The organism is Pseudobutyrivibrio sp. YE44 (assembly GCF_900104335.1).
In the GTDB taxonomy this organism is placed as follows: Bacteria; Bacillota; Clostridia; order Lachnospirales; family Lachnospiraceae; genus Pseudobutyrivibrio.
In genome coordinates this window covers 56,395-98,783 of record NZ_FMXT01000008.1, presented here as the reverse complement: position 1 = coordinate 98,783, position 42,389 = coordinate 56,395, and the positions used below count along the sequence as shown (strand labels likewise).

The 42,389-nt window shown below is 38.6% G+C and carries 39 protein-coding genes (1 of these 39 running past the window's edge); 8 read left to right on the top strand and 31 right to left on the bottom strand.

The window, feature by feature from the left end:
- From BLR54_RS11420 to BLR54_RS11405, 3 genes are all read right to left on the bottom strand, one after another.
- Window positions 1-116 (bottom strand): transposase (locus BLR54_RS11420; protein ID WP_176761934.1); only part of this gene is annotated, 116 nt, incomplete at its 3' end.
- Between the two features lie 411 nt (window positions 117-527).
- A complete protein-coding gene (locus tag BLR54_RS11410; RefSeq protein ID WP_090421180.1) occupies window positions 528-1,172 on the bottom strand; it encodes a hypothetical protein in 645 nt (214 codons plus the stop codon).
- Window positions 1,117-2,445, bottom strand: coding sequence for a protein kinase domain-containing protein (locus BLR54_RS11405; protein ID WP_090421178.1), 1,329 nt, complete (start codon window positions 2,443-2,445; stop codon window positions 1,117-1,119). The genes BLR54_RS11410 and BLR54_RS11405 overlap by 56 nt, the downstream gene beginning before the upstream one ends.
- Window positions 2,446-2,683: 238 nt before the next feature.
- On the opposite strand from BLR54_RS11405, the gene BLR54_RS11400 reads away from it, so the two are divergent.
- Window positions 2,684-3,433 (top strand): adaptor protein MecA, encoded by a 750-nt coding sequence (locus BLR54_RS11400; RefSeq protein WP_090421176.1) that lies wholly within the window; start codon window positions 2,684-2,686, stop codon window positions 3,431-3,433.
- Between the two features lie 52 nt (window positions 3,434-3,485).
- Here BLR54_RS11400 and BLR54_RS11395 read toward each other — a convergent pair whose 3' ends face one another.
- The gene (locus BLR54_RS11395) at window positions 3,486-3,656 is read right to left on the bottom strand and encodes a DUF362 domain-containing protein (protein WP_090421175.1); all 171 of its coding nucleotides are present in this window, start codon (window positions 3,654-3,656) and stop codon (window positions 3,486-3,488) included.
- Window positions 3,657-3,851: 195 nt separating this feature from the next.
- On the opposite strand from BLR54_RS11395, the gene BLR54_RS11390 reads away from it, so the two are divergent.
- Window positions 3,852-4,058, top strand: a complete 207-nt coding sequence (locus BLR54_RS11390) for a DUF1858 domain-containing protein (RefSeq protein WP_090421173.1) — start codon at window positions 3,852-3,854, stop codon at window positions 4,056-4,058.
- Between the two features lie 137 nt (window positions 4,059-4,195).
- Here BLR54_RS11390 and BLR54_RS14860 read toward each other — a convergent pair whose 3' ends face one another.
- From BLR54_RS14860 to BLR54_RS11370, 4 genes are all read right to left on the bottom strand, one after another.
- Entirely contained in the window at window positions 4,196-5,542 is a 1,347-nt protein-coding gene (locus BLR54_RS14860; protein ID WP_143008437.1) for an alpha/beta hydrolase-fold protein, read from the bottom strand.
- Window positions 5,543-5,751: 209 nt separating this feature from the next.
- A complete protein-coding gene (dnaB, locus tag BLR54_RS11380) occupies window positions 5,752-7,101 on the bottom strand; it encodes a replicative DNA helicase (protein WP_330388199.1) in 1,350 nt (449 codons plus the stop codon).
- A gap of 6 nt (window positions 7,102-7,107) precedes the next feature.
- A complete protein-coding gene (gene rplI, locus BLR54_RS11375; protein WP_090421168.1) occupies window positions 7,108-7,557 on the bottom strand; it encodes a 50S ribosomal protein L9 in 450 nt (149 codons plus the stop codon).
- A complete protein-coding gene (locus BLR54_RS11370; RefSeq protein WP_090421165.1) occupies window positions 7,554-9,611 on the bottom strand; it encodes a GGDEF domain-containing protein in 2,058 nt (685 codons plus the stop codon). The genes rplI and BLR54_RS11370 overlap by 4 nt, the downstream gene beginning before the upstream one ends.
- Before the next feature lie 320 nt (window positions 9,612-9,931).
- Between BLR54_RS11370 and BLR54_RS11365 the strand changes: the two genes are divergently transcribed.
- The gene (locus BLR54_RS11365) at window positions 9,932-11,038 is read left to right on the top strand and encodes an ABC transporter ATP-binding protein (protein ID WP_090421163.1); all 1,107 of its coding nucleotides are present in this window, start codon (window positions 9,932-9,934) and stop codon (window positions 11,036-11,038) included.
- Window positions 11,039-11,090: 52 nt separating this feature from the next.
- Window positions 11,091-11,984, top strand: coding sequence for a PucR family transcriptional regulator (locus tag BLR54_RS11360; protein WP_143008436.1), 894 nt, complete (start codon window positions 11,091-11,093; stop codon window positions 11,982-11,984).
- Window positions 11,985-12,077: 93 nt separating this feature from the next.
- Here BLR54_RS11360 and BLR54_RS11355 read toward each other — a convergent pair whose 3' ends face one another.
- From BLR54_RS11355 to BLR54_RS11300, 12 genes are all read right to left on the bottom strand, one after another.
- Entirely contained in the window at window positions 12,078-13,247 is a 1,170-nt protein-coding gene (locus BLR54_RS11355) for a galactokinase (protein ID WP_090421156.1), read from the bottom strand.
- Window positions 13,248-13,250: 3 nt separating this feature from the next.
- On the bottom strand, window positions 13,251-13,781 hold the full coding sequence (locus BLR54_RS11350; protein ID WP_090421153.1) for a DUF6106 family protein: 531 nt from the start codon (window positions 13,779-13,781) through the stop codon (window positions 13,251-13,253).
- Between the two features lie 75 nt (window positions 13,782-13,856).
- Window positions 13,857-16,874 (bottom strand): beta-galactosidase, LacZ type, encoded by a 3,018-nt coding sequence (locus tag BLR54_RS11345; RefSeq protein ID WP_090421151.1) that lies wholly within the window; start codon window positions 16,872-16,874, stop codon window positions 13,857-13,859.
- Between the two features lies 1 nt (window position 16,875).
- Window positions 16,876-17,688: a carbohydrate ABC transporter permease gene (locus BLR54_RS11340; protein ID WP_090421189.1), complete on the bottom strand. Its 813-nt coding sequence runs from the start codon at window positions 17,686-17,688 to the stop codon at window positions 16,876-16,878.
- Window positions 17,689-17,704: 16 nt separating this feature from the next.
- Window positions 17,705-18,586: a carbohydrate ABC transporter permease gene (locus BLR54_RS11335; RefSeq protein WP_176761935.1), complete on the bottom strand. Its 882-nt coding sequence runs from the start codon at window positions 18,584-18,586 to the stop codon at window positions 17,705-17,707.
- Window positions 18,587-18,684: 98 nt separating this feature from the next.
- Window positions 18,685-20,040 carry an ABC transporter substrate-binding protein gene (locus BLR54_RS11330; RefSeq protein ID WP_090421145.1) on the bottom strand — a complete coding sequence of 452 codons (1,356 nt, stop codon included), beginning with the start codon at window positions 20,038-20,040 and terminating at the stop codon, window positions 18,685-18,687.
- Between the two features lie 247 nt (window positions 20,041-20,287).
- On the bottom strand, window positions 20,288-21,223 hold the full coding sequence (locus tag BLR54_RS11325; RefSeq protein WP_090421142.1) for a helix-turn-helix domain-containing protein: 936 nt from the start codon (window positions 21,221-21,223) through the stop codon (window positions 20,288-20,290).
- A 16-nt stretch (window positions 21,224-21,239) separates the two neighbouring features.
- Window positions 21,240-22,430 (bottom strand): pyridoxal phosphate-dependent aminotransferase, encoded by a 1,191-nt coding sequence (locus BLR54_RS11320; protein WP_090421139.1) that lies wholly within the window; start codon window positions 22,428-22,430, stop codon window positions 21,240-21,242.
- Between the two features lie 112 nt (window positions 22,431-22,542).
- A complete protein-coding gene (locus tag BLR54_RS11315) occupies window positions 22,543-23,934 on the bottom strand; it encodes a sensor domain-containing diguanylate cyclase (protein WP_090421137.1) in 1,392 nt (463 codons plus the stop codon).
- A gap of 138 nt (window positions 23,935-24,072) precedes the next feature.
- Complete coding sequence (locus BLR54_RS11310; RefSeq protein ID WP_090421134.1) at window positions 24,073-25,773, bottom strand: methyl-accepting chemotaxis protein; 1,701 nt, start codon at window positions 25,771-25,773, stop codon at window positions 24,073-24,075.
- A 154-nt stretch (window positions 25,774-25,927) separates the two neighbouring features.
- Window positions 25,928-26,107, bottom strand: a complete 180-nt coding sequence (locus BLR54_RS11305; RefSeq protein ID WP_090421131.1) for a hypothetical protein — start codon at window positions 26,105-26,107, stop codon at window positions 25,928-25,930.
- Window positions 26,108-26,212: 105 nt separating this feature from the next.
- Entirely contained in the window at window positions 26,213-27,145 is a 933-nt protein-coding gene (locus BLR54_RS11300; RefSeq protein ID WP_090421128.1) for a D-2-hydroxyacid dehydrogenase, read from the bottom strand.
- 108 nt (window positions 27,146-27,253) lie between these two features.
- Here BLR54_RS11300 and BLR54_RS11295 point away from each other — a divergent pair, with 108 nt between their 5' ends.
- Complete coding sequence (locus BLR54_RS11295; protein WP_090421125.1) at window positions 27,254-29,149, top strand: EAL domain-containing protein; 1,896 nt, start codon at window positions 27,254-27,256, stop codon at window positions 29,147-29,149.
- 27 nt (window positions 29,150-29,176) lie between these two features.
- Here the strand turns inward: BLR54_RS11295 and BLR54_RS11290 are convergent, their stop codons facing one another.
- The 7 genes from BLR54_RS11290 to BLR54_RS11260 form a co-directional block, all read right to left on the bottom strand.
- Window positions 29,177-31,108 carry an ATP-dependent helicase gene (locus tag BLR54_RS11290; protein WP_090421122.1) on the bottom strand — a complete coding sequence of 644 codons (1,932 nt, stop codon included), beginning with the start codon at window positions 31,106-31,108 and terminating at the stop codon, window positions 29,177-29,179.
- Between the two features lie 53 nt (window positions 31,109-31,161).
- Window positions 31,162-31,428 carry a DUF1294 domain-containing protein gene (locus tag BLR54_RS11285; RefSeq protein ID WP_176761933.1) on the bottom strand — a complete coding sequence of 89 codons (267 nt, stop codon included), beginning with the start codon at window positions 31,426-31,428 and terminating at the stop codon, window positions 31,162-31,164.
- An 83-nt stretch (window positions 31,429-31,511) separates the two neighbouring features.
- Window positions 31,512-31,913: a (deoxy)nucleoside triphosphate pyrophosphohydrolase gene (locus BLR54_RS11280; RefSeq protein ID WP_090421119.1), complete on the bottom strand. Its 402-nt coding sequence runs from the start codon at window positions 31,911-31,913 to the stop codon at window positions 31,512-31,514.
- A gap of 39 nt (window positions 31,914-31,952) precedes the next feature.
- The gene (locus tag BLR54_RS11275; RefSeq protein WP_090421117.1) at window positions 31,953-34,919 is read right to left on the bottom strand and encodes a DEAD/DEAH box helicase; all 2,967 of its coding nucleotides are present in this window, start codon (window positions 34,917-34,919) and stop codon (window positions 31,953-31,955) included.
- Window positions 34,920-35,302: 383 nt separating this feature from the next.
- The gene (locus BLR54_RS11270; protein ID WP_090421115.1) at window positions 35,303-36,439 is read right to left on the bottom strand and encodes a CapA family protein; all 1,137 of its coding nucleotides are present in this window, start codon (window positions 36,437-36,439) and stop codon (window positions 35,303-35,305) included.
- A 69-nt stretch (window positions 36,440-36,508) separates the two neighbouring features.
- A complete protein-coding gene (locus BLR54_RS11265) occupies window positions 36,509-36,973 on the bottom strand; it encodes a DUF2798 domain-containing protein (RefSeq protein WP_090421112.1) in 465 nt (154 codons plus the stop codon).
- A 163-nt stretch (window positions 36,974-37,136) separates the two neighbouring features.
- Window positions 37,137-37,727 carry an NUDIX hydrolase gene (locus BLR54_RS11260; RefSeq protein ID WP_090421109.1) on the bottom strand — a complete coding sequence of 197 codons (591 nt, stop codon included), beginning with the start codon at window positions 37,725-37,727 and terminating at the stop codon, window positions 37,137-37,139.
- 128 nt (window positions 37,728-37,855) lie between these two features.
- Between BLR54_RS11260 and BLR54_RS11255 the strand changes: the two genes are divergently transcribed.
- The gene (locus tag BLR54_RS11255) at window positions 37,856-38,461 is read left to right on the top strand and encodes an HAD family hydrolase (protein WP_090421106.1); all 606 of its coding nucleotides are present in this window, start codon (window positions 37,856-37,858) and stop codon (window positions 38,459-38,461) included.
- A gap of 63 nt (window positions 38,462-38,524) precedes the next feature.
- On the opposite strand, the gene BLR54_RS11250 is transcribed toward BLR54_RS11255, so the two are convergent.
- The 4 genes from BLR54_RS11250 to BLR54_RS15170 all read right to left on the bottom strand — a co-directional run bounded on the left by BLR54_RS11250 (window position 38,525) and on the right by BLR54_RS15170 (window position 41,646).
- Window positions 38,525-39,448: a hypothetical protein gene (locus BLR54_RS11250; RefSeq protein WP_090421103.1), complete on the bottom strand. Its 924-nt coding sequence runs from the start codon at window positions 39,446-39,448 to the stop codon at window positions 38,525-38,527.
- A gap of 156 nt (window positions 39,449-39,604) precedes the next feature.
- On the bottom strand, window positions 39,605-40,327 hold the full coding sequence (locus BLR54_RS11245) for an LppM family (lipo)protein (protein ID WP_090421100.1): 723 nt from the start codon (window positions 40,325-40,327) through the stop codon (window positions 39,605-39,607).
- A gap of 155 nt (window positions 40,328-40,482) precedes the next feature.
- Window positions 40,483-41,433 (bottom strand): hypothetical protein, encoded by a 951-nt coding sequence (locus tag BLR54_RS11240; RefSeq protein ID WP_090421097.1) that lies wholly within the window; start codon window positions 41,431-41,433, stop codon window positions 40,483-40,485.
- A gap of 90 nt (window positions 41,434-41,523) precedes the next feature.
- On the bottom strand, window positions 41,524-41,646 hold the full coding sequence (locus BLR54_RS15170) for a hypothetical protein (protein ID WP_255396699.1): 123 nt from the start codon (window positions 41,644-41,646) through the stop codon (window positions 41,524-41,526).
- Window positions 41,647-41,791: 145 nt separating this feature from the next.
- On the opposite strand from BLR54_RS15170, the gene BLR54_RS11235 reads away from it, so the two are divergent.
- Both BLR54_RS11235 and BLR54_RS11230 read left to right on the top strand, forming a co-directional pair.
- Window positions 41,792-42,250: a helix-turn-helix domain-containing protein gene (locus BLR54_RS11235; protein ID WP_090421095.1), complete on the top strand. Its 459-nt coding sequence runs from the start codon at window positions 41,792-41,794 to the stop codon at window positions 42,248-42,250.
- 84 nt (window positions 42,251-42,334) lie between these two features.
- Window positions 42,335-42,389, top strand: the 5' end (the start) of a protein-coding gene (locus tag BLR54_RS11230) for a hypothetical protein (protein ID WP_090421094.1). Its footprint extends 476 nt past the window's final position; only the first 55 of its 531 coding nucleotides appear in the window; the start codon lies at window positions 42,335-42,337; the stop codon falls past the right edge of the window.

Sequence of the window (42,389 nt, the reverse complement as noted above, 5' to 3'; positions counted from 1 at the left end):
ATACTTGCTATATCAGCCTTTAGTTGACCATAAGCAACCTTCCTTCTATACTTAGGTGCAAAAACTATATGATACTTACACTCCCACTTAGTGTGTGATAAACTATTCATGTCCATCGGGGACTACCTCCTTTGTTATTTTACTTGGCTGACGAACCATAGTAATTCTAGCATTGGAGGTATTTTTCTGTAAGCTGAAGCATTTTCCCACCACCCGCAAAGCAGGTGGTTTTATTCTTTTTTCAAAATCTTTAATCTCATTAAATGACCAACTTAACAATTTGAAAAAAGAGGGCCTTGCCCTACAATCAAAAGGAGAGCGAATCTCGCTCTCCTTTTTAATATATAATTCCACTTTCACATTCTTTTATAAATACTCAAAAATAAATCCTTATTCTTTAAAACTTCTGTTACCTCCATAACAAGAAGAGTTTTTCTGTCTTTTTAAAAAATGCGTGATTGTTTAGATACTGCAATCTTTCCAAGCAGAATATATTCATATTATCTTATGGCGCCTCCCTTCCGCAGCTACTGTACTAATTTCATATAAATATCAAAATTACATTCCTTTAATGAAAATGGATCTTCTATATATGGAACTTCAGAAATATCGCATCCAAGAACTCTTTTAAATTGGACTAAATTTGTTTTTTTAATTTTACTATTGTTTAAAAATGATATTTTACTTACGTCAATCTTTAAATCATTGACACATGTTTCGATGAATTCGTAATACTCATTCTGGTTCCATGGATTTAGATAACCCATTACGATTTTATTATCAACATTGGTAAAAATAGTCTTTGTCTCCTGGTTCAGCTTTTCCATATCTACTATTATCCACGCCTTTTCATTGCTTATTACCTTCAAAACATCATCAGGATTGTTAGTAAGAAAATAGATGACTCCTTTGTATTCATAAGCCACAAATTCTCCAAGTCTTATCTGCTTCATTCCAACAACCGGTAACAAGCTGCTATTCTCTCTCAGCTCTATGTAAATTACTTTTTTTCGCAGAACTGAACATACAAAATTTGCTATTGATAATGCCAGATGTGTTACGCCTGACTTTTGTGAGACGCCAACTATAGCGGTCGTTTTTTGTTTTTTATTGTTTCTATTTGATTTTTTTAATATATGTTTTTTGTTGTTTAATAATAAAATCCTTTTCATTCTTTAAAATCGCCGAAAAAACCTTTTCTTCCTCCTTGGAGCATCCAAAGATATTGGTTTTTGGATACATATATACCTTTTTATTTAGCTCCTTAGCCAACAAACAGCAGGAAATTCTATCAGAAAAATTGTTTATTATATAAACTCCATTTTGATTTATCCAATTTGGATATTCCTCTGGTTGTTGCCAGGCCATTCCACTTGTAACATATAAAACTATGTCTGTGTCAAAAGGTAGCTCTGTATTTGTTCCACAATCCATAATATACAAGCCCATAGGAGGTATTTGTTGCTCCACAGCCTCACCATATTCCATGATTGCCATAAAGTCTTCGTGGTATAAAACTCCATTTTTTAGGTTTGTATTCTTCAGATTTCTCCATAGTCTCACGACTGTATCTTTTTCAATATCCCTGTAATAGCAATCAATACCTCTTTTATTGAAATATTGGCACAAGGATATGGCTACGCGGGTCGTACCTACTCCAGAAGTACCGCCTACAACCGCGATTTTCTTTTCGAGATGCTGTTTTCCCTTACTTTTAAATACATAATCATTTTGTAGTTTCTCCAACCTTTCCCTCAGGTCAATAACCGACCTGATTCTTTTATCTTTATCAGGATTTGTTGATAAATCCACTAAATGTTTAATCTTAAAGTCATCTTTTCCATAACTCCCTTTTTGCATAAACTCAATTACTTTTCCAATGCCAAATACATCCACCTGTTCATCTAGATTTCCTCCAGATAATTGTTCAGGTGCCGCCCACTCCTTTGTTCCAAGTGGTTTGGCATTTCTTCCTTCCGATTTCAATATAGATATACCAAAATCAATAAGTCTGACTGTATCACCTTGCATAAAAACATGTTCAGGCTTCATATCCCTGTATAGCACAGGCTCACTCCCTGCTGTATGCAACTGCTCCACAATTTTACAAAGCTCAATAGATATATAAATAAGCTTATTTTTGGATAATTTAGTTTTCTGCAAATACTCCCGTAGAGATATTCCCTCTACAAATTCTTCGACTAAATAATACATATCACCTGTATCATCTACGTCATATAGTGTGGGTAAATGGGATGATTTAAATCCCTGTAAAAGATGTGCTTCGGACAGGATGCTGTGTGCATTAGGATCGGCTTTGTGAATCGCCTTGAGAATCCTTAATGCTCCTATCTTTTTGTAATTAACAAGTAGGACTGCTGTAGCTGCTGACTCCTGCAGTACTCGAATTACTTCGTACTTGTCATCAATACCTGTTGGTATCATATTACATCGCTCCTTCCTTTCGGAAAAAGCATCTCGCGGATAATTTTATACCACATAGAAAATTATATTGCAACCCTAAATTTGAAAATTTTTAATTTTCTATAATTTTTCTTTATAAAAATTTTATATTTTTTCCTTGAAAAATAGCAGAAGTTTCCTTTACTTTCCGATATAATATATATATAATAATGCGAACAAGATATGAAATAGCATCTTATTAGATTCGGGAGGTGATTTTATGAAAATTGAAAAAATCAACGAGAACCAGATCAGATGCACTCTTTCTAGAGAAGACTTAATTAGCCGACACATAAAGCTTTCAGAGCTGGCTTATGGCAGCACTAAGGCTAGAGAGCTTTTCAGAGAACTTATGGAACAGGCTTCTTACCAATATGGTTTTGAAGCAGAAGACATTCCACTTATGATAGAAGCTATCCCACTTTCTTCAGAATCAATCGTACTACTAGTTACAAAGGTAGATAGCCCAGATGAACTTGACACACGTTTTTCTCGATTCTCTGAAAGCGACGATGACGACTTCGATGACAACACAGAGATGAACGATGCCCCTGCGAAGCCATTTAATGAGGCAGCTGCAGACGACATACTAAACATATTTAACAGTTTAATTGAGAAAGCTCAGAAAGCAATTGCAGCTTCTCCAGAAAAGGCAGCAGCCAACGGCATACCAGTAGACATCACAAAGATGTTCGTCTTCGATGATTTAGAAGATGTGATTAAGCTTTCAGGCATTTTAGCTACCTTCTATACTGGCAAGAATTCTCTTTACAAGAGTCCATTTGACAACAAATACTATCTTGTAGTTAGCAAGTCAACTGATACTGCAGAGACCTACAACAAGGTTTGCAACATCTTATCAGAATACTCTGATCAGCAGAATTTCGTGGTTGGTACTGATCAATACATGTCAGAGCACTATGAAATAATGGTTCAGGGTGATGCAATTCAGAAGCTTGCACTTATTTAATAAACAAACAAAAAAGAGCTAGCATTAAGCTAGCTCTTTTAATTTGCATTTATTAGCCCTGAGCGATTGCACCTGTTGGGCAAACACCTGCACATGTACCACACTCTACACAAGCGTCAGCGTCGATCTGGAACTGTGAATCTCCCTGAGAGATAGCACCTACTGGACACTCTGGCTCGCATGTACCACATGAAACGCATGAATCAGAAATTACGTATGCCATTGTTATTATCCTCCTTAAAGTCTTATTGATATTATTTTATCAATATCATTTATACGTCAACATCTTACACCCTATTGTCGTCTAAAGCAAGAAAGAAATTGCATTAAATCCCCTACATCTCAAGGATTTTCATTGATAAAATTTTTCAACCGTGGTATTATCTGAAAAGAATTTAAGAAAGGATGGAAATGAAAAATGGCAAGAGTTACAAAGTCAACAATGATTGGCGAGCTTCTTCAGATTGATGCTGATGTTGCTCCTATTTTACTTAATATCGGTATGCACTGCCTTGGATGCCCATCATCACAGATGGAGACAATCGAGGAGGCAGCTATGGTACACGGTATCGATGCTGATGATCTCATCGAAGAGATTAACACATTCCTTGATTCTAAGGCTTAATTAGGAAATATAAAAGAGCTAGCCTAGTGCTCAATGTCATTAAGTTAAGATGACAAAAAAGAAAAGAAGTTGTCGTTATCACCATTGCATGGTGTAGCTCCAACTTCTTTTTTTACTCTGAAAGAACTTTTTAATAATTATTTAAAAGTTATCTGTGCAAAATTGTAGAAACCAAGGTACCAGATATCGAAATCATGACCACCATTAAGCTCCTGCCATTTGAAGTTCTGTCCATTTACAAACTGATTGCATACTGAAGGTAAATTCTTTGCTGCAGCTGATGCACTTGAATAAGCAGTTCCATCCTGAAGACCACAAATGTTGTAGAAGTAGTGGATTGGATATCTATTATTCTTTAACTTAGATGCAATAGTTGATGCTGTGTTACTTGTAGGTGCAGCTGAGAATGCTCCAAAGTAGCCAAACAAATCAACACATTCGCAAAGACCAATATTGATTGTCTGCATACCGCCCATAGAAAGACCAGCGATTGCGCGATGATCTCTATCTGTGTATGTGCTGTAGTGAGAATCAATATATGGAATCAGATCATTTCTAAGCTCTGTACCAAAATCATAGAATGAATTAACTGATCCACTTGCAGAAGCTTTACCGTTTGGAGTTACAACGATAAATCCATCAATATCTCCATAGTATGAGAGGTTATCCATGATAGCCTTAACCTTAGAAGAATTTCCTGTCATACCCCACTCATTTTCATTTCCGCCGATTCCGTGAAGAAGATAAAGAACTCTGTACTTCTTATCTGTACTGTAGTTTGCTGGTAAATATACATTAGCTTTCTTCGTATATATTCTACCAGTCTCTGAATCATGAGCTGTGTAAGAAATGTTCTTGATTGTTCCAGAACCTTCATCACTTCTTACTGTAGAATACTTTGATGGAATGCTGTTTGCGATAGTAGCTGTTGGGTTGTAATGTGGATTCTGTGATGGATCTGGTGTAGGTGTAGGTGATGGAGTTGGTGTTGGAGCTGGTGTTGGAGTTGGTGTAGGCTGTACTGTCTCTTCTCCCTCAAACTCATAATCAAAGCTGTTACCAATTGAACCTGTGCCCAGTGAACCAAATTCTACGCTTGCGCCATTAGCAATTGTCTTGTTCCATTCAACAGGAGTAATCACATAGTAGTTTTCGCTTGTCTTAACATTTACATTCCAGCTTGAACCAATGTTAACCTGATTCTTATTTACCTTAAGAGTCCAACCATCTACTGTGCTACCTGTCTTGTTAGTAATCTTATAGCTAATCTGATAGCCTGAACCCCAATTGTTAATTTTATAAGTAAGTTCAAGACCCTTTGTAGTAGCTGGTGTCTGTGTAGGCTGTGCAGTTGACTGAACTCCCTCGATTCGAGCTGTATCGCCCTCACTTGCAGCCAAAACATCTGTCTTTGCAGTCATACCAATTGTGGTAACTGAAAGAACAAGAATCATGGCCTTTGCTAAAAACCTCTTGTTTCTCATTTAACATCTTCTCCTTTTCTTTTTAATATTTTAGGCTTATGCATTTTCCGCACTGCAAAAACCCTTGAGAAGATAATAACAAGAAACTTTTTGTTTTGCAACATATTATTAACAATTGCGTAATATTTCTCATTTGTTGCTATAAGGTTATGTGATTAGGTGTGAAAAATGGTGGCAAACAAAAAGACTAGTCATGCTAGTCTTTTCGTTTACTCATCATGATTAGCGTACTGACTTCTATCTCTATTAGCGAATCTTGTGTATTCTGGAAGCCAAGTAAGCTCTATAGTTCCAATAGGACCGTTACGTTGCTTAGCAACAATAATTTCTGATACGTTCTTAAGCTCTGTATCGTGGTTATAATAATCATCACGGTAGATAAACATAACCACGTCCGCATCCTGCTCGATGGCACCAGACTCACGCAAATCGGACATCATAGGTCTGTGATCTGGTCGCTGCTCAACTGCACGGGAAAGCTGTGAAAGCGCTATAACCGGCACGTTAAGCTCACGGGCAAGGCCCTTTAGGGAACGAGAAATTTCTGAAATTTCCTGCTGTCTACTTTCTGATTTTCCATTACCTGACATCAACTGTAAGTAGTCAATGATGATAATAGAAAGGCCAAATTCCATTTTGAACTTTCTACATTTACTACGAAGCTCACCAATGGAAATACCTGGTGTATCGTCGATAATAAGCTTTGAATTACCAATCTTTCCGGCACCTTCAATAAGGTTTTCCCAATCTGCCTCCTGAAGATTACCAGTACGGAGCTTCTGAGCGTCAACTCGCGACTCTAGGGCGAAAAGACGGTTTACCAGCTGCTCCTTTGACATTTCCAAAGAGAATATAGCTGCACATAAGTGCTCGTGGATTGTAATGTGCTGAGCCAAGTTCAATACGAAAGCAGTCTTACCCATTGAAGGACGGGCTGCAATAAGGATAAGATCTGAAGGCTGTAAACCAGCAGTCTGTCTATCCAAATCTATGAAACCTGTAGGAATACCAGTAACCACGCCCTTCTGCTTTGAAGCCTGCTCAATCTTAGCAATGGCATTCATTACAACCTGTCGAATTGGCACATAGTCTGTGTTTCCTCTATTTTGAACCAATGAGAAGATATCCCTCTCAGTCTGATTCAAAATAACATCAACCTCTTCTGTGCCTTCAAAGCACATGTTCTCAATGTTCTGGCTAACCTTGATAACATTTCTAAGAACTGCTTTGTCTTTTACAATCTGGGCATAGCTTTTAGCATTTACTGTGGTTGGAACACCAAGTACCAACTCTTGAATATATTCAAGGGATGCCACCTCAGGGGACACGCCCTTTTCCTTTAGCTTGTTTTGAAGTGTTACCTCATCAACAGGCTCATTTGCATTGTAAAGCTCTACAATTGATTCAAATAGAATGCCGTATTGTTGGTGATAAAAATCGTCCTTGATTAGCATCTCAGAACATTCAACGATAGTGTCTCTATCCACAATCATTGAACCAATAACTGATTGTTCTGCTTCAAGGGAGTTGGGCATCTGTCTGCGAATTACGTCATCCATAATTAATTATTTCCCTTCACTAACGTGAACTCTAAGTGTTGCTGTAACCTTTGGGTGAAGCTTAACCTTAACCTCATAAGTTCCAAGAGCTCTGATTGGGTCCTCAAGTACAATCTTTTTCTTATCAATTTCCTTGCCGTACTGCTTCTTTGCAGCCTCAGCGATTTCCTTTGTAGAAACAGAACCAAAGGTTCTTCCGCCTTCACCAGTCTTGATTGAAGTCTCGACCTTCCACTCTTCCATTTCTTTAGCGAATGCCTGAGCAGCTTCAAGATTTTCCTGAGCCACCTTTTCATCATGCTTATTCTGAAGCTTAAGATCGTTAAGTGCTGCGTTTGTAGCCTCAACACCTAACTTCTTTTTGAAAAGCATATTTCTTGCATATCCTTCGCTTACTTCAACTACCTCTCCCTTTTTACCAAGGGACTTTACATCCTGAAGTAGTATTACTTTCATAGTTTGATTTCTCCTTCTTCTAGCATAGTTTTTATAGTCTCTTCAAGGTCCCTACGAACCTCTTCTAAGGTGCGGTTTTGAATTTGCGCACCAGCGATATTTACATGGCCACCGCCACCAAGGCGTGTCATGATACTCTGAACATCAATTTCATCGATTGAACGTGAACTGATGTAAATCTTGTCCATAAACTTTGTAAGTACAAAGGATGCCTTTATACCAACAATATTTAGAAGCTCGTTTGCTGCCTGGGCACCAATAACTGTAGGTGATTCCAACTGTCCGTCAGGCTCACACTCTGCAATTGCAAAGGCTCCCATATAAGTTGTAGCATTGCGGACCACCTCGGCACGTGCCTTGTAAGTATCCATATTTTCACGAAGCATCTTGCGTACACGAGTAACCTCGGCACCATTTCTTCTAAGGAAAGCTGCTGCTTCAAAGGTTCTAACACCAGTCTTTGTCATAAAGTTGTTGGTATCAATAAGGATACCAGCGTAAATACAATCCGCTTCTGTAGGATTGATAACTATTTTCTCTGCAAAATATTGAAGCACCTCTGAAATCATCTCACTTGCCGATGATGCATAAGGCTCAATATAAGAAAGAATAGGATTCTCGATAATCTCTTCTACCTGACGATGATGGTCAATAACCACAACGTTCTTGTTTTTATAAAGAAGGGCTGGACACTCAACATAACTTGGTCTGTTGGTATCTACAACCATAATCAATGTCTTGTCATTGCAAAGGTTTAAAGCCTGCTCACTGGTGATGAACATATCATCTGGATATTCTTCCTTCTCAGTAAAGCTTTCAACCACTGGTCTCATAGAGCTTGTAATGGTATCAATAACGATGTTTACTGGCTTGTCAATTTCACGACCGGCACAGAAAACACCCACAGATGCTCCAAGACAATCTGCATCGGAAAGATTGTGGCCCATAACGATAATTCTGTCTCTAGTCTCCATAATCTCTCTGAGAGCCTGTGCTTTAACCCTTGCCTTAACTCGAGTTGTACGCTCAACCTCTTTACCATGAGTTCCATAATAAGAAACATTCTGGCCATTCTTTACAACAGCCTGACAACCACCTCTTGCAAGAGCAAGGTCGATGGCCATATGTGCATACTCAGCCTTCTGAGTGTAGTTGTCACTTCCAAGGCCAATACCAATACTTACAGTAATATCTCTGTCATTTCCCATTTTTATAGTAGTAATATCTTCTACTAATGAGAATTTGTCCTCTTCAAAAGCCTCTAAATACTTGTGCTGGAAGGCGATAAAGTACTTATCCTTTTCAAGACGACGTACAATGGCATCTCCTTCGCCAAAGTACTTGTTGATTTTTCTATCCAGTAACGCAAGCAACATTGAGCGCTTTGCATTTTCTACCTGTTCAAAGACTTCGTCATAGTTATCAATATAAAGAAGCCCCATAACCATTGCCTGGTCATTAATCTTTGCTTTTGTTGCCTGTACGTCAGTCTCATCAAACAAGATGATAGCCACCAAACCGTCTGATGACTCATCAAGACTTGCTATCATGCTGTTTCCTGAAAGAGGCTCTGACATATTAAGTCGCTGAAGACATGCCAAATACTTTCTCTCATTATATTCAAGATGAATATCAAAGTTGTCGTCCTTAGCATGCTCAATTCCCTCTCTAGTAATCTCTGGGAAAATAGTAGTAATGGACTTGTTATAGCCCTTTGTCTTTTCCACCAGATGAGAGAACTCCTCATTCATCCACATAATACGGCCTGTGGAATCCAAAAGAACATATGGAAGTCTGAAATTCTTTATCAGCTCCTTTTGGACAGTACCGTAATGTACGGCATATTCAATTATTGTGTTTCTGAATGATTTGAGATTTGCCTTGTAATAGATGAAAGCAATTATTCCATATATAAGTACAAATACAGATATAATGCCTGCAAATGTTTTATTTATGAAGGCAACAGCGATACAGCCTATTAAAAATAAAATAAGCATGTACAGTGGAAATCTCAGATATCGCTTCAATCGATTTCTATATTTTATTGTTCCCATATTTCTAATTCTCCCAAATACTCCATAATTGACCCGCGACTATTCAAAGTCACAATAAGCCTATTATCGAATTATCAACCTTTGGAAGATATTATATCATAAGAATTGCGAATTTATGATAAAAGTTCTTGAAGTATAGGATAAATGTTCAAAAAACTTTATACCAATTTGTATAAGTTTACTAAGGGGTTGGTAAAATAACGAAAGGTTTTTGTATTTTTTGGTTATTCTAACATTGTTCACAATTTCTTCATTTTCTATAATCGTTATTAGTTAAAGGGGTAACCCAAATTTCAGAAATAAAGAGAGGATATTTTATTATGGCAGACATCGTATTAAAAGACATTAACAAGAAATACCCAAACGGTTTCCATGCTGTTAAGGATTTCAATCTTGACATTAAGGATAAGGAGTTCATCATCTTCGTAGGACCTTCAGGTTGTGGTAAGTCTACAACACTTCGTATGATCGCTGGTCTTGAGGAAATCTCTTCTGGAGAGCTTCTCATCGACGGAAAGCTTATGAATGACGTAGAGCCTAAGGACAGAGATATCGCAATGGTATTCCAGAACTACGCTCTTTACCCACATATGACAGTTTATGATAACATGGCATTTGGTCTTAAGCTTAGAAAAGTACCAAAGGACGAAATCGATAAGAAGGTTCGTGAGGCAGCTAGAATCCTTGACCTTGAGAAGCTCCTTGACAGAAAGCCAAAGGCTCTTTCAGGTGGTCAGAGACAGCGTGTAGCTATGGGTCGTGCAATCGTTCGTAATCCTAAGGTATTCCTTATGGATGAGCCTCTTTCAAACCTTGATGCTAAGCTTCGTGTTCAGATGAGAACTGAGATTTCTAAGCTTCATGATTCACTTGGAGCAACAATGATCTACGTTACACACGATCAGACAGAGGCTATGACACTTGGTACAAGAATCGTTGTTATGAAGGACGGTATTGTTCAGCAGATCGATACACCTGCTAACCTTTACCAGAAGCCATGCAACCTCTTCGTTGCTGGATTCATCGGTTCTCCACAGATGAACTTCCTTGAGGGAACACTTAACGCTGATTGTACACAGATCCAGGTTAACGGTTCAAGCCTTCAGGTTCCACCAGCAAAGACAAAGACTCTTGCAGATGCTGGTTATGCTAACAAGGCAGTTATCCTTGGTATCCGTCCAGAGGATATTCACGATTCTCAGATCTTCGTTGATACACAGGCAGCTTCAGTTATCGAAGCAAAGATTTCTGTATACGAGCTTCTTGGTGCAGAGGTTTACTTATACTTCGATTATGCTGGAACTCAGGTTACAGCTAGAGTTGACCCACGTACAACAGCTAGAGGTGGCGACACAGTTAAGTTCGCTCTTGATATGGAGAAGGCTCACTTCTTCGATAAGGATACAGAGCTTACAATTGCCAACTAATCCTATAGAGATTATAATTAGAGGTATCTTTTTGAAAGGTACCTCTTTTTTTATGGATTTTAATAGCAAAAAAGAAAAACTTTTAGAACAACTTAATAGAGCTACTGGTATTAGCTTTGAAATATCAGATTCTGATTTATCCGATGAAGAAACTCTTAATAAACTGAAGGAAATGGTTGTGCACTTCAATGTCATCGATTCTAAGACTGGTCTTTATAGACTTTATCTTACAGGTGACTTGGCCTATTCAGACGCCATATCATCCCTTCATAGGTTCCATATAGACGAGAACACACCACGACAAGTCTTCTTCTTGGAAAGCCACCACGACTACACAAAGGAAGCCGTTTCATTGCTTAAGAGCATGCTTCCAGAGTCTCAGGACGTGGTTATAGAGTTAGATTCCAAGCATCTTGTTGTTATTCTAAACTTTGAAACTGCTCCTGATGAGGAAGAAGTTGTACAGAATGCAAATCAGTTCTTAGATATGCTTGAGGCTGAGGCCTTCAGCTCCTTTAAGCTTAGCTACAGCGATGCTGTAGACAACTTTAAAGACATGCCAAAGGCATATAAATCAGCCATGGTTGCCATGCATATAGGAAATACCTTCCTTCACACAGGTAGGATATATTCTTACGAATCCTTAGGCTTAGGACGTCTTCTTTACAATGTTCCTAAATCTGAGGTTGAAGCTTATCTTGATAGACATATTAAGCTTGAAACCTTATCTCGTATTGATGAGGAAACCTTGAATTTGCTTGAAGCTTTCTTTGACAATGACTTATCACTGGCTGAAACTAGCCGAAAGATGTTTATTCATAGAAATACACTTATCTATAGATTGGATAAGTTCGCTGATTTAACTGGATATGATGTGAGAAAGTTTTCAGATGCTATAACTGTGAAAATATCTTTAATGCTTTACAACTATATGAAATCTAAATAAAATGAGCCAGCAACTCTAATGTTACATGCTCCCGCAGGCCTACTTAGTGAATTGCTGGCTTCTATTTTTCTATATCATATTTTCTATGCAATACTACGCAAGACGACGGGCACCGTCTCCGATGTCTACTACATAGAACTCTGCATCTAAATCGAATTTTTCCTTGTAAGCCTTTCCTACAACTTCTTTGAAGTTTTCAACAGCATCGTTTTCTACGATGGCTACTGTGCAGCCTCCGAAGCCGCCTCCTGTGATACGTGCACCAATTACACCTGGAACACTCCACTCTGTCTCTACAAGGAAATCTACCTCCTCGCAAGATACTTCATAGTCATCACGAAGTGAAACGTGGCTGGCATTCATAAGCTCACCAAACTTCTTAATATCGTTGTTATTAAGGGCCTCTACAGCTGTGATTGTACGCTGGTTTTCAGCAACAGCATGCTTTGCTCTGCGATAGCAAACCTCATCCTTAATAGCTGAACCATATTTCTCGAATTCTTCGTTTGTAAGCTCTCCAAGCTCGCTGATTCCACATACAGTCTGAAGATCCTTAAGTGCCTGAGCGCTCTCGTTTCTTCTATCGTTATAAGCTGAATCTACAAGTGAGTGCTTAACCTTTGAATTTGTGATGACAATCTTTGCATTTGGCAATTTAACCGATGCATATTTATAGGATAAATCTGCACAGTCAAGGAAAATGGCGTGGTCTTTTTGTCCCATTGCTACCGCAAATTGGTCCATTATGCCACAGTTACAACCATTGAAATTGTTCTCTGAGTACTGTCCAATAAGTGCAAGCTCTGTCATAGTCTTGCCTAAATCAAACATATCTGTAAGCATTGTGCCTGTAAGCACCTCAAGTGAGGCAGATGATGATAGGCCTGAGCCGTTAGGAATATTGCCCCAAACGCACATTTCAAATCCTGATTTAATTTCAGTACCCTTCTCGATTAGAGCCCAAACAACACCAAGTGGATAGTTAGCCCAGTGGTATTCATCCTTGTTTGTAAGGTCATCAAGGCTGCTTTCGATAACACCTACGCTTTCAATGTTTGCTGAGTAAAGCTTAATTACTCTGTCCTCGCGCTTTCTAGCAACTGCAAATGTGCCGATTGTAAGGGCACATGGGAACACATGACCACCGTTGTAATCAGTGTGCTCTCCTATAAGATTTACGCGGCCTGGAGCGAAATATGTGCGAATGTCGCCGCCCTGGCCAAACTTCTCCTCAAATACATTTTTTAATTCTTTCTGATCCATTTTTTATCCCCTATATATATCTCTTTTATTATATCTCTCCATTGCTGTAAGCAACTTATCTGAAGGTGTGAAAAGCACCTTGAAATCGTAGCCTTTTTCCTCGTTATGAGCCACCAAGATGTAATCTTTTAACTCTTCATTGTGTGCGCTACAGTCATATGTTTTGAGCTTAACATGATCATACTTCAAAGATTCGTTAGTTCCCATAGCAGCAACCATCTTTAATTGTGCAGATTCGACTGTTAAAAGCTCTTTTCTCTTAGAATTGTCAATGATCTTTGCAATTGAAAGACTACCGTTTGTGTAATCATATTCATATTCAACGTTTTTATTGTTAACGATAAGAATCAAATCGATAATCATCATTACAATGAACACAATAAGGAAAATATACTTTAAGTGGTTATTCATTACTGTAAAACCACCCAAAGAAACTAAGCACATGGCCATTAATCCAAGTTTTCTTGTCTTATCCTGGGCTGTCTCAACAACCTTTACCGAATCTTCTACAAATGTATCATTTGATTCAAACATTATTCGTTCCTCCTCTTATTAAAAAGTGCCGACTGCACAACACAGCCGACACTAATTATAACATAAGGCTAAGGCCTATACACCCCTAAAACTAAAGGAAATTTCAAGATCCTTTGAGTTGTCCAGCATGAACTCTGGATGTGTTTTAGCACCCCATGTATCGTCGCCAGCTACACCCATTTGCTGACCTACTCGTACATATGTGAAATGTACAGGAGGAAGCTCTGTTGGATGCAAGGCTTCCTCTATCTCGTGAACAGAATATGGTAAAGCCGAAAATCCGATATTTCCTGGGAGGAACATGATTCCGTTGCCCATATCATCTGTTAAGCGAGCGTATCTAACCTCTTGGTGATTTCCACACTCCTGTGGCACTAAATACTTTGCCATGTTGTCCATCACCTTGTTTCTATAAACACCAAGCTTAGCATGGTCTCTATCTAAATATGTTTCCTCTGGTCCCTTTCCATACCATTCTAAGTTAGAAAGGCTGCTGTCTAAAGCAAATACCATTGAAAGCTCTGGAAGCTCTCCTATTTCTTCTGATTTAGGAAGCTTAAGGCTACAATCTACCATACCGTCTCCGTGTACAATATATTCAACCTTGCAGCTGCTAGCAGGCTTTGTAGCTAAGTGATAGGTGTAAACCACCTTTACGCTATACTCATCAGCCTCAACAACTGGAGCCTCGTTTATATTTTTATCCATAACAAGCGTTGCTAAATACTTGCTGGCAAGCTTCCACTGACCGGCTCTAAATGGCAACTGATTTGCCATATCGTTCTCAGTCATTGGTCTCCAGAAGTTTGGAAGAACAAAGCGCTTTAAAAGCTCCTTGTTGTGGTATTTGTAAGAGCTTAAGCCCTTTTGATAAACAAATAAGACTTCAAAATCTTCGCCCTTAACACCCACATTATGGAAGCCCTTTGTAACCTTAAGTGGCTGTTTTCTGCCTGGCTCCACAATAAATCTTCCAACTGTAGTCTGGCCAAAGGCCACCTCATGTCCCTTCTTAGCCCAAAGGGTATCCTCAGAAAGAACAAAGGAAAGTGTCACTACATACTCATCATCTTTTGGCAAATCAAGCTCAATATCGTAATCGATGCTTTCAAGAGGAGGACAGTCTATGCTAAGCTCCTCTTCTGCTATAAGCTCTCCTACCTTTTCTACTGTAAGGATGGCTGTAAATTCACTCGTGTTTGTAAATAGATTGCGATTTTCGATATGAGCCTTGCCATTTTCAATGGTAATCTTGATGTTCTGATAGTCGTATTTTACTTCCTGCATCTTAGGGCTAGGCAATCTGTCTTTGCTGTAACAGATTCCATCACCTGAAAAGCTTCCGTCGTTTGGTCTGTCATCGAAATCGCCCCCGTAGCCCTCGAATTCCACACCATGACAGTCTTTTGTAGTGATTGCCTGATCGATATAATCCCAGATAAATCCGCCCTGGAACAGCTCATCCTCGTAGGCAAGTTCCGTATATTTAAACATTGCACCACAAGAATTTCCCATTGCATGCATGTATTCACAGTTGATATAAGGCTTGTCTCGGTGTTCTTTTAGCCACTCCTTAATATCTGCTACTTTTGCATACATTGTGGATTCCATATCTGATAAATCCACACGTCTATCATTGAACACTCCTTCGTAATGAACAAGTCGAGTGTCATCCCACTCGTGGAACTTGTCCTGCATTTTGCGAAGGTTGCTACCACCAAAACTTTCATTTCCTAAGGACCAGATTAAAATACATGGATGATTTTTATCGCGCTCAAACATGTTGTGAGCTCTATCAATCACATTATCTGTAAATTCTGGTCTATCTCCAGGAACCGCATAATCATTATCCTTTTGCTTTGTAACAAGGATTGGAATCTGCCAGGTTCCGTGAGTCTCGAGATTTGTCTCGTCAATTACATATAATCCAAAAATGTCACACAATCTGTAGAATATAGTCTGATTTGGATAATGACTGGTACGGATTGCGTTGATATTGTTTTTCTTAATGGTAATAATGTCCTGAAGAATTTCTTCCTCTGTAAGGACACGACCTGTAGATGAAGAAAATTCGTGACGATTTACACCCTTGAATACGATGCGTTTTCCATTGATGTGCATCATACCATTCTTCATCTCAAAGCATCTAAAGCCAACCTTTTCCTTAATAACCTCTGATAAACGTCCTGTCTCGCCAAAGACATTAAGCTGTAAATCAAAGAGATATGGATTTTCAGCGCTCCAAAGCTGTGGCTCTCTCACATGGATTTCCATGTGATTCTGACCTTCCACAAGGTTCATCTTGTTTAAAATGTCCGTCTCATCATCTGAGAGAGTCATCTGAACAAGACCTGTTCCTACAACCTCCATATCAAGCACTAGAGTTGCATCCTTGTATTCTTCATCAAGAAGGGTCTTGATACGCAAATCCTTGATATGTGTCTGAGGTACTGTATATAGATAAACCTCCCTGAAGATTCCTGAGAATCTAAAGAAGTCCTGATCCTCACACCAGCTGCCAGAAGTCCATTTAAAGACCTGAACTGCCAGCTTGTTCTCCCCCTCCTTAATAAAAGGAGTGAGGTCGAACTCTGATGGTGTGAAGGAATCTTCACTATAGCCAACATATTTGCCGTTAAGCCAAAGGGCAAATCCACTTTCCACTCCCTGGAAGGAAATGTAAATTGGACCTCCCTTCATAAATTCAGGAACTTCAAAGTACTTAACGTAATTACCTACAGGATTTTCTTCTTCCGGAATCTCTCCAGGAGCAATATCCTCATGTCCATCCCATGGATACTGGGTGTTGACGTACATAATCTTGTCATAACCCTCCATTTGGATGTGTGCTGGAACCTTTATATCATCCCAACCTCTGCAATCTCTACCCTCCTCAAAAAAGGTTTTATCGCAGCTTTCGTAGGTTTTAGCATATTCAAATTTCCACATTCCATTTAAGGAATACTTAAAATTTGATTTTTCCCCATAAGAATAAGCTTCGCTGTCATAGAATTCATGGTCGGAATGTGCATCTAGTCTATTCTGTTGAAAAATTGTTGGGTCTTTTACAATCCCATAGTTAAATTCAGTCATATTATTTTACCGATCCTGTAATACCTTCTGCGAACTGTTTCTGAAGTACAAAGAATACAATCATTGTTGGAAGTGAGCAGAACAATACTCCAAGCATTGTCATACCATAATCTACTGTGTATCCACTTGAGATATTTGCGATAAACATAGGCATTGTCTGTGCTCTGTTGTCACTCATTACTACCTTTGGCCACATATATGCATTCCAAGCGTTCATGAAAGTGATAACTGCAGCTGCTGCATAGATTGACTTCTGAACTGGAACATACATCTTGAAGAAGATTCTCCATTCTGAAAGACCATCGATACGTGCTGCCTCCATGATGTCAGGTGGGAAATTTCGAGAATTCTGTCTGAACATCATGATCATAAATGGTGTTGAGATACCTGGAAGGATGAAAGCCCAAACTGTGTTAAGAAGCTTTGCCTTTGATACCAAGCCATATAATGGAACCATTGTTGCTACGGCTGGAACCATCATTGCAAGAAGAAGGACTCCGAAAAGTTTATCCTTGCCCTTGTCGTGATAAAGCTCAAAACCATAACCTGCAATAGAACATACAAAAAGTGTAAATACTGTCTGAACAATTGAGTAAAGGAAGGAATTTCCCATACTGCTCCAAAGAGTACCCTGTACAGCTGTCTTAAGATGCTCGAAATTAACCATAAGCTGGTTTCCGAAAGCGATTGAACCACGAGCTACTGATACAGTGTCGTTTGTTGCTGCTGCAAACATCCAGTAAAGTGGAAATACAGAAATGATTGAGCAGATTGTAAGGAATATATATGTAGGAATAAGCCTACGCTGAATCATTGATCTATTCTTTTTCTTAGTCACGAGTATCACCTACTTTCAAATTGATGAATGCAAGTATAGCAACCAAAATGAATACTACAAAGGACATAGCTGATGTGTAACCAAAGTTACCAACGCCCTGACCGAAGGCCTGATTGTAAATGTAGTGTGACATTGTGATTGTCTGGTTTGCAGGACCACCGCTAGTTAAGTTTACTGACTCATCGAAGAGCTGTAATGTACCGTTGATTGACATGATTGCTGTCATAACGATTGTTGGCTTAAGAAGAGGAACTGTAATGTTCCAGAAGGTCTTCCAACCGTTGGCACCGTCAATTTTTGCTGCTTCATATACTGAATATTCAATATTCTGAAGACCTGCAAGGTAGAATACCATGTTGTAACCTGTCCATCTCCAAATAAGAGCGATGATGATTACGGCTCTTGCTGTTCCTGCTGTACCAAGGAAGTTAATATTCTCAGAGATAATTCCCATCTTCATGAGAGCTGAGTTTATAAGACCCTGGGTTGCAAACATTGACTTGAAAATCAATGAGTAAGATACAAGTGATGTAGCACAAGGTAAGAAGATTGCTGTTCTAAATAATCCCTTGAACTTAAGGTCCTTGTTGTTAAGAAGCTGTGCTAAAAGGATTGCAAGCACAAGCATGATAGGAACCTCTACTATTAAATAAAGGAATGTATTTTTCATAGATGTTTTGAAAATTACATCCTGAAGCATTCGAGAATAATTGTATGTAAGTGGGTTTGCAAACTGAATGTTTACGCCCTTTCCTGTTTTAAATGATGTAATAAAAGCCTGAATAATTGGATAAAAGCTCATTATGAAAATGAGAATTGTTGCTGGTGTAAGGAACAACCAGCCGGCTGCCAATTGCTTGTTTGCAAGTGTCATTCCATGTCTTTTCTTCTCCACTTTGGCATCCCCTTTCTGTAAAAATGGGAAGTGGGCTAGCCACTTCCCAATGAAAAATCAGTTATTGTCTTTAAATCTTATAAGCCCATTTCGAACTTAAGGTTTGTCTCAGCCTCTTCAAGAGCCTGCTCTGGTGTGTAACCATTCTGAAGTACATTGATAAGTGCTGTTGCAAGAGCTGTTCTTGCCTGATAGTGATAATCAGACTGCTCTACTGTTGGAACGTGCTGTGTGTACTCTACGATATCAGCATAGATAGCCTGATCATTGAAGTACTCAACACCCTGCTGGTAAACATCTGAGTTTGCAGCTGCTGCACATGTTCCGATAACACCACCGTTAAGAAGTGCATCATCATATGTTGTAGACTGTCCATCCTCAGCTGAACGACCACCAAATGTGTAAGCTAAGAAATCCTTAGCAAGATCTGTCTTTGAGCAGTTAGCTGTAATGTAAAGTGAAGAACCACCGTTTGAAGCATAGCCTTCCTTACCTGTAAGTGTAGGAGCTGTTGTTATAGCCCAGTTACCCTTGTTTGAATCAACCTTCTTGATTGTTGGGATAATCCAGTTACCATTGAATACACCTGCTACCATGTCGCCCTGGATAGCCTGATCTGTGTAGTCTGACCAGTCATTTGCAAGGTAAAGTACATTGTCCTGAGCGAGAGTTACGAGTGTGTTAAATACCTGAACAAGCTCCTTGTTCTCTGTAATGTATGGCTTTCCATCCTTGAACTGTGATACGCCTTCTTCCTGAAGCATCATGTAGAATAAGTCGTTTCCATCACCGTCCATACAAAGGAGGTACTTACCTGTCTTTTCCCATACTTCCTTACCGATCTTGTCGAACTCTTCCCAAGTAATACCTGTTACATCATCAATTGTGTAACCACACTGCTCAAGAAGGTCTGTTCTGTATGCGAAGATTGCTGTTCCTGCATCTACAGGGAAGCCGAAGTGCTTGCCATCAACTGTAGAGTAAGAAAGCTTCTCAGCTCCAAGTCCATCCCAATCACAATTAGCATCGTTTGCATCCTGCCAAGCATCTGGGTAGTTTGTAACGTACTGCTGGAAGTAATGATCCTGGAAAAGTACGATATCTGGTAATGTGCTGTAGTCACCAGCTTCTGCTGCAAGTGTGATTGCACTTTCAACGTCTGAAGACTGTGACTGTGTGATGATTTCAAGCTTGAAGTCTGGATTAACATCCTGATAATCCTTCTCAGCAGCCTGGAGAGCTGGGATATTGAAGTTCTCATCCCAAGCGTAAACTGTAAGTGTGTTCTCGTCGTCTGACTGAACATCAGCTGCAGCTCCCTCTGCTGCACCATCTGTTGATCCATTTGAGCTTGTAGCGTCTGAACCACCGCAAGCTACCATAGAAGCTGCCATTGCTCCAACGAGCATGAGTGAAATTAACTTTCTCTTCATTTTTTCTTCCTTCTCCTTATAGTAAAAAATTTATGCACAGATTTGTGCACCTTGCACAATTTTCAGTGTTATCTGTGCTCCTCATATGGTCATATTACTAGTTTGAGTGGTTTTATTGTTTTATATAAACGTTCTTAAAAATTGCAAATTCGACTATTTCTCACATGGGTATAAGTGTTTTTTCACGAAAATATGTTGAAACCATGGACTTTTATAGTCTAAATTATGCACAAAAAAAGAAAGGCGTTTACCAGCCTTTCTTAGCACTTATCTTATAATTCTTTTTCGTAATTCCTATTGTATTTTCTTCCTTCTTCCACTGATAAGGGGTTTTCCCCGTCAACTTTTTGAAGTTTCGATTAAAGGTGGATGGAGTCTGATAACCCACTCTAAATCCTACCTCTTCCATTGCATAATCCTTGTTTTGGATTATCTCACAAGCCTTATCAATACGAATCATATTCAGATAATCCAAAGGCTTCATGCTCATACTTTCCTCGAAGATTCGTCTAAAATGACTCTCCGACAGGCCGCACTCATAAGCAACATCAGACATCTTAATATCATCAGCATAATGATCTGCAATATAATTTACACTCTTTTCGATATAGCTATTTAAGCGCTTCTCCTCTAAGGTAAGGCTGGTGCTCATATCCTCATTAATTCGAAGAAGCTCCGCTACAAAGGCCCTCAAATAACCCTTTACAGCATCCTTGTAATAAGGCTTTTTGTCTCTATATTCCTCGATAATGTTTCTAACAATTGAGGTCAAAGCCTTATTCTGATTCCACTGAATCACATAGCCCTGATTGTTAAGTCGCTTAATCACTTCCTCAGGAAGCATTCGCTTGAACTGCATTTCATTTCGAATAAAGCTATCAATATCAATAAACAAATACTCCCACTTACATATTCCATGGTTGAAGCTTCTGGTTTCATGAGGGATATTTTCTGGAATTATAGTGATGATACCACCCTTATAATTTACGCTGGATTCCTCGATTGTCAGCTTTCCATTGCCCCAATAGCAATAGCCAATTTCCATGTAATTGTGAAAATGTAAGAGATTGTCTTCGGTGGCACCGTAGCTTTGTACCCAAGTGTCACCTAGAAGAGCCATTACATAATGACCATTCTGAATCTCATAATATCTATACTCAATTTGTTTCTTTTGCTTAGCCATAAAACCCTCGCTAAATCTATTTTGAATATACTTCCTTTACAAATCTCTGAAAGACAGGTATAGAACGCTTTACCTTTTCTGTATCTATGCAATAAGCCATTCTAAAATATCCTGGGCATCCAAAGTTATCTGCAGGAACTAATATCAAATCATATTCTAATGCCTTTTTACAAAAGGCGTTTGCATCCTCCTCCAAGGCCTTTGGGAAGATATAGAAGGTACCACCCGGACGTACCACCTCAAAGCCCATATCTACAAGTGCATCGTAAAGAAGATTCATATTTGTCTCGTAAACACTAAGGTCGCTGGTTTCATCCAACACCTTGCTCACTGCCAGCTGGGATGTGGATGCTGGACAATTGTGGCCTATACCACGACTAATCTGACCCATGATTACAGCCAGAATGTCTGCATCTACAGCCTTTGGATTAACAGCTACATAACCAATTCTCTCACCTGGAAGAGATAAACTCTTAGAGAAGGAATAACAGGTCAAGGTGTTGTCATAGTACTTTGCTGGGTACGGACAATCCTTGCCATCAAATACAATTTCTCTGTATGGCTCATCACTAATGATAAAAATCTCATGTCCATACTCCTTTTGCTTTTCCTCCAAAACCTGAGCAAGACGCTTTATGGTCTCCTGACTATAAACAATTCCTGAAGGATTGTTTGGAGAGTTTATAAGTACCGCCATAGTCTTTTCATTGATGGTGGCCTCGAAGGCTTCAAAGTTTATCTGGAAGTCCTTTGTTTGAGGTGGAACAACCTTCATAATTGCCCCAGTGCGGCCAATATATTCCTTGTACTCTGGGAAAAAAGGTGCAAAGACGATTATCTCATCACCTGGCTCTGTCACCAATCTGAAGGCATGGGCCAAGGCTCCTGCTGCACCGATTGCCATAAAAATATGCTTTGCCTCGTAGGCTATATCAAAACGCTTTGAAAGAGATTTTGCCACTGCTGCTCTAACATCCTCTATTCCCAAGGATGGGCTGTAGCCGTGAATTGTCATTGGATTTTCCTGATTATACATATCAACAACTGCATCGGTGTAACCATCTGGACAAGGTACGCTAGGATTTCCCAGGCTATAATCAAATACGTTCTCATAGCCTATTTCCTTACCTCTAGCTGTAGCATACTCGCTAAGCTCTCGAATAATAGATTTACCTTCCAGCAGTTTTTTGTAGGATTTATTAATCATGACTCTCTCTCCCTTCCAAGCTATAAATGTTAAGTCCCTATATAAATCCATATTTTAGCAATAAAAAAACTGTCGCACAATACATGCGACAGTCGTTTTTGCAATTTTTTGTTTAATCTTGCTCTTCTTTTCGGCGGTCATGTTCACTGTAATAGCCGGCTTTATCGGCATACATAAGCTTGTCTGCCTGGTTGATAAGCTCCTTTACATCCTTCGCTTCATCTGACCAAACCGCGCCGATAGCAATAGGATAAGCCTTGGATTTCTTCCTGAGCTTTTCTACCTCTCCCTCAAAATGCTCCTGTGTAACCTGAGGTACGATTACCAAGAATTCGTCTCCACCAATTCTGTAGCAATACTTCTTTTTGAAGACTGAAGAGATAACACCGCCAACCTCTTTAATAACATTATCACCTTCATCATGACCCTTGTTATCGTTGAAAAACTTAAGGCCATTAATATCAATAAAACAAATACCCACTGAAATATCCATGCCCTCTAACATATGCATGGTTGCATTAAAGGCATGACGATTTCCCAATTCAGTCAATGGATCGTGTGTAGTCATATATGACATTTCCTGCATCAGCTTGTAGTTCAAGAGCTCCTCAGAAAGGAAAATACTAACGGATTCTATGACCTCATTCAGATTAATATCCAAATCCAGGGAGAAATTATCTATCAGTAGATAGCCGATACTTTCTGATTTATTTCGCAATGCTGCAATAATATATCTAGAAACTGAGCCCTCTAAAACAGACTTATAAACCTGGCTGTTCCTTTCATTTACGACTTTACTATCGTTTATAACCACCACGTCATTTTCGCCTAGCTGACGTTCCCACATGGTGAAGAAATCATATTCCTCAAATGCCTTTTTGGACGGAAGCCCTGTTCCACTGAAACGATCTGACCACTCATGGATGTCTCCGACCTCTCCATGATTTGACTCTATGATGCAAACTCTGTCAGCTTTTAAGACTGCTCCAAGTTCCTTTAGGGTATATTTAACACCCTTCTTAAAATCATTTTTGGATAGCTGTTTCGCACAATCCAAAATGAAATTATTAGATTTGCTTTTTATAACCTGATTCTCTTCCTTGCGTTTTTCAGCTGTAACATCATGGATGATAAAAGCGCAAAAACCCTTTTGATACACAGGCACTGCCCAGAATTCAAACCATCTGCTAAACTGTGTATTGTAGGTTCGATTAATTACAGATTGGCGCATAAACGCTGCCTGATAGCTCAGGCGAATCCAATCCTCATCCCTGTTGGCTACTGTTGAATAGTAGGTAGAACCAATAAGCTCGCTAGTTGGCTTACCAACTAGGCTGGCATACTTTTCATTAACAAACAAAAACAGCATGTCCTGAACAGTACCAAATGGGTCTGTTATAACCTTGAAAATACAGCATGCATCCGGCAAATCCCTAAGCATATATAGGATATCCTGCGCAGAATAATCAATGTTCCCCATTACATCTTTTTCACTGCTTCCCATTTAATGTAAAACCCCCATGTTTATGCATTAAATTGCCTTTAATTATACTATATTAGAATATGTGTCTAAAAACAATAATAAAAAGGGCACGACTACTACTTTTTCGAAGAAGTCGTGCCTCAATATTTTTAATAATTTTTACTGGAAGAATGACATCTCGTCGTCTAAGACCTTAGCTATGTCATTCAAGCTGGTAGCCTTCTGTGAAAGCACATCCATTGTATCTGAAAGATCCTGCATAGAAGCTCTTGTTTCCTCTGAGCTTGCTGCATTTTCTTGAGATATAGATGAAAGATTTGTAATTGTATCAGAAATAGCATTACTTGCTGCTTCTGTCTTATCTACGTTTTCAACAATCTCTCTTGTAAGAGCAATTGACTTGTTGATATCTTCAATCAAGCTATCAACCTGTTCAATTGTTCTATGAATTGTACTACGCTGCTTACTAATAGCTTCCTGAACACTTCCAGCCTCTTCCATTGTCTTGTTTGAATCATCTGCAAGACCCTTCATAGCCTCTTGGATGTTCTTAGCTGCATCTGCAGACTGATCTGCCAGCTGACGAATCTCATCAGCAACAACGGCGAAGCCCTTACCTGCCTCACCAGCACGGGCTGCCTCAATACTTGCATTGAGGGACAACAGATTTGTCTGAGCGGCAATTGAATCGATAATCGCTACCGCTTCACTAATAGTTGTAACAGCAGTGTTTGTATTTCCAATCAAATTAACAATACTGTCGATGGCTGCAATGCTTTCTCGGGTCGACATTCTAAGCTCTGTAAGCTTGTCCTGGCTGGCCTTTGAATTCTCCTGCATCGAATCTGCCAAGCCCTGCATCTGCTCGGTGTTCTCTGTAATAAGATGAACAGCATCATTAATGTCGTTTACGTTCTCAACAGCTTCTTGCAATGACTCTGCCTGACTAGATGCACCTGTTGCAACCTGAGCTACGGCGATTGTTACATTGTCCGCAGTCTCTGCAATGGTCTTAACTGTATCATTCAAATATCCTGCTGAATCATCAACCTCATTAGAAGATACTCTTGCACTTCCAATTACTTCACGAATCTTGGCTGCCATGTCGTACAACGCATTAGACATTTCCCCAAGCTCATCTTTCCTATGCTTAACCTTGTCGCTAAGCTGAATTTCCAAATCGCCTGTTGCCATCTGTCGAACAGCTCGAACGTTTTCTTCAATAGCTTTAATAATCTGGATGATATATAAAACAGCAATGACCGCAAAACCAATTATGATACCAAAGGAAAGAGTAACGGTCCACGCAACCTTCTTACTAATGTACTCGGTAACCTCGATTTTCTTCAAACCTACGAAAGCCATGCCATAAACAGAACCATCATCATCCTTTAAAGGAATGTAAGCTACATAATATCGCTGTCCATTAATCATTACATTTTGGGCCGAATAATTTTTCTTATTGTTAATTACTTCTGCAATTACAGCGTCGCTGGCTTTTGTACCTACTGCACCCTCGATACTTGAACGCTCTCTCGTATCTCCTCTAAAGAAGGTGTAGTCATAGCCAGTCTCATTATGCATATCCTGCTCTAGAGTAATACTTGAAGCATTTTCTGCAGACATCTCATCCTTCATATAGTCTAGCACCTGCGCATAGGAAGCACAGGTAGCCATAACACCGGTCTTAACCTCGTACTCCATACCTCGACGCATGTTCGTTGTACCTACGATTACCGCTGCAGTACCAACACATACTAAAGATACGATTAATAATCCAAGTAACGCCGTTCTAAGTGATGCCAACTTGGACAATTTTAATAGCTTATCTTCATTACCAACTTTTCCTTTGCTCTCCATATTCGACCTCCGTTTTCATCCCCCTCTGGCCGATTGAACAGTATTACTCTACAAAGCTAGCAAACCGACTATTTGGATTATAGCCTATAACTAAGTATAAACTGTGAAAAAAGTGTAAAAAAAAGCAATTGCTATAACATTTATAACAACTGCTTTAATCTTTGTCATTATCCTCAACTTGGATACTAATGTTTATTCCGATATCGCTAGACTCTAGTTTTCCACGATTTATTTTCTTTTGAGCCTCATGAAGCATAGCCCTTACAGCCTCCAAATCATCAATGGCATCGTCGGAGCTATAGGGTTTACTTTCATCTTCAAAATTCCAATTCATACACTGTCCCCACTGTGCATTCTCCCGTGGATGTTCAGTATAGCAAATCATTTTGAAGATTCTATGACCTCTTGTAGTCTACTTTAAGAAAAATCCTAAACGTGTCTACTTGCTCCACTCTTCAATCTGACCCTCAATTATCTTCATCAGGCGCTGCCGAGCCTCCACTGCAGCCCAGGCAATGTGTGGGGTGATTAGAAGCTTATTGCTATCCTTCACCCTCACAAGAGGATTTTCTGGTGACATTGGTTCAACATCCAAAACGTCCAAACCGGCTGCTGCAATTTGTCCACTTTCAAGAGCTTCAGCAAGGTCTTTTTCCACAATGATAGGTCCTCTACCCACATTGATGAGGATTGCACTTTTCTTCATCTTTTTGAAAGCCTCTGCATCCATCAAGTGAAGGGTATTGTCATCAAGTGGTGCATGAATAGAAACAATATCCGATTCTGCAAGTAAAGTATCAAAATCCACCTCTTTGTATGTGTTGTCATGATTTTTTCCGCTAGTTGAATAGTAGGATACGTTTGCTCCAAAGCACTTAGCAACCTCTGCTACTCTCTTTCCAATGGCACCAAGACCGATGATTCCCCAATTTTTGCCATTAAGCTCATGGAAGTGCATTTCAAAATGAGTAAACATCTTGTCATTTACATATTTCTCAGATTTAACATAGTCATCGTAGTAATTAAGATGCTCCATAAGATTGAAAGCCAATGCAAAGGTATGCTGAGTAACAGCCTCAGTGGAATATCCAGCCACGTTGCGCCATTCAATACCACGAGCAGCAAGAAAATCCTTATCAAGGTTATTTGTGCCTGTTGCTGTGACACAAACCAACTTAAGGTTCTTGGCTTTTCCTACTGTTTGTTCATTGATCAATACCTTGTTAAGAACGATAACATCAGCATCCTCAACTCGAGCTGGCACCTCCTCCGATGAAGAGTAATCATAAATTACAACCTCACCAAAGCGTTCAAATCCTGACAAATCAATATCTTCTCCAATTGTTTTTCTGTCTAAAAATACTATTTTCATTGCAATCTCCTCACAATTATTCTGCTAAAAATTCACAGACTTAGTTTATAATCAATAATACCTTATTTTGAGTATATTTATACACCTTTTTTATATTCGGTACTTTTTATGTGGAATTTTAATTATCTTATTCCTAGCATAATGATAATATCTGTCTTCGTTGGATACTATGTATCCCTACCTAGACTTCCTGTAAGAAAGAATCTTGTGTTTATATACGTGGTATCTCTCGAGTGCCTCGTTATGATATCAGATCTTTTTTCGACCTGGGCTGATATAAATCATCAGTCCTTTCCTTCGTGGGCTCTTTATGTGCTTAACAGTAGCTATTTCATATTCTTTTTGTCCCGTGCATTTGCTTTTTATATCTTCACTGCAAGTGTGCTTAAAATCGACCTTTTTGCCAGCAAAATCCAGCAGTTTTGCATCAATCTTCCTGTAGATTTAGGTATCATTATTGTGCTCTTGGCACCTTGGACAAAATGGTTCTACTATATCGATGAAAGCGGTTATCACAGTGGACCTCTGTATAACCTACTGTATCCAATCTTCGCCTTTTATCTCACGCTATCATTTATTACATTGATTAAACAACGCAACCGTCTTGTAAGGAAACGTGAAAAATACATTATTCTTTGGTACAACGTTATTCTAACTATTGGCTTGATAGTAAGATATGCTTTCCCAAAATATCTTCTAATGGATATCTTCTGCTTAATGGCCATGATAGTTATTTATCTTTCCTTTGAGAATCCTGATGGCTACCTAGAGGAAAGAACCTATATCTTCAATCGTGCAGCCTTAAGAGATTACATTATTGAGATTAATGGTCAAAAGCCAATTAACGCGCTGATTTTCTGTGTACATAATTATATTGATAGCACGGAGCTTTACGGTATCCAGCAGATGAATCAGGGTGTTTATCTTATTGAGAACTACCTTAAGAAAGAATTTCCTGATTATCTTATTTTTGACTATCGTAATGCCAGATTTGTTATGTTCTCCAAGGAAGACGTGGACTGGCATCAGATTTACGATAAGATTCAGGAAAGATTCCTTTCTCCATGGGTTTCAAAGGACACTGAACTTTATTTGGATGTTGGCGCTAGCATAGTTAATTTGTCTGCGAAAGCTCTTCCTTACGAGGTCCTCCTTAGAGTATTTTCTGATGGTTTTATTCAGGCAGACAAAACTGTTGGTAATGATATAAATATTTATGATGACGATTTTGCAGCTGGAATTCTTGCAGAAAGCGGAATCAAGCGTGCTTTGGATAAAGCCATTGAAAATGATGCGGTGGAAGTATTTCTTCAGCCTATTGTAGATTCAGCAACAGGTAAGCTTGCGGGAGCGGAGGCTCTTGCTCGTATTAGAGGAAATGATGGAAAGATTATTCCACCTGGACTATTTATCCCTATTGCTGAGAAGAACGGCAAGATTAATCAGCTGGGTAAGCAGGTTTTCAGAAAATGTTGTCAGTTTGTTAAATCATCAGGCTTTAAGAACACTGGGCTAACATTTATAAACGTTAATATTTCTCCTATTCAGTTTATGAGGCTTGATTTGTATGAGACTCTTACAAAAATGATTGAGGACGCCAATATAACACCTGATCTTATTCATTTGGAAATCACTGAGGAGTCCATGATTGATGAGCTTCTAATGGAAAAGCAAATTGAGACTCTCACTAATAAGGGCTTCAAGTTTGTTTTGGATGATTACGGTAAAGGTTACTCAAATATGGCAAGACTTCACCGTACTCCATTCATAAATATTAAGCTGGACATGAGTATCGTATGGGATTACTGTAACAATCCGGATGCCATTCTTCCTAATGAAGTTAGCGCCTTTACCACCACTGGCTTCACCATCACCGCAGAGGGTATAGAAGATGAAGATATGGCTAGAAAGATGCGGGAAATCGGATGCACCTATTTACAGGGCTACTATTATTCTCGCCCCTTACCAATTAAAGAATTTATAGAAAAGTATAGCTGTCAGTGATTGGCTGACAGCTATTATTATGCTTCTCTATTTCTTGTATCTTCCAGCTGCTGCAAAAGGACTATAATGATACTCCTTTTTAGTGGTGTTTGCCTTTGCTTCTGCTTTGCTGGCTGGATTAAGTTCTTTTATAAAGGTAGATGGCATATTCTTATATTTGAATACCGTCAGGTTGTCCTTGGCTCTGGTAATGCCTACATAAAAGATTCGTCTCTCCTCCTCATAATCACTCTTTTCCTGAGGAGTGGCCTTTTCCATATTTCTCACTACTTTGTTTGGAAACACCCCATTTATGGCATCTATCAGGTATACTGAATCATACTCCAGGCCCTTGCTAGAATGGATGGTTGAAAGGATTATTCTTCCTCCCTGAGAGGCTTCCTGCTCTAAAAGAAGCTGCCTTAGCTCCGTAAGTCTATTTAAAAAGCCTGGAATGTCCTTTTCCTTTTTGGCAATCATTTTTAGGATAAAGATTTTGTTGGCATCTATGTTATTATTGGCCAAGTATTCCCCGTACCCCATATAATTCTCAATTCTTTTGATTGCTTTATAAGGACTCTCCTTTGTCATGTTCTTGAAATGGGTTCTTAAGCTTCTGCAATTTCCAAGGACATAAGGATTCAATTCTATAAACTCTGCTGCATCCAGTATGCCTGTGTGATGTATCTCAGCCTGCATGCACATATCCATGGCAACGCTTTTACTGATATATGCCTGAAGCTTGTAATATATTTTCATAAAGATTTCCTCATCCATTGGGACGAAGGCAAATCTCAAGATATTCACAATATCCAGCACCACTCTGTTGCTGAAAAAGGTCATATCCATATTCTTGATATTGTAAGGGATTCCCTCTCTATCCAGAATATCCACCAAAGGAATCACGCTCTCGTTATCTCTGTATAATACGGCGGTTTTTCCCTTAGGATTCTTCGCCACTTCCTTTAGGTAATTGTATTGCTTGTCACGCTCTATGGAAACAAAATTGATTTCACTTTTCGATTCTCTGATGGCGCAAATATGCTTCTTGTGCCTGTCTTTGTTGTGCTGGATAAATGAATCTGCAGCCTGAACAATGGCTCCATTTGAGCGGTAGTTCTTGTCCATAACCAAAACCTTGGCGCCAATATGCTCTCGTTCGAAGTTTAGCAACGCGTCTGGATAGGCTGCTCTAAAGCCGTAAATACTCTGATCCTCATCCCCAACCATAAACAGATTTCCACCAGCTCCTGCCAATATGGAAATAATCATATGCTGGATTTTCGAGGTATCCTGTGCCTCATCCACACATATATACTGGTACTGATTTTGGAAATACTGAAGAACAACCTTGGAACCCTTTAATATCTTGTAGGCATACACCATTTGGTCGTCATAATCCATAAGGCTGTTGTTCTTTAGATAGGTGTTGTAGCCTTCGTATATCTTCAGAAGCTCCAGGTCATTTTCCTTCCCCAGCTTCTTTATCTCGTCTGAAGTCAGGGACATATTCTTGCAGTAAGTTATCAAGGTACGAAGGGTTTTGATATCGCTTTCCGTTGGATAATCTCTTGTAACCTGCACATAAATATTGGAAAGAAGTTTGGCTGTCTCCTTCTCGTCGCTACAGAGCTCAAAAGCAGTCTTGCCAATCATTCTTCCATAATAGGCAATTATCTTTGCACAAATTCCATTTATAGTTCTAAACTCTAGCCTATCTGCAAGCTCGTCACCAAAGATTCTTTTAAACCTTTCTGACATATCCTTGGTGGCTGCCACGGTATAGGTAAGAGTCAGGATGTTTTCAGGTGCGATTCCCTGGGTGTATATCATATAGCCCAGGCGATTGACCAGCACTGTGGTCTTTCCACTTCCAGGCACCGCCAAAAGAAGCACCGGACCATTTACGGTCTTCACTGCTTCTAACTGCTGGTCGTTTAGTTTACTGGCATATTTTTCAATAAAATCTGTTTCTGTCATTAATAAATCTTATCTCTATTTCTTTAGGTTGTTTTGATTGGGTTGGATGCCTGTTATCTCAGCTTAAAGAATACTACCAATCCAATTTGGATAAACAGGATTGCTGGCATTCCAATCACAAAATACCAATGCTTGGTCTTGTGGCGAAATAAGTACATTCCTGCCCAGGTTCCTATGCTTCCACCTATTAGGCTGAATAGGAACAAAGTCTTTTCTGGGATTCGCCACTGGCCTTTAATAGCTCTTTTCTTGTCGATGGCCATAACAGCAAGACCTGCTAGGTTTGCTATGGCTAGGTATATAAGTATTATCTTCAACATGTTTCTCCTCTTTTCTTCTTAATACCTTACTAAAAAATATGCAGATACTCAAATGGTATCTGCATATTTATTGGCTGTTCTTTTTATTTCATTTCAGCTTTGATCTTATCAACTAGTGTGATATCTGCTGGTAGCCATGCCACATCATCAATGGTTTCCTTGGTGAGCCACTTTGCCGCCTCATGCTCCTTCAGCTCCAAATGTCCTTCCATCACCTCTGACCAAAAGCAATCCATTGAAAGATGGAAGGTTGGGTAGTCATACTCGATGGTGTCGATGAGCTTGCCAACTTTGATCTTTGTATCAAGCTCCTCATGGATTTCTCTCACCAAAGCTTCCTGTGGAGTCTCTCCAGCCTCTACCTTTCCTCCTGGAAACTCCCATCCGCCTTTGAAATCTCCGTATCCTCTAGCTGTCGCAAATATCTTATTTTTGTCTTGGATTGAGTCGCAGATTACCGCTGCGACGACTTTTACTGTCTTCATAGTTATTTTCTCCCTTCTTTAAATTCATATTATTCGTCTTTAGGCAACTGTTATATAGCTTTGCAAGTATTTCAATATATCTTCCCTTACTGGGTGATGCATTTTAAAAATGAACTTTGTAATATCTTTTTCTTTTCCTTTGTTATCCATTTTCTTATCCGCCTTACAATCCCTTATATCAAATTGTCCCATATAATAAAAATTTTTCTCTGCATCACTCTTTTTTACAAATAGATGTTTTCTCTCTGTTTCTTTTACATCTGATACATAGCTGCTATCTATGCCCTTTCCTATCATAGAGTCCCACCTAAATAAACTACTATCCTCAAATGCATCTGCGTAATCAGGCTTACCATCTACATAATTTCTGTCATCATTTGGCTTTTCTTTATGATAAGTTACAAATATAAAAACATCGTTATTTATTCTTTGCATTCCAAACATAGTTGCAGACATATCTTTTCCGCAGTTCATTAGCATACACACATCTCTTCTTGTATATTTCTCATATAAAACAAATGGGGTTTCATCCGAGAATCCCGTACTATATTTATCTTTAAACCGCTGTAATCCTACTTTTATTATATCGTTAAGGTGCAAATAATAAGTAGCATGCTTATATCTATATAGCATGGATGCAACTCGTCCTACATGTTCTTTTATATATAACGCATTTGCGTCTACATATTTAGTTCTTTCTGTATCTTTACTTGCAAAACGCCCTTCTAAAAGTTCTATTCCTTTATTAAAAGCTTCTTCACTTAGTTGAATATTATACTTTTCTTCTATTACATTTCTAATTTCTGAATAACGTATTTCTGAATGGTAGATAAGCTGTTGTAATATTTCTAGCTCAAATGGTCTAACTCCACTTAATACTGTCTTTGATAGGTATTCTAGTGTAGTCTTCTCATTATCAGTTAGCTCCCCAGAATACTTATTTCCCTCCATACTAACCAAAAAATCTGGATAAGTCTTGTATTCTTGAATTATTAATAATGGATCAATCTCTCCATTTTCATAGAAATCAATCATATAAGGAACACGCCCAAGCTTATTTTTTAAGGTAATATAGCTTTCTTTAATGATTGATTTCATGCCCCTTATTCTATCAATTGATGAAAAGATTTTTTCTTTTGCTATTTCATCAAAATGAACTGTAGACGCACCTGGAATAATATTACATCCACTTATTACATATTTTCTTATTGAGTCTTGGTTGTAAGTTCTATCTCCTGATAGAGCTATAGGAATCATAAAATTATTATTATAATTTCCGATAAAATCAAGTATTACAACGAATTCCTTTCCTTCAGCCTTTCTCAAGCCTCTTCCCAACTGCTGAATAAAAACTATTGGAGACTGTGTTGGTCTAAGCATTATTACTTGATTTACCTCAACTATATCTATGCCCTCGTTCAATATATCAACCGATATAATGTAATCAAGTGGTTCTCCATTTATTTGTTCATCATCCTCTTCCATAGCAAGTCTATCAAAAGCCTCTTCTCTATCAGAAGTTGCTGTACTTGAATCTATTGCTATCGTTCTATAATTTTTTCCCGTTTCTGGATTTATGGTCTCGTTTAATGCATATGAAAGACTTTTAGCCTCTTCTCTACGGCTACAGAAAATCAACCCTTTTAGTCGACTTCCTGAATAACCATAATAACTTGCTTGGTTTACAATATGCTTTACTCTTTCTTGACTTGTTAATTGGTTAATAGTGATATTATTCGAATCTCCTAAAAACTCTAAATCTGTTATACCAAAATAATGGAACGGACATAACATATCCTCTTCCATAGCCTGCTGCAATCTTATTTCATATGCTATCTGATGATCAAATAGTTCATATACATTATTCTCAAGAATATCATCATCTCTTTTGTCTGGTGTTGCAGTCATCCCTAGCCACAGCTTAGGTTTAAAATAATCCATTATTATTCTATAAGAATTCGCTGGAGAATGATGTGCTTCGTCCATTATTATACAATCGAAATCTGTTGGCTTATATCTCTCCAAATGTTCCTTCTTACTTAAAGTCTGAACTGTAGCAAAAACAAAATCTGAATCATATTCTCTTATACCGCCACCTAGAATTCCCAAAGTTTTAGTATTTTCAAATATATCTATATATGCTTTCTTTGATTGTTTAGCCAATTGCTCTCTATGGACCAAAAATAAAACTCTATCATATTTTAAGTCCCTCATAGCAAAGGCAGAAGCATACGTTTTTCCTGTACCTGTTGCAGAAATTAATAGAGCCTTATTTTCTCCTGCATTAATAATCTTATACAAGTTGTTAATGAAAGCAACCTGCATCTTATTGGGTTTTAATTCAAATGTCCTTATATCTACAGGATTTACGCTGGCAGCAATTTTCTTTTGTTGCTTTATTATCTCAAATTTCTTTTTATAATCGTCATAAAACTCGTCGAAATCTAATGCAAATGGAGAATTCCAAAACTCATTAAATTCACTAAGTATATCTTTTGCAACTTCACCTTCTGATGTCGAAATGATTCTTGTATTCCATTCTTTATTTACAGTTAAGGCTTTTTCTGTAATATTGGAGCTACCAATAATGATGCTATATACTTCTGCTTTCTTAAAAATATATCCTTTGGTATGAAACGCATTTCCAGAAGATTCTACATCATACATTTTCAAAGTAATGTTGCTTAAGCTATTTAGCGTATGAAGTGCTTTAGGCTCAGAAAACATCAAATAATTAGTGGTTAATATTTCACCTGGAATATTTTTCTTTTCAAGCTCTTTCAAAGTCATTAATAGAGCTTCTATTCCTGCAGCAGTAATAAAGGCAACGCTTATCTGAAATTTATCACATTTCAATAGTTCATCGTCTATCGCAGATAATACCTTTTTACCCTCTTTGTAATTATTTGAAATAAACTGGGGACGATATTCTATGTTTGATGCCAAAGAGCCATCTATATAAGCAGTATATAATCCCTCTTTTAAAGTTTCGTACTTATCGTTCACGCCAATACACTCCTTCTCAAAACTTTTTACTCTTTAATTATATAAAAAAACAATCGAACATTCACTGTTCGATTGAATCTAAATAAACTATTTGTTACACTAACCTTCGGTGCTACGATAACGGTAGGTGGTTAAGCCCTCACCAGAGGGTGTCACAGCCCTCTGAGTATAAAAGGAGGGATGCTAATGGTTTCATATAGTGATTTATTCACTTATTCTCTAGTTTTAATTGGCGTAATTACATTAGTCTACAATGTGACAAAAAAGAAATAACCGCCCAAGTGTCCAGCTCAGCGGTTATTAGTTAATTTGCGATTATTGGGCTTACCGTCTATCGGTAGCACCTTTTCTATTGAAATAATAACATCAATGATTTATTTTGTCTACTCGATTACCTCGATTTTCCCCTCATCATCAATATCCACATTAACCGAAATATCTTCCAGCCTATCGTAAAGCGCTCTCTGCTCTACTGCATCCTTCACATACTGAGTGGTGCATCCTGTCTGTAGACCAGGCGTAATGATGACATCCATATGCTGCTCATCATCGTTTCCATAACAATGAAGGTTGATTAACATTGTGTCCAAGGTCTTCTCGTTGAACCAGTAATTTCCCAGACTATACACGATTGGCACATCCTTATAGTACTCAAATCCCTGCAGGCAGTGAGTATGGGCGCCGATGATTACATCTGCGCCATCTTCTATATACTTGTGAGCGGTATCCACCTGTACCTGCTCCAGGGTAGTGGAATATTCCGTGCCCCAATGTGGCAGTGCCACCACTATGTCAGCATTTGCATCAGCTTCCTTGATTTCCTCTTCAAATAGCTCTGTATCATAGCATCGAAGGATGCCTGGCTCGGTATCTGTGGCCTGTGGAGTCATTCTGTTCTTCTCAGCTCGAGAAGCGGCCACGAAGGCTATGGTTTTGCCCTCTACCTCCATGTAATATGGCTTACTGGCTTCCTCTAGGTTTCTGCCTGCTCCCACATAGGGAATCTTAGCATCTTCCAAGGTAGTGAAAGTGTCCAGCAGTGCATCTTTGCCATAGTCGTAAACGTGATTATTGGCCAACCCAACAATGTCTACACCAAGCTCCTTCAAAAGCTCCACGCGACTTGGGTTCGCCCTAAAGGTATAGGCTTTTCCAGGCAGCGGCTGTCCACCATCGCTATAGGTAAACTCGTTGTTTATCCACATTATGTCAGCACTTTTCATCACATCCATTAACTCTGGAGCGATGCAATCTTGGATTCCATTTTTACATTGATTTAAATACTGCGTGGTAGCCCAATTTTCATCAAAATTGATATCCCCGGCAAAGCATAAGGTAAAGTCATATTCACCCTTATCCTCAGTTGCTTCATCTTCAACGGATGTGGATGCACTTATATCTTCAGTTTTCTCTTGATATACTGGTTCCTCCTGAACTTTAACATCTGCCTGCTTAGCACAACCAAATAACCCAAGACAGGTTGAAACCAAAAGTATCTCTGCTATTAATTTCCTTTTCATAGCTCTTATTATCCCATTTATAAACAAAAACAGCCACACCAAATTGGTGTGACTGCAAATCTCTAATCATTATTTTCTTTTTGCAAAGAATCCGAACACGTTTCTTACGAATGGGCCAGCGAAGAAAATCTGCCAACAAAGCGCCATTGGGAAATTCAAAGCTGTAGTCTGAAGCCAAACTGCCACGAACTCAACGCCTGCGCTCTTGAATAGAATTGTAGCTGCAAGGCTCATAAGTGGGCACATTAAGCAAACAGACATTGCTGAAATCGCAAGGACAATCATAATCATTGGATCCTTACCTGGAGTAACGAATCTAAATGCCAGCTTCTGAGCAAGCTTTCCTACAAATAAAAGCTCAATCGCTACTGCTATTGGCCACATGATTATCATCTCCTTAAATGCTGCAAGAAAAATGAAGTTCTGCATTCCTCCAACATTAAGTGCAATGTTGTAGCAAATCATTGCGTAAACCATGACGAATGCCATGAAAAGTGTAAATACAACTTCCTGAAATTTATTCTGTGGTAACATACCTGGGGTTCTCCTTTCTTATAACCAGGGGAAGACCTAAGGCGTGTTGTTCGTTATCACCATTTCGGTGTGCGTTTCCAATTATACCAGCGCTATATCTTCTTACTTTTTTTCGTACATTGTGAGATTATAGCAAAATTTTTTTCATCATGTAAGTAAAATTTTAATTTTCTTTTTCAGCAAGGAGTAATGCCATAATATGGGACATCTGTGGGAATTCTCCGGTCTGAATCATCTCATCAATTTCCTCTCTTGTATGAAGATGAACATTCAAGAACTCTGTATCATCAAGGTTTTGCCCGCTTACCTTCTTGCAGTTCTTTGCCACGAAGAGGTTTGCGTAATTGTCAGCCATAGTAGCATTTGAAGGAACTGATAATAAGAACTTCCAGTCGTTGCTCTCGTATCCAGTCTCCTCCATTAGCTCACGCTTTGCAGCATCAAGTGCATCCTCTATATCCTTTGTATCTGCGCGGCTCCCGTACTCTTTGCCATCCTTGCGCTCGATACCACCAGCGCAAAACTCTGTGGTCACACGCTTGATTCCGTGACGATACTGTCGAACACAGATATATTTTCCTTCTTCATCAGTTGCCATGATTACCACGTAATCCCTACGGCTATAGCTATAATATGGTTCAAAAGTGCTTCCATCTGGAAATCTGTAAGCGCTTTTTCTAAAATCAATCCATTCATCGTTTATGATATGTTCGCAGGAAATCTCTTCCCACTCTAAGTTTTCTTTCTCGCTCATAGCACCCTCCTTTATCTAGAATATCTTACACTATTTCATCAGAAATAGCATGGCTTCCTTTACATCCTTAAATACTTCGGCTATATTCTTTTGTAGTAAATACAAAAAGGATTTGATAAGAGGTTACTATGATTAAGACGATTATTTTTGATATTGGTGGTGTCCTGATTGGCTACGATTGGACCAAATACCTAATGCAAGAGTTTAACAATGATGAGGCTTTGGTTGAGAAGATTAAAGCCAATGTCTTTGGCGATCATAAATGGGATGAGGTGGACAGAGGTGTCCTGACAAACGACGAGCTGGTTCATTTGTTTACAAAGGATGCTCCTGAGATTAAGGACGAGATTCTTCATTTTTGGAATACTGCAGGGGATGCCCTTTGGCAGTATGATTTTGCTAAGAATTGGATTGCAGACCTTAAGGCTCAAGGCTATCAGGTACTTTTCCTTTCTAACTGGTCTTCTCATCTTAGAGAGCTTGCAGCAAAGCAGCTTGATTTTCTTCCTATGTTGGATGGCGGTGTCTTCTCATACGAGGTAAAACTAATTAAACCAGACCACGCTATTTATCAAACTATCATTGATAAATACAACCTTAACCCAGCAGAATGTGTATTCTTAGATGATAGTGAAAGAAACGTTATTGGCGCACGGGAATGCGGATTAAACGCAGTATGGGTTGAGAACAAAGACCATAACAAAGCAATAGAGGGACTAAAAGCTCTCCTATAGGTTAGTTATTCCCAACAAAAGTTGAAGGCTCCCGCGGGAGCCTTCTTCTATGTCATTATTTAATTAATTCTCTGCCGCGAACTGGCCTTCACCCCAATATACTGGGTCACCTGGAGTATCCATCAGAGCATAAATCTTTGATGTTATCTCATTAGCTCCATCCCAATCACCATTATCTGCAAGCTTACCTGATTCAGATTTAAATTTAATGCTTGCTAAGATTGGCTTGTTCTCCTGTTCAATAAACAATTTTCCATTGTAGAAAATATCTTCAAAAGTGTCTTGTGAATATTCAGAACCTGTAGTCTTATTAAATTTCTCTCTAACTCCAGAGGTGATATCCTCATCTCCTGAGCCAGCAACGCCTTCATCAAAGAACTTGTCCAGGCTTCCATCCTCTTTAATCTCAATTAAAGTGATGTTATAGTCTACACCATCTGCATAGCTATATGCCAATCCTCTAGACTCAATCATCATTACGTCCTTTTTGTCTGAAAGGCTTAGACCTGAAAAAAGGATTGTCAAATCGTCACTAATTGGGATAAACTCCTCAATATTAATGCTACTTACAATCTCAACCTTACCCTCTGCTGAAACGTCCCAAGAGTTAATGTTTAGATTGTTGTTTCCGCTAGCATACTCAACAGTAACAAGGTTGTTGTTATCATTTGCGTACTGCCAATAAAGCACTCCATCCTCTGTCTCTACAGTAGAACAAATGCCATTATCCTTATCAAGTCCAGCATATACCTTGAAGTTTTTTCCGCCGATTTTGTTCAGGCCATCGGTGTAATCCTTAAAGGCTGCTGCCTTATCATCTGCTGATAACTCATCTGTTGATTCTGTTTCAGCTTCTGGAGTTTCGCTCTGTGTTGTATTCTCAACAACAGGACTCTCAGGCTCCTGCTCAGCCTCCTTTCCTCCACAGGCAACCATACCTGCTGCAAGAGAAGAAATGATAAATAATGTTAATATTTTCTTTTTCATAGTGTTCTCCTTTATTGCGATTGATTTTGTTTTCACTCAATCTTACATAATACATATACATCATATGTCATATTGAGTCTTTTTTAAAGTTTGAAAAAGCACTTATACCTACCAGCCGATAGATATAAGTGCATTTTGTGTCAACGTGGTTTTAAATTACTCTACAGTAGCTTCTACTGTTTCAACAGGCTGTGTGTTCTTCTTTTTCTTGAATACGATTGTAAGAACAACTGCTGTAACTACAGCCATAGCAGCAACAACTGCAACGATAATCATTGGGTTGAATAAGCTGAACTCAACCTGAACGCTAGTATCAGACATATTTAAAAGATCCCATGTAAGAGTCTTTCCATCCTTAGATACTGATGTTGCGTTGCTTGAAATAGCCTTCTTAGGAAGTGTTAACTGGAACTTCATGTATCCGCCTGAGTTGCTAATAGCTGCACCAGACTGAGCAATTGAAGCTCTATCTTCGTCATCTAAAATTTCCCAGTCGATAGTGTATTTGTTACCCTTCTTAGTAACAGTAATATCACCCATAGGTGTTCCGTCGATGTTCTTCTCGATTTCATCTAAAGATACACCTGTTAATGTAGCAGAATATCCTTTATAGTTGTCCTCTGAGTACTTCTCAACAGCCCAACCTTTATCTTCTAACTGCTTCATATCTTCAGACTTTGAATCGCTTGAATCCTCGTCTGAATCCTCATCAGAATCACTGTCTGAACCACCTGATGTCTGTGTGGCATAAACTAAGGAAATATCAGCATTTCCCTTGCTGTCTACCTTCATGTCTGCATTCATGCGTACACATCCGCTAAGCATACTCATTACAACAAGCATGATAAGTGCCACATTAAGTCTCTTAAGTTTTTTCATTAATATTATCCTCCATTTAAATGCTAAACCTTTAAAATTATAATAATTACCAACATAAATATCAAGGATATTATTACAAATATTTGCATTTGTGTTACGTAACTGTCACAAATCTCTTGATTTAGCTAAAAGGATAATCTCTTACACAGTGCTTTTTATCTATTTTCAAGCTTTTCTTCAACCTGATTAATTAATGCGCCTGTGCTGTGAATAGCGCGCTCTACGTTTCCATTTGTTGGGTTATAAACTGCATCTCTGATGTTGAGCATTCTATCGCCTGTCTCGAAGGTTGTAAGAATCTTTGCTCTAAGAACTGTATCAAGCTCGTGTGTCTGAACATATTCGATGTATTCGCAAAGAGTGTTGAAATCACCTCTACTGCTGATAATTGCACCCCATGCTGCTGCAAGGAATAATACTGGTACTAAAAGAATTAATGCCACAATGCTCTTTGTAGCTAAAAATGCAAGAACTAAAACTGCTGAAACGCCATACCATACCCATCCTAAGATGTAGCCCTTAACCTCAGTCTTAACTGTTCTAAGAAGGAATTTCTTTCCGTCCTGTACGAAGTATGTAATCAAATCATTGATCATATCATCGTCACCTTCTTCATAGATACCAAGCTGGTATGTAACAATAAGCTTTGCTGTATTGTCATGAGCTCTTCTAACTATTTTCTTATATGTAGCTGCCACATACTGTAATACTGGTACATGCTCCATCAATTCGCCGATTTCCATTGCGCCTCTTGTGAGTCCGTAAAGGATTTCACCACAGCTTCTACTCTGTGCCTTAAACTTTCTGTAGCCATACTTCTTATATCTTTCAAGACCTTCTTTTATTGGGTCGTTTGAAATTTCTTTTCCAACAAGTGCTCTACTAGACATGATATCAGCTACAATCGAGTACTTACCAGCTCTGGCACCTACAAGGAATAATAAAATAAATCCTAAAAACAGCCCCATAACAATAAGTGGTGAATTACCTGTGTTGCAAATAATTGCATAAGCTATTCCATATGGAATAAATAGTGCAAATCCAACGATTCCCCTAATAAAACACCCCCTGTTTATTTCCTTCGCAAGTCTTTTTCTTTCATTCATATACATTTCCTCCTTTGGTTACTCTCCCCTTTTATGTTATTTTGTATAACACTTCTTTCAGTATAAAGTATTTCTTTTTAAATTTAAATATTAAGATATTATTACATGCTTTATTATTGTTCTGTCCTCTAAGCCAACTCTCTTTGCAAAATCCTTGTGCTTATTTATCAGGTTAACCATACCAATAACTTCCATTCTCTCTTTCAGAGTCATTTTTCTCACCTCCTGGGATATATTTCCTTTGTTCATAGCCTTATTTTATTATCTGTGGCACATCTCCAACACCACAAGTTTAGGGAATAATTCTTCTTTTTCTCCCAATTTTTGGTAAAATAGTTTTTGTTTGGAGGTAATTTAAATGGATCATTCTACTCTGGAAGCAATTAGAAAAGAAAAAGGATTTTCACGTGATGATGTTGCTGATTTAACAAATGATGTCATCTCGTCAAAACGCCTTGAACATATAGAAAAGGGAGAAACTGTACTTAATCCCAGTGATTTGATTGTTCTTTCTGAAATCTACGATAAGCCAGAATTATGCTTAAATTATTGTTCTAGCTGCTGTGCCATAGGAAAGAACACTATACCTATGTATGAATTCAATCTTACACAGTCTAAGGATTTACCTATTATTACTCTTGAACTTTTAGATACTCTTAATTCACTTGTAGCACAAAAGGATCGAATCATTAGTATCGCTGCTGATGGTGAAATAACTGAAGATGAAAAATCTGACTTTCAGTCATTCAACGATGGCCTTGAAAAAATGGAGCTTGTTATTAAGTCCCTGAAACTTTGGGCACAGAAGAACTCTTAAGAAATCTAAAGTATGTTTGACAGGTTAATTTTGTAATGATATATATATGCTACATCGTGTATTACGGTTAGGAGGAATAATTACATGAAAAAAAGAATGTTAGTTTTAATGATGACAATGGCCATGAGTGCATCAATTA

What these genes read in the sequence shown, in the direction of transcription:
- BLR54_RS11410 (WP_090421180.1), bottom strand. Translation starts at nt 1,172, where the DNA reads ATGAAAAGGATTTTATTATTAAACAACAAAAAACATATATTAAAAAAA.
- BLR54_RS11405 (WP_090421178.1), bottom strand. Translation starts at nt 2,445, where the DNA reads ATGATACCAACAGGTATTGATGACAAGTACGAAGTAATTCGAGTACTG.
- BLR54_RS11400 (WP_090421176.1), top strand. Translation starts at nt 2,684, where the DNA reads ATGAAAATTGAAAAAATCAACGAGAACCAGATCAGATGCACTCTTTCT.
- BLR54_RS11395 (WP_090421175.1), bottom strand. Translation starts at nt 3,656, where the DNA reads ATGGCATACGTAATTTCTGATTCATGCGTTTCATGTGGTACATGCGAG.
- BLR54_RS11390 (WP_090421173.1), top strand. Translation starts at nt 3,852, where the DNA reads ATGGCAAGAGTTACAAAGTCAACAATGATTGGCGAGCTTCTTCAGATT.
- BLR54_RS14860 (WP_143008437.1), bottom strand. Translation starts at nt 5,542, where the DNA reads ATGAGAAACAAGAGGTTTTTAGCAAAGGCCATGATTCTTGTTCTTTCA.
- dnaB (WP_330388199.1), bottom strand. Translation starts at nt 7,101, where the DNA reads ATGGATGACGTAATTCGCAGACAGATGCCCAACTCCCTTGAAGCAGAA.
- rplI (WP_090421168.1), bottom strand. Translation starts at nt 7,557, where the DNA reads ATGAAAGTAATACTACTTCAGGATGTAAAGTCCCTTGGTAAAAAGGGA.
- BLR54_RS11370 (WP_090421165.1), bottom strand. Translation starts at nt 9,611, where the DNA reads ATGGGAACAATAAAATATAGAAATCGATTGAAGCGATATCTGAGATTT.
- BLR54_RS11365 (WP_090421163.1), top strand. Translation starts at nt 9,932, where the DNA reads ATGGCAGACATCGTATTAAAAGACATTAACAAGAAATACCCAAACGGT.
- BLR54_RS11360 (WP_143008436.1), top strand. Translation starts at nt 11,091, where the DNA reads ATGGATTTTAATAGCAAAAAAGAAAAACTTTTAGAACAACTTAATAGA.
- BLR54_RS11355 (WP_090421156.1), bottom strand. Translation starts at nt 13,247, where the DNA reads ATGGATCAGAAAGAATTAAAAAATGTATTTGAGGAGAAGTTTGGCCAG.
- BLR54_RS11350 (WP_090421153.1), bottom strand. Translation starts at nt 13,781, where the DNA reads ATGTTTGAATCAAATGATACATTTGTAGAAGATTCGGTAAAGGTTGTT.
- BLR54_RS11345 (WP_090421151.1), bottom strand. Translation starts at nt 16,874, where the DNA reads ATGACTGAATTTAACTATGGGATTGTAAAAGACCCAACAATTTTTCAA.
- BLR54_RS11340 (WP_090421189.1), bottom strand. Translation starts at nt 17,688, where the DNA reads ATGATTCAGCGTAGGCTTATTCCTACATATATATTCCTTACAATCTGC.
- BLR54_RS11335 (WP_176761935.1), bottom strand. Translation starts at nt 18,586, where the DNA reads ATGACACTTGCAAACAAGCAATTGGCAGCCGGCTGGTTGTTCCTTACA.
- BLR54_RS11330 (WP_090421145.1), bottom strand. Translation starts at nt 20,040, where the DNA reads ATGAAGAGAAAGTTAATTTCACTCATGCTCGTTGGAGCAATGGCAGCT.
- BLR54_RS11325 (WP_090421142.1), bottom strand. Translation starts at nt 21,223, where the DNA reads ATGGCTAAGCAAAAGAAACAAATTGAGTATAGATATTATGAGATTCAG.
- BLR54_RS11320 (WP_090421139.1), bottom strand. Translation starts at nt 22,430, where the DNA reads ATGATTAATAAATCCTACAAAAAACTGCTGGAAGGTAAATCTATTATT.
- BLR54_RS11315 (WP_090421137.1), bottom strand. Translation starts at nt 23,934, where the DNA reads ATGGGAAGCAGTGAAAAAGATGTAATGGGGAACATTGATTATTCTGCG.
- BLR54_RS11310 (WP_090421134.1), bottom strand. Translation starts at nt 25,773, where the DNA reads ATGGAGAGCAAAGGAAAAGTTGGTAATGAAGATAAGCTATTAAAATTG.
- BLR54_RS11305 (WP_090421131.1), bottom strand. Translation starts at nt 26,107, where the DNA reads ATGAATTGGAATTTTGAAGATGAAAGTAAACCCTATAGCTCCGACGAT.
- BLR54_RS11300 (WP_090421128.1), bottom strand. Translation starts at nt 27,145, where the DNA reads ATGAAAATAGTATTTTTAGACAGAAAAACAATTGGAGAAGATATTGAT.
- BLR54_RS11295 (WP_090421125.1), top strand. Translation starts at nt 27,254, where the DNA reads ATGTGGAATTTTAATTATCTTATTCCTAGCATAATGATAATATCTGTC.
- BLR54_RS11290 (WP_090421122.1), bottom strand. Translation starts at nt 31,108, where the DNA reads ATGACAGAAACAGATTTTATTGAAAAATATGCCAGTAAACTAAACGAC.
- BLR54_RS11285 (WP_176761933.1), bottom strand. Translation starts at nt 31,428, where the DNA reads ATGTTGAAGATAATACTTATATACCTAGCCATAGCAAACCTAGCAGGT.
- BLR54_RS11280 (WP_090421119.1), bottom strand. Translation starts at nt 31,913, where the DNA reads ATGAAGACAGTAAAAGTCGTCGCAGCGGTAATCTGCGACTCAATCCAA.
- BLR54_RS11270 (WP_090421115.1), bottom strand. Translation starts at nt 36,439, where the DNA reads ATGAAAAGGAAATTAATAGCAGAGATACTTTTGGTTTCAACCTGTCTT.
- BLR54_RS11265 (WP_090421112.1), bottom strand. Translation starts at nt 36,973, where the DNA reads ATGTTACCACAGAATAAATTTCAGGAAGTTGTATTTACACTTTTCATG.
- BLR54_RS11260 (WP_090421109.1), bottom strand. Translation starts at nt 37,727, where the DNA reads ATGAGCGAGAAAGAAAACTTAGAGTGGGAAGAGATTTCCTGCGAACAT.
- BLR54_RS11255 (WP_090421106.1), top strand. Translation starts at nt 37,856, where the DNA reads ATGATTAAGACGATTATTTTTGATATTGGTGGTGTCCTGATTGGCTAC.
- BLR54_RS11250 (WP_090421103.1), bottom strand. Translation starts at nt 39,448, where the DNA reads ATGAAAAAGAAAATATTAACATTATTTATCATTTCTTCTCTTGCAGCA.
- BLR54_RS11245 (WP_090421100.1), bottom strand. Translation starts at nt 40,327, where the DNA reads ATGAAAAAACTTAAGAGACTTAATGTGGCACTTATCATGCTTGTTGTA.
- BLR54_RS11240 (WP_090421097.1), bottom strand. Translation starts at nt 41,433, where the DNA reads ATGAATGAAAGAAAAAGACTTGCGAAGGAAATAAACAGGGGGTGTTTT.
- BLR54_RS15170 (WP_255396699.1), bottom strand. Translation starts at nt 41,646, where the DNA reads ATGACTCTGAAAGAGAGAATGGAAGTTATTGGTATGGTTAACCTGATA.
- BLR54_RS11235 (WP_090421095.1), top strand. Translation starts at nt 41,792, where the DNA reads ATGGATCATTCTACTCTGGAAGCAATTAGAAAAGAAAAAGGATTTTCA.